Source organism: Ruegeria sp. CG8, assembly GCF_056537165.1.
On record NZ_JBQFRA010000001.1, the window covers coordinates 57,672 to 112,475 of the forward strand.

56 protein-coding genes and 1 tRNA gene (2 of these 57 running past the window's edge) are annotated in these 54,804 nt (G+C 63.3%); 28 read left to right on the forward strand and 29 right to left on the reverse strand.

Annotated features, from left to right (window positions below):
• On the forward strand, nt 1-1,217 hold the 3' portion of the coding sequence (xylA, locus tag ACR0EF_RS00240; protein WP_170371893.1) for a xylose isomerase. Its footprint begins 91 nt before the window's first position; 1,217 of the gene's 1,308 nt are visible here — the last part of the coding sequence; the start codon falls outside the window, past its left edge; its stop codon occupies nt 1,215-1,217.
• A gap of 172 nt (nt 1,218-1,389) precedes the next feature.
• Here xylA and ACR0EF_RS00245 read toward each other — a convergent pair whose 3' ends face one another.
• Both ACR0EF_RS00245 and ACR0EF_RS00250 read right to left on the reverse strand, forming a co-directional pair.
• Nucleotides 1,390-2,199 carry a glutathione S-transferase family protein gene (locus tag ACR0EF_RS00245; protein ID WP_170340199.1) on the reverse strand — a complete coding sequence of 270 codons (810 nt, stop codon included), beginning with the start codon at nt 2,197-2,199 and terminating at the stop codon, nt 1,390-1,392.
• A 5-nt stretch (nt 2,200-2,204) separates the two neighbouring features.
• The gene (locus ACR0EF_RS00250) at nt 2,205-2,648 is read right to left on the reverse strand and encodes a cupin domain-containing protein (RefSeq protein WP_170371891.1); all 444 of its coding nucleotides are present in this window, start codon (nt 2,646-2,648) and stop codon (nt 2,205-2,207) included.
• Between the two features lie 111 nt (nt 2,649-2,759).
• Between ACR0EF_RS00250 and ACR0EF_RS00255 the strand changes: the two genes are divergently transcribed.
• Nucleotides 2,760-3,689, forward strand: a complete 930-nt coding sequence (locus ACR0EF_RS00255) for a LysR family transcriptional regulator (RefSeq protein WP_170371889.1) — start codon at nt 2,760-2,762, stop codon at nt 3,687-3,689.
• 23 nt (nt 3,690-3,712) lie between these two features.
• Here the strand turns inward: ACR0EF_RS00255 and ACR0EF_RS00260 are convergent, their stop codons facing one another.
• Genes ACR0EF_RS00260 through ACR0EF_RS00285 form a run of 6 tightly spaced genes read right to left on the reverse strand, consistent with a single transcriptional unit; the run spans nt 3,713 to nt 8,316 of the window.
• Nucleotides 3,713-4,453, reverse strand: a complete 741-nt coding sequence (locus ACR0EF_RS00260; RefSeq protein WP_170371887.1) for an energy transducer TonB — start codon at nt 4,451-4,453, stop codon at nt 3,713-3,715.
• Complete coding sequence (locus ACR0EF_RS00265) at nt 4,450-4,845, reverse strand: ExbD/TolR family protein (protein ID WP_170371885.1); 396 nt, start codon at nt 4,843-4,845, stop codon at nt 4,450-4,452. Before ACR0EF_RS00265 ends, ACR0EF_RS00260 begins: the two co-directional genes overlap by 4 nt.
• Entirely contained in the window at nt 4,842-5,213 is a 372-nt protein-coding gene (locus tag ACR0EF_RS00270; protein WP_170371884.1) for a biopolymer transporter ExbD, read from the reverse strand. Before ACR0EF_RS00270 ends, ACR0EF_RS00265 begins: the two co-directional genes overlap by 4 nt.
• Nucleotides 5,203-5,868 carry a MotA/TolQ/ExbB proton channel family protein gene (locus tag ACR0EF_RS00275; protein WP_170371882.1) on the reverse strand — a complete coding sequence of 222 codons (666 nt, stop codon included), beginning with the start codon at nt 5,866-5,868 and terminating at the stop codon, nt 5,203-5,205. Before ACR0EF_RS00275 ends, ACR0EF_RS00270 begins: the two co-directional genes overlap by 11 nt.
• 4 nt (nt 5,869-5,872) lie before the next feature.
• Complete coding sequence (locus tag ACR0EF_RS00280; protein WP_174825194.1) at nt 5,873-6,319, reverse strand: hypothetical protein; 447 nt, start codon at nt 6,317-6,319, stop codon at nt 5,873-5,875.
• Between the two features lie 23 nt (nt 6,320-6,342).
• Nucleotides 6,343-8,316, reverse strand: coding sequence for a TonB-dependent receptor domain-containing protein (locus ACR0EF_RS00285; RefSeq protein ID WP_254438846.1), 1,974 nt, complete (start codon nt 8,314-8,316; stop codon nt 6,343-6,345).
• Nucleotides 8,317-8,614: 298 nt separating this feature from the next.
• Here ACR0EF_RS00285 and ACR0EF_RS00290 point away from each other — a divergent pair, with 298 nt between their 5' ends.
• The 8 genes from ACR0EF_RS00290 to ACR0EF_RS00325 all read left to right on the forward strand — a co-directional run bounded on the left by ACR0EF_RS00290 (nt 8,615) and on the right by ACR0EF_RS00325 (nt 17,406).
• Nucleotides 8,615-9,667, forward strand: a complete 1,053-nt coding sequence (locus ACR0EF_RS00290) for a hemin-degrading factor (protein WP_170371881.1) — start codon at nt 8,615-8,617, stop codon at nt 9,665-9,667.
• Nucleotides 9,667-10,515 (forward strand): heme/hemin ABC transporter substrate-binding protein, encoded by an 849-nt coding sequence (locus tag ACR0EF_RS00295; RefSeq protein ID WP_367646397.1) that lies wholly within the window; start codon nt 9,667-9,669, stop codon nt 10,513-10,515. Before ACR0EF_RS00290 ends, ACR0EF_RS00295 begins: the two co-directional genes overlap by 1 nt.
• A complete protein-coding gene (locus ACR0EF_RS00300; RefSeq protein ID WP_170371878.1) occupies nt 10,512-11,585 on the forward strand; it encodes a FecCD family ABC transporter permease in 1,074 nt (357 codons plus the stop codon). Before ACR0EF_RS00295 ends, ACR0EF_RS00300 begins: the two co-directional genes overlap by 4 nt.
• Entirely contained in the window at nt 11,586-12,362 is a 777-nt protein-coding gene (locus ACR0EF_RS00305; protein WP_170371876.1) for a heme ABC transporter ATP-binding protein, read from the forward strand.
• 347 nt (nt 12,363-12,709) lie between these two features.
• Complete coding sequence (locus ACR0EF_RS00310; protein ID WP_170340226.1) at nt 12,710-13,660, forward strand: ABC transporter substrate-binding protein; 951 nt, start codon at nt 12,710-12,712, stop codon at nt 13,658-13,660.
• A gap of 84 nt (nt 13,661-13,744) precedes the next feature.
• A complete protein-coding gene (locus ACR0EF_RS00315; RefSeq protein WP_170339611.1) occupies nt 13,745-14,782 on the forward strand; it encodes a quaternary amine ABC transporter ATP-binding protein in 1,038 nt (345 codons plus the stop codon).
• Complete coding sequence (locus tag ACR0EF_RS00320; RefSeq protein ID WP_093964482.1) at nt 14,775-16,364, forward strand: ABC transporter permease; 1,590 nt, start codon at nt 14,775-14,777, stop codon at nt 16,362-16,364. The genes ACR0EF_RS00315 and ACR0EF_RS00320 overlap by 8 nt, the downstream gene beginning before the upstream one ends.
• 61 nt (nt 16,365-16,425) lie before the next feature.
• Nucleotides 16,426-17,406 carry an arginase family protein gene (locus tag ACR0EF_RS00325; protein WP_170369887.1) on the forward strand — a complete coding sequence of 327 codons (981 nt, stop codon included), beginning with the start codon at nt 16,426-16,428 and terminating at the stop codon, nt 17,404-17,406.
• Here ACR0EF_RS00325 and ACR0EF_RS00330 read toward each other — a convergent pair.
• Together ACR0EF_RS00330 and ACR0EF_RS00335 are read right to left on the reverse strand one after the other, a co-directional pair.
• Nucleotides 17,403-18,371 carry an agmatinase gene (locus tag ACR0EF_RS00330; protein WP_170371874.1) on the reverse strand — a complete coding sequence of 323 codons (969 nt, stop codon included), beginning with the start codon at nt 18,369-18,371 and terminating at the stop codon, nt 17,403-17,405. The genes ACR0EF_RS00325 and ACR0EF_RS00330 overlap by 4 nt on opposite strands.
• Nucleotides 18,372-18,454: 83 nt before the next feature.
• Nucleotides 18,455-19,972, reverse strand: coding sequence for a trimethylamine methyltransferase family protein (locus ACR0EF_RS00335; protein ID WP_170371872.1), 1,518 nt, complete (start codon nt 19,970-19,972; stop codon nt 18,455-18,457).
• A gap of 185 nt (nt 19,973-20,157) precedes the next feature.
• Here ACR0EF_RS00335 and ACR0EF_RS00340 point away from each other — a divergent pair, with 185 nt between their 5' ends.
• Complete coding sequence (locus tag ACR0EF_RS00340) at nt 20,158-22,593, forward strand: GcvT family protein (RefSeq protein WP_170371870.1); 2,436 nt, start codon at nt 20,158-20,160, stop codon at nt 22,591-22,593.
• Between the two features lie 90 nt (nt 22,594-22,683).
• Nucleotides 22,684-23,655: a LysR family transcriptional regulator gene (locus ACR0EF_RS00345; RefSeq protein WP_170339623.1), complete on the forward strand. Its 972-nt coding sequence runs from the start codon at nt 22,684-22,686 to the stop codon at nt 23,653-23,655.
• A gap of 14 nt (nt 23,656-23,669) precedes the next feature.
• On the opposite strand, the gene ACR0EF_RS00350 is transcribed toward ACR0EF_RS00345, so the two are convergent.
• On the reverse strand, nt 23,670-24,695 hold the full coding sequence (locus ACR0EF_RS00350; protein WP_170371868.1) for a LacI family DNA-binding transcriptional regulator: 1,026 nt from the start codon (nt 24,693-24,695) through the stop codon (nt 23,670-23,672).
• A gap of 135 nt (nt 24,696-24,830) precedes the next feature.
• On the opposite strand from ACR0EF_RS00350, the gene ACR0EF_RS00355 reads away from it, so the two are divergent.
• From ACR0EF_RS00355 to ACR0EF_RS00405, 11 genes are all read left to right on the forward strand, one after another.
• Nucleotides 24,831-25,013 carry a hypothetical protein gene (locus tag ACR0EF_RS00355; protein WP_170365134.1) on the forward strand — a complete coding sequence of 61 codons (183 nt, stop codon included), beginning with the start codon at nt 24,831-24,833 and terminating at the stop codon, nt 25,011-25,013.
• A 24-nt stretch (nt 25,014-25,037) separates the two neighbouring features.
• On the forward strand, nt 25,038-26,183 hold the full coding sequence (locus tag ACR0EF_RS00360; RefSeq protein WP_170365136.1) for a TRAP transporter substrate-binding protein: 1,146 nt from the start codon (nt 25,038-25,040) through the stop codon (nt 26,181-26,183).
• 98 nt (nt 26,184-26,281) lie between these two features.
• Nucleotides 26,282-26,794, forward strand: a complete 513-nt coding sequence (locus ACR0EF_RS00365; RefSeq protein ID WP_170371866.1) for a TRAP transporter small permease — start codon at nt 26,282-26,284, stop codon at nt 26,792-26,794.
• Nucleotides 26,795-26,805: 11 nt separating this feature from the next.
• Nucleotides 26,806-28,134: a TRAP transporter large permease gene (locus ACR0EF_RS00370; RefSeq protein ID WP_170340241.1), complete on the forward strand. Its 1,329-nt coding sequence runs from the start codon at nt 26,806-26,808 to the stop codon at nt 28,132-28,134.
• A 12-nt stretch (nt 28,135-28,146) separates the two neighbouring features.
• A complete protein-coding gene (gene hisD, locus ACR0EF_RS00375) occupies nt 28,147-29,454 on the forward strand; it encodes a histidinol dehydrogenase (RefSeq protein ID WP_170371864.1) in 1,308 nt (435 codons plus the stop codon).
• Nucleotides 29,447-30,208 carry an SDR family NAD(P)-dependent oxidoreductase gene (locus tag ACR0EF_RS00380; RefSeq protein ID WP_170371862.1) on the forward strand — a complete coding sequence of 254 codons (762 nt, stop codon included), beginning with the start codon at nt 29,447-29,449 and terminating at the stop codon, nt 30,206-30,208. Before hisD ends, ACR0EF_RS00380 begins: the two co-directional genes overlap by 8 nt.
• Nucleotides 30,205-31,185 (forward strand): zinc-dependent alcohol dehydrogenase, encoded by a 981-nt coding sequence (locus ACR0EF_RS00385; RefSeq protein ID WP_170371860.1) that lies wholly within the window; start codon nt 30,205-30,207, stop codon nt 31,183-31,185. Before ACR0EF_RS00380 ends, ACR0EF_RS00385 begins: the two co-directional genes overlap by 4 nt.
• Before the next feature lie 22 nt (nt 31,186-31,207).
• On the forward strand, nt 31,208-31,618 hold the full coding sequence (locus ACR0EF_RS00390; RefSeq protein WP_170340249.1) for a universal stress protein: 411 nt from the start codon (nt 31,208-31,210) through the stop codon (nt 31,616-31,618).
• A gap of 49 nt (nt 31,619-31,667) precedes the next feature.
• Nucleotides 31,668-32,174, forward strand: coding sequence for a sulfopyruvate decarboxylase subunit alpha (gene comD, locus ACR0EF_RS00395; RefSeq protein WP_170371858.1), 507 nt, complete (start codon nt 31,668-31,670; stop codon nt 32,172-32,174).
• On the forward strand, nt 32,171-32,725 hold the full coding sequence (comE, locus tag ACR0EF_RS00400; protein WP_170371856.1) for a sulfopyruvate decarboxylase subunit beta: 555 nt from the start codon (nt 32,171-32,173) through the stop codon (nt 32,723-32,725). Before comD ends, comE begins: the two co-directional genes overlap by 4 nt.
• The gene (locus tag ACR0EF_RS00405; protein ID WP_170371854.1) at nt 32,725-33,837 is read left to right on the forward strand and encodes an alpha-hydroxy acid oxidase; all 1,113 of its coding nucleotides are present in this window, start codon (nt 32,725-32,727) and stop codon (nt 33,835-33,837) included. The genes comE and ACR0EF_RS00405 overlap by 1 nt, the downstream gene beginning before the upstream one ends.
• Here ACR0EF_RS00405 and ACR0EF_RS00410 read toward each other — a convergent pair.
• The 12 genes from ACR0EF_RS00410 to ACR0EF_RS00465 form a co-directional block, all read right to left on the reverse strand.
• Entirely contained in the window at nt 33,834-35,075 is a 1,242-nt protein-coding gene (locus tag ACR0EF_RS00410; protein ID WP_170371852.1) for a membrane dipeptidase, read from the reverse strand. The two genes, ACR0EF_RS00405 and ACR0EF_RS00410, sit on opposite strands and share 4 nt — an antisense overlap.
• A 52-nt stretch (nt 35,076-35,127) precedes the next feature.
• Nucleotides 35,128-36,309, reverse strand: a complete 1,182-nt coding sequence (locus ACR0EF_RS00415; RefSeq protein WP_170371850.1) for a carbohydrate porin — start codon at nt 36,307-36,309, stop codon at nt 35,128-35,130.
• Nucleotides 36,306-37,112, reverse strand: a complete 807-nt coding sequence (locus ACR0EF_RS00420) for a DUF3299 domain-containing protein (protein ID WP_254430309.1) — start codon at nt 37,110-37,112, stop codon at nt 36,306-36,308. Before ACR0EF_RS00420 ends, ACR0EF_RS00415 begins: the two co-directional genes overlap by 4 nt.
• Nucleotides 37,113-37,116: 4 nt before the next feature.
• Nucleotides 37,117-38,496, reverse strand: coding sequence for a metal-dependent hydrolase family protein (locus ACR0EF_RS00425; RefSeq protein WP_170371848.1), 1,380 nt, complete (start codon nt 38,494-38,496; stop codon nt 37,117-37,119).
• A gap of 231 nt (nt 38,497-38,727) precedes the next feature.
• A tRNA-Met gene (locus ACR0EF_RS00430) sits at nt 38,728-38,804 on the reverse strand.
• 71 nt (nt 38,805-38,875) lie between these two features.
• A complete protein-coding gene (locus ACR0EF_RS00435; RefSeq protein ID WP_170371846.1) occupies nt 38,876-39,850 on the reverse strand; it encodes an alpha/beta hydrolase in 975 nt (324 codons plus the stop codon).
• Nucleotides 39,847-41,328, reverse strand: a complete 1,482-nt coding sequence (locus ACR0EF_RS00440) for a flavin-containing monooxygenase (protein ID WP_170371844.1) — start codon at nt 41,326-41,328, stop codon at nt 39,847-39,849. Before ACR0EF_RS00440 ends, ACR0EF_RS00435 begins: the two co-directional genes overlap by 4 nt.
• A gap of 72 nt (nt 41,329-41,400) precedes the next feature.
• Nucleotides 41,401-42,201: a PaaX family transcriptional regulator C-terminal domain-containing protein gene (locus ACR0EF_RS00445; RefSeq protein WP_170371842.1), complete on the reverse strand. Its 801-nt coding sequence runs from the start codon at nt 42,199-42,201 to the stop codon at nt 41,401-41,403.
• A gap of 51 nt (nt 42,202-42,252) precedes the next feature.
• Nucleotides 42,253-44,283, reverse strand: coding sequence for a phenylacetic acid degradation bifunctional protein PaaZ (paaZ, locus tag ACR0EF_RS00450; protein WP_170371840.1), 2,031 nt, complete (start codon nt 44,281-44,283; stop codon nt 42,253-42,255).
• Between the two features lie 43 nt (nt 44,284-44,326).
• Entirely contained in the window at nt 44,327-45,679 is a 1,353-nt protein-coding gene (locus ACR0EF_RS00455; RefSeq protein WP_170371838.1) for a TRAP transporter large permease, read from the reverse strand.
• Nucleotides 45,676-46,182: a TRAP transporter small permease gene (locus ACR0EF_RS00460; RefSeq protein ID WP_170357007.1), complete on the reverse strand. Its 507-nt coding sequence runs from the start codon at nt 46,180-46,182 to the stop codon at nt 45,676-45,678. Before ACR0EF_RS00460 ends, ACR0EF_RS00455 begins: the two co-directional genes overlap by 4 nt.
• Nucleotides 46,183-46,238: 56 nt before the next feature.
• Nucleotides 46,239-47,258: a TRAP transporter substrate-binding protein gene (locus ACR0EF_RS00465; protein WP_170371836.1), complete on the reverse strand. Its 1,020-nt coding sequence runs from the start codon at nt 47,256-47,258 to the stop codon at nt 46,239-46,241.
• Nucleotides 47,259-47,424: 166 nt separating this feature from the next.
• Between ACR0EF_RS00465 and paaG the strand changes: the two genes are divergently transcribed.
• From paaG to ACR0EF_RS00490, 5 genes are all read left to right on the forward strand, one after another.
• The gene (paaG, locus tag ACR0EF_RS00470; protein WP_170371834.1) at nt 47,425-48,210 is read left to right on the forward strand and encodes a 2-(1,2-epoxy-1,2-dihydrophenyl)acetyl-CoA isomerase PaaG; all 786 of its coding nucleotides are present in this window, start codon (nt 47,425-47,427) and stop codon (nt 48,208-48,210) included.
• Between the two features lie 2 nt (nt 48,211-48,212).
• On the forward strand, nt 48,213-48,641 hold the full coding sequence (paaI, locus tag ACR0EF_RS00475) for a hydroxyphenylacetyl-CoA thioesterase PaaI (RefSeq protein ID WP_170370456.1): 429 nt from the start codon (nt 48,213-48,215) through the stop codon (nt 48,639-48,641).
• A gap of 15 nt (nt 48,642-48,656) precedes the next feature.
• Complete coding sequence (gene paaK, locus ACR0EF_RS00480) at nt 48,657-49,967, forward strand: phenylacetate--CoA ligase PaaK (protein ID WP_170371832.1); 1,311 nt, start codon at nt 48,657-48,659, stop codon at nt 49,965-49,967.
• A 3-nt stretch (nt 49,968-49,970) separates the two neighbouring features.
• Nucleotides 49,971-50,567 carry a TetR/AcrR family transcriptional regulator gene (locus ACR0EF_RS00485; protein WP_005978266.1) on the forward strand — a complete coding sequence of 199 codons (597 nt, stop codon included), beginning with the start codon at nt 49,971-49,973 and terminating at the stop codon, nt 50,565-50,567.
• A gap of 71 nt (nt 50,568-50,638) precedes the next feature.
• Nucleotides 50,639-50,854 (forward strand): hypothetical protein, encoded by a 216-nt coding sequence (locus tag ACR0EF_RS00490; RefSeq protein WP_170371830.1) that lies wholly within the window; start codon nt 50,639-50,641, stop codon nt 50,852-50,854.
• On the opposite strand, the gene ACR0EF_RS00495 is transcribed toward ACR0EF_RS00490, so the two are convergent.
• The 6 genes in view from ACR0EF_RS00495 to paaA are tightly spaced (at most 23 nt apart) and all read right to left on the reverse strand, a layout consistent with a single transcriptional unit that may run on beyond the window.
• Entirely contained in the window at nt 50,855-51,613 is a 759-nt protein-coding gene (locus ACR0EF_RS00495; protein ID WP_170371828.1) for a Phenylacetic acid catabolic protein, read from the reverse strand.
• 13 nt (nt 51,614-51,626) lie between these two features.
• Nucleotides 51,627-52,700 carry a 2Fe-2S iron-sulfur cluster-binding protein gene (locus ACR0EF_RS00500; RefSeq protein ID WP_170371826.1) on the reverse strand — a complete coding sequence of 358 codons (1,074 nt, stop codon included), beginning with the start codon at nt 52,698-52,700 and terminating at the stop codon, nt 51,627-51,629.
• Between the two features lie 10 nt (nt 52,701-52,710).
• Nucleotides 52,711-53,172, reverse strand: a complete 462-nt coding sequence (gene paaD / locus ACR0EF_RS00505) for a 1,2-phenylacetyl-CoA epoxidase subunit PaaD (RefSeq protein ID WP_170339744.1) — start codon at nt 53,170-53,172, stop codon at nt 52,711-52,713.
• Nucleotides 53,173-53,178: 6 nt separating this feature from the next.
• Nucleotides 53,179-53,940 carry a 1,2-phenylacetyl-CoA epoxidase subunit PaaC gene (paaC, locus tag ACR0EF_RS00510; protein WP_170371824.1) on the reverse strand — a complete coding sequence of 254 codons (762 nt, stop codon included), beginning with the start codon at nt 53,938-53,940 and terminating at the stop codon, nt 53,179-53,181.
• Nucleotides 53,940-54,224: a 1,2-phenylacetyl-CoA epoxidase subunit PaaB gene (gene paaB, locus ACR0EF_RS00515; RefSeq protein ID WP_005978248.1), complete on the reverse strand. Its 285-nt coding sequence runs from the start codon at nt 54,222-54,224 to the stop codon at nt 53,940-53,942. The genes paaC and paaB overlap by 1 nt, the downstream gene beginning before the upstream one ends.
• Before the next feature lie 23 nt (nt 54,225-54,247).
• Nucleotides 54,248-54,804: the 3' portion of a 1,2-phenylacetyl-CoA epoxidase subunit PaaA gene (paaA, locus tag ACR0EF_RS00520; RefSeq protein WP_170340298.1), read on the reverse strand. 436 nt of this gene lie beyond the right edge of the window; 557 of the gene's 993 nt are visible here — the last part of the coding sequence; its start codon lies beyond the right edge, outside the window; its stop codon occupies nt 54,248-54,250.

A 54,804-nucleotide genomic window follows, 5' to 3' on the forward strand; every position in this document is an offset into this window, starting at 1 on the left:
ACGAAGTGGTGTTGGGCAAGCGCATGGAGGACCATCTGCGCTTTGCCGTCGCCTGGTGGCACTCTTTCGCATGGGAGGGCGGAGACCCGTTCGGCGGTCCGACTCTTGTTCGCCCGTGGCACCCGCAAGACGACATGGGACGCGCCAGGATGAAGGCCGATGTCGCCTTTGAGATGTTTGAAATACTGGGACAGCCCTATTTCTGCTGGCACGACGCGGATATTCGCCCCGAACAGGGCAGCTTTGCCGAAAACCTGCGCACGCTCGAGGAAATCACCGACTATATCGGTGAAAAGATGCAGGCGTCGAGAACCAAACTGCTTTGGGGCACCGCCAACATGTTCAGCCATCGCCGCTGGATGGGGGGTGCCAGCACGAACCCTGATCCGGACGTCTTTGCCTTTGCCGCAGCAACCGTGAAATCCTGTATGGACGCGACCCACAAGCTAGGCGGCGAGAACTATGTGTTGTGGGGCGGGCGCGAAGGCTACGAGACGTTGCTGAACACCGATCTGGGGCTGGAACTGGACCATATGGGACGGTTCCTGAACATGGTGGTCGACTACAAGCACAAGATCGGGTTCAAGGGCACCATCCTGGTCGAGCCGAAGCCACAGGAACCCTCCAAGCACCAATACGACTATGACGCCGCAACCTGCATCGGGTTTCTCAGGAAATACGGGCTGGAAGACGAAGTGAAGCTGAACCTGGAACAGGGCCACGCGATCCTGGCTGGCCACAGCTTTGAACATGAAATCGCCGTGGCGGCGGCCGAGGGTATGCTGGGTTCGATCGACATGAACCGGAACGATTATCAATCTGGATGGGACACTGACCAGTTTCCCAACAACGTGCCCGAAGTCGCGTTGGCCTACTACTACATCCTCAAGGCCGGAGGGTTTTCGACCGGGGGCACGAATTTCGACGCCAAGATCCGCCGCCAGTCGATCGACCCCGAGGATCTTGTCGCGGCGCATGTGGGCGGCATGGACGTCTGTGCCCGCGGGTTGAAGGCCGCGGCCGCGATGATCGAGGATGGCGGGCTTGATGCCGCGTTGACCGACAGATATTCCGGATGGGACAGCCCGGAGGCGCAATCGATGCTTGCCTCATCGCTGGATGAAATCGCGGCCCGTGTGTTAGCCGAAGGTACCAATCCCGAGCCTCGATCCGGAAGGCAGGAGCGCTTGGAGAACTACGTCAACAGGTTTGTCTGACGGCTAAAGGTTCAACGGTTCCGCGCCCGGAAGCCTAAGACTGGTTCGGTTTAATCAGCCGGTATTCATGACTTAAGACCGGCTGTGCGCCACCGGGCCATATCCGAATGCGTGTTGAGGGCATCGGTCTTCTGCGGTGGGTGCCCCCGATCGACCCGCATGCCTTCTGGCTTCAATCGGATGCCGGGACTACCAGCCCAAGTTCTTTGTCCGATGCCGTCCCGGCGTATTTGTCCCGCGGCGGCATTGGCCTCGACTTCCAATGTGGCTCGAACGCAAAGCTCGACACTTTGCGGCCGCCCACTAACGCTCCGTTTCCGGCACCCAAGGCATAGTCGTAGTAGAGTTTCACGATTTCTTCTTGTGTCACCTGCCCCGTGGCCTCATGCGCCATGCAGGCGGCTTTCCAGTTTCGGACTCTGTCGTACTCGCCGTTCTGCGGGAGTTCAAAATCTTCGTAGTATTCCAGAAACCAGAACCGTTGGAACATCGGTGTAAATACCGCCTCGGCCAACCCGAACTGATCGAACAGAAAAACACCGTTCGGGTTGTGGGTCAGAAGAAAGTCATTGAGGTCACGATATAGCGCGAGCAGTTTTTCGTTGTGGGCGTCTTTCTGCGCGGGGTCCTGGTTCATCACATAGACGTAGCCGGTCATCGTGAAGGCGCCCTCTTTGGCAATCAGCATCGACTCGACCGCATGCTCGGCCGGGTCGGTGCGCCGCAGCTTTGGCCCTTCGAGCATTTCATCGAGATAGCGCAGGATCACGAGGCTTTCCTTGATGATCTGCCCGTCTGGAGTCTCGAGAACCGGCAGAGCGGTCGTTCCGCGCGTTTTCTTCAGCAGCTCTGGATCGCGGGGTTTGGTGATGTCCACGACGCGGAACTCCACCCGGTCCCTCATCCCCCGCAACGCCAGCAGAATTTCAAGCCGCTGTGAAAAGGGACACACGGGAATATGGTAGACGATGTGCTGGGTCATGACGTTCAATCCAATGGAGGGCCAGTAAATGACAGGTTGTACTTGGCGGCCACGGCCTCGATGTCCGGCATGTCTTCCGGAATTTTGTACTGGGCCGTTGCCACGGCGTGGAAAAAGCCCTCGAAACCTCCCGGTGTGAGAATGACAAGGTGACGGCTGGGCTCATCACCGATGACCTTGAACGTGTGTTCCTTTCCGCGGGGTATGAAGATGCTTTCGCCCGGGCCGACACGCGTTTCGACACCTTCGACCCAGACTTTGCAGACACCGGTCAAAATCACGAAGACTTCGTCTTCTGCGTGATGGATGTGCCGTGGCGGACCGCTTCCGACCGGCGAAAGGCTGTCTACAATCGACATGGCGCCCCCGGTTTCGGCGGGGTCCAGAATTGTTTTGTAACGAACGCCCTGCCATTCGAGCGTGGCGTCATCAACCAGATGATCATGCATCGCTTCTGTCCTTTGATCCGACATGAAACGAAAGCGCTTTCGGTACCTTACTTGTAGGCGCAAAAAACGGTATCAATCTAACGAAAGTTCATAATACACGGTATTACCGACATGAATTTCGCAACGCTTGATCTGAACCTGCTCCGTGTTCTTGATGCGATTCTGACGGCGGGGTCCACCACCAAGGCAGGGGAAAGACTTGGGGTCTCGCAATCCGCAGTGTCGAATGCGTTGAACCGCCTGCGGCACGCCTTGGGTGACGATCTGTTTGTGCGGCGGGGAAATCAGCTTGTCCCAACGGATTTTGCGGTTTCGATCAAGGACGGGCTGCGTGAGGAACTCAATCGACTGGAAAGTCTGCTGAGCCACAATGACGATTTCGACCCCAGGCAGGCATCCGAAACTTTCAAGATCGCGGCCAGCGACTTTTTCGCCGAGCTGCTGATGCCCGGTCTGGGGGGTGTTCTGAACCGCAAGGCTCCGAAGATGGTCGCGCAATTGGTGGATCTTGTTCCCGAGAACTATGTCGAGAGTCTTGAGCGCTACAATGCTGATCTCGCGTTGATCCCGGATACAGAAGCACCGGATTGGATCAGCCGAGAGGTGCTGTTCCGTTCGTCCTTCATGGTCGTCGGTCGCGTTGACAATCCGTTCCTTGCACAGATCGAAGACGGCACGGAACTCCCGATGGAAACGTTCTGCGCCTTGTCGCATGTGCTGTTCTCACCCGAGGGCAAACTGGCGGCGATGGGTGATGCGGCTCTGGCGAAAGTTGGTCGGAAAAGGCACGTCGCGATGACGCTTCCGGTGTTTTCAGGGGTGTGCCGAGTAGTCAGTGCAAGCGATCTTGTGGCCTTGGTGCCTTCTCAGCTGGCCAGGAAGTTTGCGCCGGAGTTCGGCCTGAAGGTTCTTGCCCCGCCGTTCGAAATCGAACCCGTCAACATCATCGCTATCTGGCACAGACGATCGGATGCAAATCCGATGGCAAAATGGATGCGGCAACAAGTGTTCGATCTGTTGAAGCCGCTGGACACCAGGTAGCCGGACAAGCGCGGGTTGAGTTTCTATTTGCTGACGATTTCCACGGTATAGGCGCGCCGGGCCGAGGCCGGCGGCGGCGGGAAGGGCGCGGCGGCCCGGACCTGCGCCAGTGCGACCTGATCCAGCCGGGCCGAACCCGAGCTGCGGGCGACGCTGACCGACGCCAGCGCACCGTTGTCGGCGATACGAAGGGCCACCAGAACCGAGCCTTGGATGTTCACGCTTTTTCGACGGGCGCGCAAAATCTTGCGCATGACCAGACCGGCATAGGTGCTGGCCTCGGCATTTCCCTGTTCCTGCGCGGCGCGGTTCGTCCGTTTCGCCGAGGCTGCCCCGGTCGCCGCCTTGCCGGTGGCGCTGCCCTTTTTGCGGCTGTCCGCGGCATTGCCTGTCGGGGTGGGTGGTTTTGGAGGCCGGGCCTGCTGCGGCTGGGGTTTTTGCAAGGTCGGTGTATGGGCGTTCTGCCGCTGGGCCGGGGCCTGCGCCCGCACCCTAGTGGCCGGCTGCGCGCGCGCACGGTCGGCCGGGGCCTCTGGCGCGGTCTGTGCTGCGGAAACGGGTGACTGCTGCGCGGCCGCCGGGGGCGGGGCCACGGTTCCGGCCGCATGATCCCGGAACGAGGACCCCAGCGCCGCAGGGGCAACCGCGCCACCGCCTTCGACGAAAACCGCCTCGTCCGTGTCGAATTTGAACAGGGCGGCGGCGTGGGCCGCGGCGGCTAGCACGACCAGCACGGCGGCCATGATGCGGGATTGCGGGATCATGGCAGGCCCCGCTCGGTCACAACGAAGACCCGGTTGGCGCCCAGGACCCGCAGGGCGTCGCTGACCTGTTTCAACCGCACCGCCGGCAAGGCCCGGTCGGGCACCAGCCGCACGGCATCCAATGGCAGGTCGATCAAGGCGCGCTCGACATAGGCTGCCACATCCGTCAGCTCGGCCCCGCGATATTCCAGCACGCCGTCGGCGCGGATGACCAGCGCATCCGGGGGCTCGCGCCCTTCAAGATCCGCCGTCCGCACCAGTTGCACCGACTGGCCCAGGGGCGGCGCCAGCGTGCCCGCGATCATGAAGAAGACCAGCATCAGAAAGACCACGTTGATCAGGGCGATCGTCGGCTCGCGGCCGGGTTTCGTTTTGGGGGTCAGCCGGATCATCCGATGACCTGCGTGCTGAGCCGGGACACGGGTTCAAGGGCTGTCAGCAAGTCGATCAACTGCTGCGAGGTCGCCCCGCCGCCCAGGCTGATCAAGGCCAGCTGGTCGGTTCGGCCGTCGAACCGGGCGGCAACCGCGTCGGGCGCGACTTCGGTGCCGTCGATCAGGATGCGGTCGCGCTCCAGCTTGATGAACCGGATGGACCGCTGGGCCTGCGACCCGCCCGCCGCGGCGGTGGTCAGCTCGATCTCGGCGTATTTCGAAAAGGTCGAGGTGAGCATGAAGAACAGCAGCAGCAGAAAGATGACATCGATCAGGGATGTCATCGACAGGCGCCGGCGCCGCCTTTTGCGGGTTTCAAGCGCCATGGGCCAGCGCCTCGGAGGACGGGATGGCCGGGCGTGGCGCGGCGGCGTGGCCGGGGGCAAACACCGTGCGCAGGGCGCGGTTGGCAAAGACCCGTTCGCGGGTCATGCGCGCCTCGAACCAGGTCAGGACCAGCGAGGTGGGCATGGCCACGGCCAGCCCCGCGGCGGTCGTCATCAACGCAACCCAGATGCCGCCGGCCAGCAGCGCCGGATCCACCGCGTTGCCGGCCTCCTGAAGGGTGCGGAAGGCCTCGATCATGCCCAGCACGGTGCCGAACAGCCCCAGCAGCGGCGCAAGCTGCGAGACCATGTCCAGCACGTTCAGCCCGCGTTCCAGCCCGGCAAAGCGCGCTTCGGCCTCGGCATCGGCGCGGTCCATCAGTTCCGGCCCGTGCCCCTCCAGCGCCATGGCGACCACCGGGGCCAGATAGCTGCGGCTTCGGTCCAGATGCGCGCGCGCGGTTGCCCGGTCGTTGCGGTCCCAGGCTTCGATGGCCTGCGACAGCTCGACATGCCGTCCGACCCCGGCGGCCTTGTACTGCCACAGCTTGTAGAGGATCAGCGCCATGGTCGCGACGGAGGTCGCGATCAGCACCGCCACGACCGGGCCGCCCAGGTCCAGAATCGCGGTCAGTCTTTGCAGAAACGCATCCATCGGATCATCCAATCAATTCGGTTTCAAGGCGGCTGCGCAGCGTCAGGTCGGACAGGCAGGCATCGGCCAGATCACCGGGATAGGCGCAGTCCTGCACCCCGTTGATCAGGATCCGGCTGATCTGATTGCAGGCCAGGCCAGCGAATTTGAACTGGCGCACGCGGGGCCGCCCGGCGGGCAGGTCCTGGAAATCCAGCAGCGTCAGCAGGGCCACTTCCCCTTGCGCGCCGAACAACACCGTTTCATAGACGGCGCCGCCGATATCGGCGGGGTGGGCGTTTTCGACCACGAAGCTCAGCAGGCAGCCCTGATCCTGGTCCACGGCCGAGCTGAGCTCGATCGTGACGCCGCCCGCGCCCTGGGTGTCTGCGGCACTGGCCAACCCCGCCCCCGCGATGGGGGGCAGGGCCAGCAGGACCGCCCGAACAAGGTGATGCACGGCTTTTGTCATGACGGGTCCTTTCCATGTGGGGTTTAGAAGGTCTTGGCCACGGTCAGCTTGAAATTCCGGCCCGGCGAAATGCGGGTCGACAGGTTCGGCTGATAGGCCTTGTCAAAGATGTTCTCGATCCCGGCGCGCAGTTCGAAGCCTGCCAGCGCGCCCTCTTGCGGCAGATAGGTCGCGCGCAGGGTGTTCACCCCGTAGCCGCCCACCGGACCGCCTGAGGAATCGAGCCCCGACCTGGCGCCGAAGATCTCCCAGCTGACATCCAGGGTTTCGCCGAACCGCTTGCCCAGGGTGATCCGCGCCGAGTCCGTGGGTTCGTTGCGCCACGGCGATCCGATGCCCGCCGCGCTGAATTCGGTGGCGCTGACGATGTTGGCGTTGAAATCGACGTAGAAGCCCGTGGCATGGGCATAGGACGCCTCGATCTCGACGCCCTCGGTTTCGACCTTGGACAGGGGCAGGGACGGGGTGCCCGACACGTACGAGGTGATGTCCCACAGATCGGTGCTGTAGAGATTGACCTTGGCGCGCACAACGTCGCCGGCGGCGAAGATGTCGCCGCGGTCATAGGAAAAGCCGGCCTCCCAGGTGCGGGACTTCTCGGGCTGGGTCATGTAGAGCGGTGTGCCCAGATCATCGATGATCGGCAGGCTTTCGGTATAAGCCCCGCCCGCGAACACCGCGAAGCCGCTGGCAAATTCATAACGGGCCGACAGGCCGCCCATCAGCGCGTCGTTGTCATAGCTGGCGTTGAAGGGCACCGCCGCGTCGCCGTTGCCCTTGATGTCCTGCGTTTCGTACCGCAGCGCGGGCGTCACGGTCAGCTGGTCGCCGAACTGGATGTCGTCAACGGCAAACAGCGCGACGCGGCGGTCGGTGCCGCCCGGCGCCGATGGGGCGTCCAGCCGCTCGCGGTCGATGAATTCCACCCCGAACCGCAGATCATGCGACGCGGCCCCGGTCTGGAAATACGCGCTGTTCTTGATCGTCAGCTTGGTGGTTTCGTAATTGTGCGTGGCATCGGCCAGCGCCCGGATGCCGGGGAAGAAGGGCGTTCCCTCCAGACTGGACGAACCGGGCACATAGCTGCTGTCGATGGATTGTTCGGAATAGCTGAGATTGACGTCCAGATCGACCAGATCGTTGCCCGCCGGCCGGTACTGGTAACGCAGAACGGCGATCCGGGTTTCGATGTCGCGGTCCACGTTGCCGAAGGCGTCCGCCGTCGTGCCGAAGGAATCATAGGGCACGTCGCGCTCTTCCGAGGAGGACTGGTTCCAGGACGCGGTGATCGAATGTTCAAGGTTGTCGCCAAAGCTGTATTTCCCCTTGGCCAGCAGCGACGGCAGGGTAAAGGCGCTGTTGCCGATCGTCTCGCCGTTCCCGTCCTTCTGATCGCTTTGGTCGCGATAGGTGTAGTTGAACAGGAATTCGGTCTGCCGGTTGGGTTGCCACGCAAGGATCGACGACGAGGCAAAGCCGCTGCCGTTGGAATACCCCTCGAGCGTCTGGCGGAAGCGGAACCCCGGCTCGCCGCCGGTAAAGTCCGACGCGTCCTTGGTTTCCAGCTGAACCACGCCGCCGACGACGCCCGAGCCGTATTCGAAGGACCCGACCGTGCCGCGGATGACCGAGACGCTTTTGTACAGCTGCGGATCGGTGAACAGCTGGTTGCCGATCCGGTAAAGCTCTTCCGCGCCGGTGGTGGCGCCGTCGACTAGGATCAGAACCTTCTGGTCGGTGCCGAAGGTGCCGTTGGCCCCGTATCCGCGGATATTGATGCCCGATCCTTGCGGGGTCGAGCCGTTCACCAGGGTGACGCCGGGAACCGAATCGATCAGTTCGGCCACCGTGTTGGCCTGACGGTCATCGATCTCTTCCTGGTCGATATTCGTGACCGGAACCGCGGTGGCGGTCTGGATCTCGCGTTTGCTTTCGCCCAGTTCCAGGGTCCCGAGGAACCCGTCATCCTGTTCCTGCGCCCAAACCATGGACGCCATCAAACCAAGGCAAGAGGCAGTCCCAAGCAGGCCTGCAATATGAGTACGCGCACGCATTTCTGTCCCTTCGAAACAAGTGTGAGGACCGGAGATGCTTGCAGTTCGCTGGCGCTGGTCAGTTTTTTTTCTGTTTTTTGGAATCGCCTGTTCGCGGCGACTTGTGCTCGTTAATAAAGGTGACTAAAACAGTCAACATAATTTCGTGCCTGTAATTTTGGCACTGCCAGCAGGGCGCTGTTTGCGATCAGCACCCGGGCCAGCACCCCCTTGGAACCACGAAGAAGACGGGAAACCCGCTATGGAACAGGTGCTTATGGCTCCTCAGGATATTCGTGCCGCCTATGCGCAGAAGACAGGCCAGCGAGACCGCGATTTCGCGGAATCGCTGGGGTTGAGCGAGGGCCAGCTGGTCGCGGCCTTTGCCGGGCAGGGCGTGACGCGGCTGAACCCCGGCCTTGACGGGCTGTTCGGCCAGTTGACCGGGTTGGGCGAGGTCATGGCGCTGACGCGCAACCCGTCCTGCGTGATCGAAAAGATCGGGCGATACGACAATTACCACGGCGGCCAGCATGCCGCGATGGTGCTGACCGAAGAGATCGATCTGCGCATGTTCCCCGCGCAATGGCACCATGTCTTTGCCGTCGAGCGGGAAACCGAGGCCGGTCTGCGCCGCTCGATCCAGGTGTTCGATGCGGCCGGGGACGCGGTTCACAAGATCATCCTGCGCGATGGCTCGGACCTGGGCCACTGGGACAGCTTGGTCCGGACACTGGCTGCCGAGGATCAAGGCCAGACGATGGCGGTCGCGCAGCGCAAACCGGCCGAAGCGCCCAAGGCCAATGCCGACAAGGTCGACGCGCTGCGCCGCGAATGGGCCAAGATGACGGACACGCACCAGTTCCTGCGCCTGACCTCCAAGCTCAAGATGAACCGGCTGGGCGCCTATCGCATCGCGGGCGAACCGCTGGCCCGCGCGGTTGATCCCGCGGCGGTCACCGGCCTGTTCGAACAGGTGAGGGATCAGCAGATTGAGGTGATGATCTTCGTCGGCAACCGCGGCTGCATCGAGATCCACGGCGGGCCGGTGCGGAATCTTCAGCAGATGGGGCCGTGGTTCAACGTGCTGGATCCGGGCTTCAACCTGCATCTGCGCAGCGATCACATCGCCGAGGTCTGGGCCGTCGACAAGCCGACCCAGCGCGGCCCGGCGATCTCGGTCGAAGCCTTCGACGCGGACGGCGCCCTGATCCTGCAGATCTTCGGGCGCCGCACCGGCGAGGCCGATCATCGCCCTGCCTGGGACGCGCTGGTTGCCGCGCTGCCCGGCCCGGCCGATACCGGAGCGGCATGATGCGGGGATTGGTGACACTTTGCGCCGCTTTGCTGGTTTCGGCGGCGGCCGCGCAGGCCGAGAGCAAACGCGTGATCGCCATCGGCAGTTCGCTGACAGAGATCGTCCATGCCCTGGGCCAGCAGCACCGGCTGGTCGGCCGTGACCGCAGTTCGAGCTGGCCGCCCGAGGCCGCGGATCTGCCCGATGTCGGGTATCGCCGGTCCCTGTCGCCCGAGGGCGTGCTGTCGGTTGCGCCCGACCTGATCCTGGCGCTCGAAGGGTCGGGCCCGCCCGAGACCATCGCGGTGCTGCAAGAGGCCGGCGTGGATTACGTCACCATTGCCGACGAATTCTCGCGCGATGGCGTCATCGACAAGATCCGCGCCGTGGGTGTCGCGCTGGGGGTCGAGGCCGAGGCCGAAGCCCTGGCGGCCGAAACCGCACGCCGGCTGGACCTGGCGCTGGCCCAGGCGTCCGACGCGCAGGACGCGCCGGTGAACGTGCTATTCCTGCTTTCGGCTCGGGGCAGCGAATTTGTCGTCGGCGGGGCCGAGACCCAGGCCGATACCATCATTCGGATGGCAGGAGGCAAAAACGCGGCCGCGGGTGTGACGGGTTTCAAGACGATGACGCCGGAAGCCATGGCCGCCACCGCGCCGGACGTGATCCTGATGATGGAGCGCCAGGGCGAGCCGATCCTCTCGGAGGAAGAGCTGTTCGCGCTGCCCGCGGTCCGGCTGACTCCGGCGGGGCGGAACCGGGCGCTGATCCGGATGCCCGGCGCCTATCTGCTGGGCTTTGGCCCGCGCACCGCCGACGCGGTCATGGATCTGTCGGCCGCATTGCGGGGCGTCAGGGGCTCATGACGCTGGCACTGGACAACGGCGCGCCCCCGACCGCCGCGGCCCGCAGGTCGCGGGCTGCATGGGTGACCCTGGCCCTGATCGGCCTTCTGGCCGTGACCAGCGTGGCCAGCATCTCGGTCGGCGCGTCCGAGGCCTCGTTGAAGATGGCCGTTTCAGATCTGCTGCATGGCCGGGGCCTGTCGGATCTGAACCGGATCGTGCTGTGGGACATCCGCCTGCCGCGGCTGGCGATGGGCATCCTGGTCGGCGCGGCGCTGGCGGTGTCGGGCGTGGTGATGCAGGGGCTGTTCCGCAACCCGCTGGCGGATCCGGGAATCGTCGGCGTCAGCGCGGGGGCGGGGCTGGGCGCGATCACCGCCATCGTCTTCGGCAACCTTCTGCCCGCCGCCGTTCTGGCCTGGGTCGGCAGTGGCCTGATCGCGGTTGCCGCCTTTCTGGGCGGCTGGGCGTCGGTCCTGATCCTCTATCGCGTTTCGACGCGCCAGGGGCAGACCTCGGTGGCCACGATGCTGCTGGCCGGCATCGCCCTGGCGGCCCTGTCGGGCGCGGTGTCGGGGGTCATGGTGTACATCGCCGACGATCAACAGCTGCGCGATCTGACCTTCTGGGGCATGGGGTCGCTGGCCGGCGCGACCTGGACCAAGGTCGCCACTGCCGCGCCCTTGATCCTGGCGTCGATCCTGTGCGCGCAGCATCTGGCCCGCGCCCTGAACAGCCTGGCCATGGGCGAAGCGGTGGCCCATCACATCGGCATTCCGGTGCAGCGCAGCAAGAACATCGCGATCCTTACAGTGGCCGCCGCCACCGGCGCGGCCGTGGCAGTGTCGGGCGGGATCGGGTTCCTCGGCATCGTCGTGCCGCATCTGCTGCGGCTGGGCACCGGCCCCGATCACCACCGGCTGCTGGTGAATGCGGCCTTGCTGGGCGCCGCCCTGTTGCTGGCCGCCGACATGATCAGCCGGGTGATCGTGGCCCCGGCCGAGCTGCCGATCGGCATCGTCACGGCCATTCTGGGCGCGCCGGTGTTCTTCTGGATCCTGCTGCGCCGCCACGGATCGATGGGAATGTGAATGATGAAAGCTGAAAATGTCAGCGTCCGTATCGGGCGCAAGCAGATCCTGCGCGAAGTGGATTTCCTGGCTGAACCCGGACAGGTCACTGCGATCATTGGGCCCAACGGCTCGGGCAAATCCACGCTGCTTAGGGCGCTGTCGGGCGACATCCCGTACACCGGCCGTATCACCTTGAACGGTAAGGACATCGCGGCCCAGCAGCCCTGGGAACTGGCGGCGATGCGGGGCGTTCTTCCGCAATCCTCGGCGGTCGCCTTTCCTTTTACCGCGCTGGAAGTCGTGCGCCTGGGCCTGCCCGGCGGCCTGGCCGACGGCGACGACGCCCTGCCGTCGCGCGCGCTGGCGCATGTCGATCTTGCGGGGTTCGAGCCGCGCTCGTACCAGAACCTGTCCGGCGGCGAGCAGCAACGCGTGCAACTTGCGCGCGTTCTGACCCAGGTCTGGAGCTCGGTGCGGCGCGACCGGCCGCGCTGGCTGTTGCTGGACGAACCCGTCGCCAGCCTGGACATCGCGCATCAGTTCACGGTTCTGCGCATCGCGCGCGAATTCGCCGATCAGGGCGGCGGCGTCGTGGTCGTGATGCATGACCTGAACCTGACCTCGTTGTTCGCCGACAAAGTCTGCGTTCTGTCGAACGGAGAGGTCTGGCGCACCGGGGCGGTTTCGGACGTCATGACCGACGAGGTGATGCGGCAGGTCTATGGCATCGATCTGCCGGTCAGCACGCTGCCGGCAACTGACGTTCCGTTTGTCTTGCCGCAGGCTCTGGTTTGAGGCCCAATCCCCACTGAACCAAACTGCATTGCAGCCAAATTTCATGCTGCAGGCGTACCAATCCAACGTACGGTCCCACGGGCTTCACCCCGACGCGTGGGACCGTTATTCGGAATTTAGCGAAACCATTTTGCGAGAATTTCGAAACCGTGACCCCGGTTCGAAGTTGCGCTTGATGGGTCAAACGGCAGGTGCTTCACTTTTTTCAGTGCGGGGCGTGTTCACATGCGAAACGCGCTCAATACACCCGAGACGCTGACCCGATCTCGACGATCAGGCCCGTCTGCCTGGTCGCTTTCGATCAACGAGAATCAGCGCCGAAGACGACCAACATGGAGAGATGCAACATGAACAAACTTGCTACGTTACTGGGGGGCGCATCGATGGCGGTCGCTGCCCCGGTTTTTGCTGCCGATATCGTGATCGGTGTGCCGAACTGGGCGTCGGTGAACGCCACCGCGCACATTCTTGAAGTCGTTATCGAAGAAAACCTTGGCCTTGATGTCGAATTGCAGAACGGCACCAACCCCATCGTTTTCGAAGCGATGGATTCCGGAGCGATGCACGTCCATCCGGAAGTCTGGATGCCGAACCAGCAGAACCTGCACGACACCTATGTCAAGCAGAACGGCACAGTCGTGATGAACGAGAACCCGGTTCAGGCCGAGCAGGGTATGTGCGTTCCGACCTACATTGCCGAGGAATATGACATCAAATCCATCGACGACCTGAGCGATCCGGACAAGATGGCCATCTTCGACACTGACGGAAACGGCACCCCGGAGGTCTGGATCGGCGCACCCGGCTGGGCGTCGACCGTGGTCGAGAAGATCCGCGCCAAGTCCTATGGCTATGACCAGATCTTCGAACTGACCGAGTACGAAGAAACCATCGCCTATGCCAACCTGGCAAACGCGACCAAGGCCGGCGATCCGTGGATCGGGTTCTGCTACAGCCCGCACTACATCTTCGTGACCCAGGATCTGACCGTGCTGGAAGAGCCGCCGCATGATCCGGCCACCTGGACGATCGTTCAGCCGACCGATGACCCGGACTGGCTGGACAAGTCCGAGGCCTCGACCGCGTGGAACGGGGCAACTCTACACCTGCACTACGCCAAAGAGCTTGAGGAAAATCACCCCGAGGTCGCGGCCCTGTTCCGCAACTACCAGATGCAGGGTGATGATCTGAGCGCGATGGGCAAGGCGCTGGCCGTGGACAACATAGAAGCAGCCGATTTCGCCCGCCAGTGGGTGGCTGAAAACGAAGACACCGTTATCGGCTGGCTGACGAACTAAATCACAAACGCATGGGGCCGTCGCGACTGATCGCGGCGGCCCTTTGCCTGTTTGCCGGGATGCAACCCCGTAGATGAGGGGCAAATGGACGAACCTGTCGTAAAACTAGAAAATGTCTGGAAAATTTTCGGCGCACGGGCCGAAGAAGCCATGGCTGCGGTCCGGAATGAAGGTATTGGAAAACCTGAAGTTCTTGAAAGATTCAATTGCGTGGTCGGCGTTCAAGGCGCCACGTTCGAAGTGCCGCGCGGCGAGATTTTTTGCATCATGGGCCTGTCGGGTTCAGGCAAGTCGACCCTTGTGCGCCATGTCAATCGCCTGATCGAGCCCACGGCCGGAAAGATCGAGATCATGGGGCAGGACGTGTCCAAGATCTCCGAGTCCGAGCTGCGTCGCATTCGCGCCCAGCAGATCGGGATGGTGTTCCAGCACATGGCGCTGATGCCGCACCGCTCGGTGCGCGACAACGTGGCCTATCCGCTTGAGATCCGCAAAGTCTCGAAATCCAAGCGCTGGGCGGTGTCCGATCACGCGCTGGGACTGGTGGACCTGACCGGCTACGAGGACCGGCTGCCCAAGGAACTGTCCGGCGGGATGCAGCAGCGCGTGGGCATTGCGCGCGCGCTGGCCTCGGACCCGGAAATCCTGTTGATGGATGAACCATTCTCGGCACTGGACCCGCTGATCCGGCTGCAATTGCAGGATCAGTTCAAGGCGCTGGTTGCGCAGCTGAAAAAAACCACGCTGTTCATCACACATGACCTGGACGAGGCCATTCGCATCGGCCACCGCATCGCCATCATGAAGGACGGTGTGATCGTCCAGATCGGCACGCCCGAGGACATCGTGATGAACCCGGCCGACGACTACGTGCGCGAGTTCGTGCAGGGCATATCCAAACTCAAACTGGTCAAGGCGCATTCGATCATGGAGCCGCTGGACAGTTATTCCGGCCCGCTGGATGGCGCGCCGCGTGCCGATGAGGGCGCAGACCTCGACCAGCTGATCGACCTGGCCGTGAACACCGAGCTTCCGGTGGTGATCACCGATGGCGGTCAGGATGTCGGCGTCGTGACCAAACCACGCCTGTTGCGCGGAATTCAGGGGGGCAAAAATGACTGATGCAACCACGGAATTGAAAGTCACGGCCGCCTCCGACATCGAGGTGGACCGCGAGGCGCTGGATCGGTCGATCCACGAATTCGCAGGCCCCAATGGTGACTACTACGTCAACGCCTTTCACAAGATCCACGATGCGACCAGTCCGATCCCGAACACGTTCAACCTGTGGGCGGCGGTGCTGGGGCCGTTCTGGTCCGCCTCGCGGGCGATCTGGGGGATGTTCTGGACCTTTCTGATCCTTGAGATCATCGCCTGGGTGCAGATCGGGCGCGGTGCCTGGGGCAACCCAGGGGCCGATCTGGCCGAACGCGCGGCCCGTCAGCAGGAACGCGCAAACGAGCTGCTGGCTCGCGCGGCGGATGCAACCGAAAAGGCAGATATCGACCGGTTCAACAAACTGGCCGCAAATATCCAGAAAGCGGCGGACAGCAGCCTTGAGAAAGCGCAGCTGGCACAGTCCGAAGCCCTGGGGATCATGGTCACCGGGCTTCTGATGCTGTTGGTTTTCAAGCTGGTTCAGGGGTTCTACGCTGACCGGGTGTACGAAAAACAGTACTCGAACTGGCGGATCAACCCCGACAACACCGAAAGCGGCCGCTCCACGCGGAACACGGTTCTGGGTGCGGTTCTGATCGCTGCGATCGGACCGCTGATCGTTTACAAATTCACGGTGAATGCCTCGCTTCCACTGCTGGATGCCTTCCCCGAAAAACAAGTATCCGAGATGATACTCGGGCCTGATCAGGGAACACTGTTCTCGGTCGTGGCCAGCTGGATGGAGGCCCGGATCGACGCCGCAGCCGCCGCGGGCGGAGACATTTTCGACGGGATCGTTGCCGGTGTACGCTCGGTTCTGGACGGGCTGACCGTGGCCCTGATCGGGTCGCCTTGGCCGGTGGTCATGCTGGTGATCTGCGTGACCGCGTGGCGCGCGGCGGGTCCGCGCGTGGCGATCTTCACCGCCGCGTCGCTGGCCTATATCGCGTTGCTGGGATACTGGGACGTGGCAATGGAGACGGTGGCACTGGTGGGCGCGGCCGTGCTGCTGTGCGTCACCTTCGGCATTCCGCTGGGCATCTGGTTCGGCAAGTCCAAACGCGCCTATCGCGCGGCCGAGCCGGTGTTGGACCTGATGCAGACTCTGCCGGCCTTCGTGTATCTGATCCCGATCATCGCCTTCTTTGGCACCGGCAACCCGCCGGGCATCCTGGCCACGATCATCTTCGGCATGCCGCCGGTGATCCGCCTGACGGCGCTGGGCATGCGCGGGGTGCCTGAAAGCATCAAAGAGGCCGCCGTGGCCTTTGGTGCCTCGAAATGGCAGTTGCTGAAGGACGTGGAAATCCCGCTGGCGCTGCCGTCGATCATGACCGGCGTGAACCAGACCATCCTGATGTGCCTGTCGATGGTCGTGATCATCTCGCTGATCGGCGGCGGGGGCCTGGGCAAGGAAATCCTTGAGGCGCTGCAATACGCGGCCAAGGGGCCGGGCCTGCTGGGCGGTTTTGCGATCCTGTTCCTGGCCATGGTCATGGACCGCATCGTTCAGGGCGCCTTCCGACGCGAAGACGAAAAGATCTGACACGGCAGCCGCCCCCCGGATCACCCGTGGGGGCGGTTTCATTTCAGGGCGGGGAGATATGATGGCGGACCGCTACGAACAATCCATGATGGACAACCTTTACTGGTGGGGCGTGCCAACCCTGTTCCGGTGCCCCCATGTGGGGCCGCAGGACCAGAATATCGCCCTTGTGGGCGTGCCGCATTCCGCCGGCAACGGCACCACCGAACGCGACCAGCATCTGGGCCCGCGTGCGCTGCGTCATGTCTCGGCCGTGCAGCGCCGGGTGCATTCGCTGTTCCAGATCGATCCGTGGTCGAGCGCGCGCATCGCCGATGTGGGCGACGTGCCGTTCCCGCGCGCCAACGACAACGAAGACTGCATCGAGCGTATCACCGCCTTCTACCGTGACATAGACGCGGCCGGTGCGCGGCCCGTTTCGGTAGGCGGCGATCACTCGATCACGGGCGGGATCGTGCAGGCGTTGGGCCGAGGCGAACTGGCGGGCGGGCAACCGGTCAGCTTTCTGCATCTGGACGCGCATACGGATGTGTTCACCAAGGTTGATCATTTCCTGGGGGCCAAGAAGTCGGCCGCGCATTGGGGAGCTTACCTGGCCGATCAGGGGCAGGTGGACCCGACCCGGTCGATGCAGATCGGGTTGCGGGGGCATCCGCGCAGCCTGGACTGGCTGCAGCCTTCATATGACTATGGCTACAACATCGTCACCATGCGCGAGTTTCGCCAGCGTGGCTTGGCCGATGTGGTGGCCCAAACGCGCGAGGTTCTGGGCGACCGGCCGGTCTACATCACTTTCGACCTCGACTGTCTTGATCCGACCATCGCGCCGGGCGTGTCGAACCTGGAACCCGGCGAAAAGGGTTTTGACATCGACGAGGCCGTGGGCATCCTGCATGCCGCGCGGGGGCTGAACATCGTCGGCGGCGATGTGGTCTGCATGATGCCGACCAAGGACAGCCCCAACAATATCACCGCGCTGACGGCGGCGGCGGTCATGTTCGAGATGATCGCGATGATCGCCGAGAACGTCGCGCGGGCCTAGCGCCGCGCGTCGATCGCCTGGGCCAGCACGCAGAGCAGTTCGAACATCAGCGAAATGCCCAGCCATGCGGTGCCGCCCGATGGATCGAAGGGCGGCGAGACCTCGACCAGATCCGCGCCGACAAGGTTCAACCCTTCCAGCTTGCGGATGACCTGCTGGGCCTGAAAGCTGTTGGGGCCGCCGATCTCGGGCGTGCCGGTGCCGGGGGCATGGGTGGGGTCCACGAAATCGATGTCATAGGTGCAATAGCAGGGCGCGTCGCCGACGATGGAGCGGACCTCGGTCATGACATCGGCGATGCCGCGGTCGAACAGCTCTTCGATGCGAATGATGCGGATGCCCTGCGCCTCGCCCCATTCGATATCTTCGGTGTTGTAGGCGGTGCCGCGAATTCCGACCTGCACGAAGCGTTCGGGATCGACCAGACCCTCTTCGACCGCGCGGCGGAACGGGGTGCCATGGGTATATTTGTGCCCGCCGAAATAGCTGTCGAACAGGTCGGTATGGCTGTCGAACTGGATCAGCCCCAGCGGGCCGTCGCTGGCCAGCGCCCGCAGGACGGGCAGGGTGGTCAGGTGATCGCCGCCGGCCGTTAGGGGCACGATGCCGCGCAGCATCAGGTCGGTGTAGAAGCGGGTGACGCGGTCCAGCGTATCCTCGATATCCACCGGGTTGGGCGGCACGTCACCCAGGTCGGCACAGTTGACCAGCTCGAACGGGGCAACCCCAGTCACCGGGTTCATGGCGCGGATCATGGTGGATTGGTCGCGCAACTGCCGCGGCCCGTGCCGCGCGCCGGGCCGGTTGGTGGTGCCCCCGTCCCAGGGGATGCCGACCAGCCCAAGCTCGACCAGATCCATCCGGTCGTCGTCCGAGGTCAGGGCCGGCAGACGCATGAAGGTGGGGACACCGGCAAAGCGGGCCAGCTCCATCGCCGAGACGGGTTGAAAGAACGCATTTGCCATGAGGCCCCCTGTGTCTTCGTTTGCCCGAGCCTAGCGCCAAGCCCGCGCCAAAAACACCCGGTCCGCGACACAACGGCGTCGGATCAGGACAGAATCCGGAAATTGGCGCGGATCTCGGCCTCTTGTTCGGGGCTGAGGTATTGCGGGTGATGCGTGCGCAGGATTTTACGCGCGCGGTCGCGGGCGGTTGACCAGGCATCGCGGGCGCCGCTGTCCTGCCAGCTGCGCGGCTCGGCCCGGTCGGCAAGGGCGGGGTAGAAATAGTCGCGCTCCATCGCTGCATGGGTGTGGGCGCTGCCCAAGAAATGGCCCTCGCCCAGAACCGACTGGCAGATCGCGTCAAAGCCCAGGTTTTCTTCGGTCACCTCGATCCCGCGCAGGGCGCGATAGGTGTGCGAATGCATCTCGTCATCCAGAACGAACCCCTCGAAACTGACCCCCAGCAGCGAGGCCGTCATGCCCGAGCTTTCGTAGATCAGGTTGCCCCCGGCCAGCGCGGCGGCCAGCGAGGTGATGCCCTTTTCGGCGCCGTATTGCGCGTCGATGGCCTTGGCATCGGTCATCGAACAGGCCACGCCCGAGGGCAGCCCCAACCAGTTGGTGATCTGGGCCGAGGCCGCGTTCAGCACGGCGGTTTCGCCACTGCCGCCCGAAAACGCGCCGGTGCGCAGATCGATGATGAAGGGCCAGTTGGAAAACACCATGGGAAAGCCCGGCCGGATCGCGTTGACCATGACCAGGCTGGCCAGGGTTTCGGCCAGCGACTGGGCCAGAAACCCGGCCATGGTTGCGGGCGCGGTCGCCCCGGCTTGGGCTGCGGTGATGCAGGACATGGGGATGTTGTGCGCGATGCATTCATAGACCACGTCCACCGCATCTTCGCCGTACCGCAAGGGCGAGATCACCGGACTGATATGCGCCTTCAGAAACGGGCGTTCCGCAAAGGCGCCCTGGCCTCCGGCGGCGATATCCAGCATCCGCACGATGGGCGCGACATGTTCAGCCAGCGTGAACGAGGTCGCCACCGGTTTGGTGGTATTCCGGATCAGCGCATAGGCGGTATTCACGTCCAGATCGAAATTGTCCGGCACGTCGGTGGCGACGCAGCATCGGGTGAACCAGCTGACATTGGCCAGCGTGTCCTGAAGGCGGGTGAAATCATGCAGATCGGCCAGCGTCGACGGGCGATAGAGCCCGCTGTCCAGGTCCAGCGTCTGGACCGCTGCTCCGCCGGTGCCGAAATGCACGCGGTCGCCGCCCACCCCGATCGACCGGGCCGGGTCGCGCCCGTGCAGGGTAAACCGCTTGGCGGCCCGCCGGACCGCGCCTTCGACCATCGCTCGTGGAAAGACCAGCCGTCCCGGCGGGCCGGGCCGCGCGCCAGCGGCGATCAGGTCCTGTGCCAAGCGGTCGGGCACTTCACCCATGCCCAGCGTTTCCAGTAGGCGCACGGCGGTGTCGTGGATTGCCGCGATCTCGGGCAAGGTCAGGGGTTTGTACTGCCCGCCGATCTGGCCGGGCGGGCAGGGGTCAAATGCCGGTTTGGCCGCCCGTTGCGCCAGCCTGGCCCGCCGCCCGCCGCGTTTGCCCTGTTCTGGCATCTCCGAAGGCTCCTGATCCGATCCTGCCCTGCAGGGTATGCGGCAACGCGGGGTGCGGCCAAAGCGGAAATGCCGTTTTGAGAAATCTCAATCCCCGTTTCGATTTTTCGGGACCGGCCACTGCGCCATTGCCCGCCCGCTGCGTCGTTCGGCAGGGTTCGGGGAATGTCAGAAGGAGCACACCCATGAAATCGCGCACCAAGGTCGTGGTGATCGGCGGCGGAATCGCTGGCTGTTCAACCCTGTATCACCTGACGCAGGAAGGCTGGAGCGACGTGGTTCTGGTGGAGCGAAACGAGCTGACATCCGGCACCACATGGCATTCGGCCGCGCAGGTGACGAATTTCGGAATGAACCAGACGATGGTGGGGCTCAAGTCGCATTCGATCCGCCTGTACAAGGAACTGGCCGAGGACCCGGACTATCCGATCAACTACCATCATGGCGACGGTGGCATCCGGTTGGCCAATACCGAAGCGCAGATGCAGGGCTATCGCCATTTCGCGTCGATGGCGCGGGGGATGGACGTGCATTTCGAGGTGATCGACGCACAGGAATGCGCCCGTCGCCACCCGCTGATTTCCATCGACAATCTGTTGGGCGGGCTGTGGGATCCGCTGGACGGGGATATCGACCCGGCGCAGCTGTGCCAAGCGCTGGCGCGGCGGGCGCGCAAGGCCGGGGCCGAGGTCTATCGCAACACGCCGGTCACGGCCCTGACCCAGCACAAGGATGACACCTGGACCGTTCATACCGAGCACGGCGACATCGACTGCGACATCGTGGTGAATGCCTGCGGGTACCGCGTGAACGAGGTGGGCGCGATGATGGGCGTACACCATCCCGTGGCCTCGATGGAGCACCAGTATTTCCTGACCGAGGAAATCCCCGCGATCCGCGATGCCGGCCACCGCATGCCGCTGCTGCGCTGCCCGATCAGCGACTATTATTGCCGGCAGGAAAAGAACGGGCTGCTGTTGGGCTTCTACGAACAGGACTGCAAGACCTGGGGCATGGACGGGATCGATCCGAACTTCGTCAACGCGCTGTGCCCGGACGATCTGGACCGGGTGACCGATGTGCTGGAAGGCGCGTTTGCCCGCATGCCCGCCCTGATGGAGGCCGGGATCCACACGGTCGTCAACGGCCCTATCACCTACACGATCGATGGTGCACCCCTGGTCGGGCCGATCCCCGGCAAGCGCAACGCATTCTGCATCATCGGCCTGCGGGCCGGGCTGGGTGAGGGGGGCGGCCACGGCTGGCTTCTGGCCCAGCAGATCGTGCATGGCGAGGCCTGCTATGACACCTGGTGCCTCGACCCGCGCCGGTTCGCCGGGCATGCCAATGTCGAGCTGACCGCGCTGAAGGCGATCGAGGATTACCAGAATGAGTTCCGCTTTCACTTTCCGCACGAACACCGCCCCGCCGGGCGGCCCGCCAAGACAACGCCGCTGACCCCGGTTTTGGCCGCCGAGGGCGCGGAATTTACCGTGGTGAATGGCTGGGAGCGGGTCGAGTACATCAAGCCCGCGCCCGATTTCACGCCGACACTCAGTTTCGATTTTGACGAAACATTCGACGTGATCGCCGCCGAGGTTGCCAATGTGCAGCAGAATGCCGGGCTGGCCGAGGTGAACGGGTTCAACCGGATCGAGATCACCGGTACCGACCGGCATGGGTTCCTCGACAGGATGGTCTGCGGCGCGCTGCCCCGTCGCCCGGGTCGGGTGGGGTTGGCCTATCTTCTGAATCACAAGGGCATGGTCAAGGCCGAGGCGACCATTGCCAATCTGCCCGCCAGTGACCGGGGGCCGGATCGGGTTTGGTACGGCTCGGCCGCAGCGGCCGAACTGCATGACATGGATTGGCTGTCCCGGCACATCGCCCCCGACGAGGACGTGCAGTTGCGTAGCCTGACCAACGACCAGACCATCCTGGTTCTGGCCGGGCCACGGGCGCGTGACGTGCTGTCGGCCTGCTCGCGCGGGGATTGGTCGCGGGACGCCTTCCCATGGCTCAGCGTACGCGAGTGCTTTGTCGGGATCGCGCCCGCTACCGTGGTGGGCGTCAGTTTCTCGGGCGAGTTGGCCTATGAGATCCATGTGCCCAACGCCTCGCTCCATGCGGCCTATCTTGCGCTGCGGCAGGCCGGACAGGCCTTTGGCCTGCAACTGTTCGGCGCGCGGGCAGTCGAGTCGATGCGGATGGAGAAGACCTTCCTGCATTGGAAGGCCGACCTGATCACCGAGTTCGACCCGTTCGAAACCGGGTTGGGCCGCTTTGTTCGGCTGGACAAACGGGAGTTCATCGGGCGCGCGGCGCTGATCGAACGGCAGGCCAAAGGGCCGTCGCGCAAGTTGGTTGCCCTGCAGGTGCAAGCCGCGCACGCGCCCGCGCATCCCGGTGCGTCGCTGATGGCAGGGGATCGGGTGGTGGGAACGGTGACCTCGGGCGACTGGGGGCATCGTACCGGGCTGAACCTTGCGCATGCCTTTGTCGAGCCACACCAGTCGCCCGAGGGCAGCGAGATGATGCTGGACCTGTGCGGTGACAGGGTTCCGGCGCGGGTGATTCCTGCCTGCCCCTACGATCCCGACTTCATCCACATGCGCAGCTAATTGGGGTGACCAACATTCACCATTGCCCGAAAGCCAAAACTCTGTTTCGCTAGTTTCGATGAAATCGAAATTGCGGGAGGGTTTTGCCCCGTGTCCAAAACACTGAGCTTGCGCTGGTTGGAAGTATTTCGCCTGATCGCCAAGTCCGGTTCGATTCAACAGGTGGCCTCGGAAACGGGTTTGTCGATCAGCACCGTGTCCAACCATCTTCGCAGTCTGGAAGACGCCCTTGGCATCGCATTGGTGGATCACGGCCGTCGTCCGATGAGCCTGACACCGGCTGGCGAAGTATTTTCGCGTTATGTACGGGATGGCCTGACCGTGTTGAAGCGGGGCGAGGCCGAGATCCGGTCTGGCAACTGGCGCCATGCCACCGATCTGCGGCTGGCCCTGGTGGACGATTTCGACAACCAGATCGCGCCCGAACTGATCCGGTTCCTGGCCCATGCGCTGCCGCGCTGCAATTTCCGGCATTTCACGCGGCCCAGCCACGAGATCATCGAGAAATTGCAGGAGCACAAGCTGGACGCGGGCGTGGCGACCCGACCGCCGGGCGGCACACAGGGCCTGATCGAATATCCTTTGATGCGAGATCCGTTCATCGTGATCGTGCCCGAAAAGTTCAAAGGCGAGGTGCAGGATCTGTTCTCACCCCATTCCGACCTGCCGCTGCTGCGGTATTCGCGAGACTACACGATCGGCAAACAGATCGAGATCCAGCTCACGCGCAACAAGTACAACCTGCCCAACCGGTTCGAGCTGGAATGCAACCAGTCGATCATGGGGTTGGTGGCCGAAGGTAGCGGATGGGCGATCACCACGGCCGGGTGTTTCCATCGGGCGCATCGCTATCATGACTCGGTTCGGGCAACGCCTTTTCCGGGTCGGAACTTTGTCAGGATCGTTTCTCTGTTCACGACCGAGGTCTATCCGGACACCACTTCTAAACTGATCCACAAGGCCCTCAGCAGCTTGATCCGGCAGTATTTTACCGAACCGATGTGCAAGCGGCATTTGTGGCTGAAGGGTGATTTCCGGACGATGGAAGATCAGGCCGCCTGACCCCGGCACGCGGATCACCCCGAGTTGGCAGGACCCAAGGACTGTCGTTCGACGATATGCGTGAACAAGTGTTCACCGGCCGCCGGGGCCCTTTTTTCTACCATTTCGATCAATGCCTTGGCGGCTTTTCTACCCATTTCCCGATGCGGCACGTGCACGGTCGTCAGCGCCGGGCGCAGGATCCGGGCCAGTTCGATGTCATCGAACCCGGTGATCGAGACATCCTGCGGCACTTTCAACCCCATGTCCTGAGCCCTGAGCAAAGCGCCGGCGGCCAACACATCGTTACCGCACATGACGGCCGTCGGCGGCGTGTCCTGCGGCATGAGACGCGCGAAGGCTTCAGCGCCGTTTTCGATCTCGTACGGGGTCTCGATGACCTGAAGCACCTGCGGGTCAAGCCCTTGCTGCCGAACAGCGTCGCGCACCCCGTCCAATCGAAGGCGTGCGCGGTCGTTGCCGTGGGTGATGCCCGATATCACCGCAAGCCGTCTGTGCCCGAGGTCGATGACCCTTTTCGCCAGCTCGTACATGGCCGCACGGTTGTCGAAGCCGATGGAGGGCAGGCGCCCGTCCGGGGAAAATGACCACGCGACCAGCGCCGGAATTTCACGGTGTTCAAGAAATTCGTAGATGCGCGACGCCCGGTCGTGTCCGATCAGCAGCAGGCCATCGGCGCCGCGGGCGACCAGAGTACGGATCTGCTCTTCTTCGGTTGCCGGTTTGTAGGCCGAACTGGATACCAGCAGCGTATAGCCATGTTGGTGCAGCTCTTCCTGAAAGGCCTGCAAGCCGCGGGCAAAGATGGCGTTCTCCATCGTCGGGATGATCGCGCCGATGGTAAACGTGCGCTTGGCCGCCATGACCCGAGCCGCGAAATTCGGTGTATAGCCCAAGGCCTTGATCGCCGACTGCACGCGTTTGCGGGTCGCTTCGACAACTCGATCCGGCGTGTTGAGGCAACGCGAGACCGTAGCCGTGGAAACGCCCGCCTTTCTGGCAACGTCATCCAGTGTCGGGGCGGGCTTCAGCTTCGACATTTCCAAACCTAATCTTTGCTCTTCGCAATTCTAACCGGATCGGATTGGCAATGAAAGTTGAAATGTAAGCGCTTGCATTTTCCATGTAAGCGCTTACAAATGGCATCAGTGCCGATTCTACCCGGAGTCCCGAACATGTTTCTTGCCGCATCCGCCATCGTCTTCGTCGTCTATTTCGCGAACGTGGCGCTGGGTGCGTTCGCAGGCCGCGCGTTTCTTGGGGACGTGGGCGAGATGCTGGTTCTGTTCGCGGCGTCGATCCTGTTCGTTGTCGCAATTCTGAAAAAAGAGGCCGAACGCGAGGAGAACGGCGGCTGAATTTTTCCAATGGGAGGGCAATCAATGAACAAAGATCAAATGGAACTGGCGTCAGCTGAACGCCGCAATTTCCTGAAACTCAGCGCCAGTGGCGCGTTCACGGCCGCACTGGTGGCGGGCGCAAGCGGCGTGTTGTGGTCATCCGAGGCCGCGGCGCAGACCGCGAAGGAGGAAAAGGAACGCGAACAAGCTGCCGAGCATGTGATGACGGTCGCTACGGCCTATGTGCTGGGCGCCTCGCGCAGCTATCCGATCATGCAGCTGGACCTGAAGGAAAACATCCAGAACGCAACCAACGGCAAGGTCTATGTCAAGCTGGCCCCGGGCGGGCAGCTGGGTGCGGGCGGCGCATTGGTGCAGAAGGTGCAGGGTGGAACCATCCAGGCCGCGCAGCATTCGCTGTCGAACTTCGCACCCTTCGCTTCGACCGTGGACCTGATCAACATGCCGTATCTGTGCGGCTCGAACCAACGGTTCACCAACCTGGTGCATTCCGACACCTGGAAGAACGAAGTGCACCCCAAGGTCGAGGCCGCAGGCTTCAAGGCGCTGTTCTATGTCGTGATCGACCCGCGCGTCGTGGCCGTGCGCCAGGGCGGAAATGCCATCATTACCCCCTCGGACATGAGCGGTGTGAAATTCCGCGTGCCCGGGTCCAAGATGCTGCAGCAATACTACCGCATGGCCGGCGCCAACCCGACGCCTGTTGCCTGGGGCGAGACCCCCTCGGCCATCAAGCAGGGCGTGGCGGATGCGCTCGACCCGTCGGTCGGCGCGCTCTATGTGTTTGGCTTCAAGGACATTCTGTCTCACGTCACCTTCACCCAGGCGGTGCCGGACAGCCAAGTCTATTCCTGCAACCTGGAATGGTTCAACTCGATGCCGGCCGATGTGCAAGAGGGCATCATGTGGGGCTCGGAGATGACCAGCCACCAGAACCTTGCCAAGGTCCCCTCGGCCCGCGCCTATGCCATGGCCGAGTTGAACAAGGCCGGGGTTCAGTTCCACTCGCTGTCTGACGACCAACTGGCCGAGTGGCAGGAGGCCGGCGGTTATCAGCGCTCGGAATGGGACCCCTTCAAGACCGAGCTGGCCGGGTCGATGGATGCCTTCGAAAAGCTGGTCGAGGCGGCCGGTACCCAAGGCAAATACTACGTCCACGACGCCTGATGCGAACCGGGCGGGCGCCGGACGCGCGCCCGCCTTTTCGTCAGACCTGCAGGGCCTGAGCTTTCAGGCCCATCCCCCCAGCCTTGCCGAGGGAAGCGATGTCCTTACTCAAAACCATAGACCGCAATGCCGAACGCTGGCTGCTTCTGGTGTTCTACGTGATGCTCGTCATCACGATGGCAATCGAGGTGCTGCGGCGCGAGATCTTCGCCTATTCCTCGATCTGGGGCGAGGAGATCGTCCGCTATTCCTTCATCTACCTAGCCTGGATCGGCGCGGCGGCGGCGGTCAAGGAACGCGCCCATATCCGAATCGACGTGATCATGCATTACCTCGGGCCGCGGCCCAAGGCGGTGCTGTATATCTTTGGTGATCTTGTGATGTTCGCGGTGGCGGTCATCGCGCTCTACTGGTCCTACGAGGCGGTGCATGTCTCGGCCAAATTCGGCTCGGTCACTGACGGGCTGCGGGTATCGAAGGTTTGGTTCCTGATGGCGGTGCCCACGGGCTTTGCCCTGATGATCTGGCGTCTGATCCAATCGTTGATCAACGATATCAAAAGTCTTCGTGACGGCACGCCCGTCTTCGAAGGCGACAAGCTGTTTGACTGAGGAGAAACCGGATGCTGTGGAGTTCTCTCAATCAAACGGTCGAACTGGGCTGGGATTTCTACCTGCCCGTGATCCTGTTCGTCGGCCTGATCGCGCTGGCGGTTCCGGTCTGGGCCGCGATCGGCTCGGCCGCGATCGTGATGCTGATCATGTCGGGCGACCTGCCGCTGAGCCTTGTGGGCGAAAGCCTGTTCACCGGCATCGACGCCTTTGCCCTGACCGCGGTGCCGCTGTTCATCCTGACCGGTGACGTGCTGGTGCGAACCGGGCTGTCGCGCAAGTTTCTGGACGTGGCCGAGGCGCTGACCTGTTTCGCAAAAGGCGGGTTCGGCTCGGCCACGGTTCTGGTCTGCGGCATGTTCGCGGCCATCTCAGGCTCTGACGCGGCGGGGGCGGCGGCGGTGGGTCGGATGACGATCAACCGACTGGTCGAAAGCGGCTATCCGCGCCCCTATGCCTGTGCGCTGGTGGCGGCGGGGGCCTGTACCGGGATCCTGATCCCGCCCTCGATCGCCTATATCATCATCGGGCTCGTGCTGGGCATCTCGGCCTCGACCCTGTTTCTGGCTGCTCTGATCCCGGGGCTGGCGATCCTGATCTCGATCCTGGTGACCAATATCATCATGAACCGTCTCTACGCCTATGAGGGAGGCGGGATGATGACCATGGGCGAATGGCTGGCCAACCTTGGGAAGGCGCTGAAATCGGGCTGGTACGCCTTCATCGTGCCGGGCATCATCTTCTATGGCATCTTTTCGGGTCGCCTGACCCCGACCGAGGCCGGCGCGACCGCCGTTGTCGTCACCATCATCATGGGGTTCATCCTGCGCACGCTGACGCTGGCGGACTTTCCGTCGATGCTGGTCAGCTCGGCCAAGGTGAACGGGGTGATCCTGCCGATCATCGCCTTCTCGGCCCCGCTGGCCGAGGCGCTGGCGATCATGGGCGTGCCGCAGGGCTTCGTGGCCTCGGTGACCTCGCTGACCGAGGATCCGTTCCTGCTGATCCTGCTGATGATCGGCATTCTGATCGCGGCTGGTTGCGTCATGGAGACGACACCGAATATCGTCATCCTGGCCCCGATCCTGAAACCGCTGGCGGACAATATCGGCATGAACGAGATCCAGTTCTGCATCATGATGATCACCGCCTTGGGCGTTGGCTTCATCACGCCGCCACTGGGGCTGAACCTGTTCGTGGTGTCGGGGATCACGGGTGAATCCATCCTCAAGATCGCGGCCCGCGCCGTGCCCTTCGTGCTGACCATGCTGATCGTCGTCATCCTGATCGCCTACGTTCCGGCGCTGTCGACCACTTTGCTTCCTGAAATCTACCAATAGGATCTTCTGAATATGTCGCGTGAATACCTCAAGAAGGCCACCCTGACCGCACAATCCCACGCGTCCGAGGTGCATGACACGGTCAAGACCATTCTGGCCGACATCGAGGCCGGCGGCGACGCCAAGGCGATGGAATACGCGGCCAAGTTCGACAAGTTCGAGGGCAACGTACTGATGACCCCCGCGGAAATCGACGCCGCCTGCGCCCGGGTGCCGGAAAAACTCAAGGCCGACATCCGCTTTGCCCAAGACAACGTGCGCCGCTTTGCCGAGGCGCAGAAGGCCACCGTGTCGGATGTGCAGCTGGAAATCGTGCCGGGCTTCATCGCGGGGCAGAAGGCCATCCCGGTCGATGCGGCGGGCTGCTATGTGCCCGGTGGGCGGTATAGCCACATCGCCAGCGCCATCATGACCGTGACCACCGCCAAAGTGGCGGGGTGCCGTCATATCACCGCCTGTTCACCGCCCCGCCCGGGCGAGGGCGTGGCCCCGGCGATCGTCTACGCCGCCCATATCAGTGGCGCTGACAGCATCCTGGCTATGGGGGGCGTGCAAGGCGTGGCCGCCATGACCTATGGCTTGTTCGGGCTGCCGCGCGCCAACATCCTTGTGGGGCCGGGCAACCAGTTCGTGGCCGAGGCCAAGCGCATTCTGTACGGCAAGGTCGGCATCGACATGATCGCCGGCCCGACCGACAGCCTGATCTTGGCGGATGCCACGGCGGACCCCTTCGTCGTGGCCACCGACCTGGTCAGCCAGGCCGAGCATGGCTACAACTCGCCCGTCTGGCTGGTGACCGATGACCGCGATCTGGCGACCCGGGTGATGGAGCTGGTCCCGACCCTGATCGCCGATCTACCTGAGTTGAACCGCGACAACGCCGCCGCCGCCTGGCGCGACTATGCCGAGGTGATCTTGTGCGCGGACCGCGAAGAGATGGCCGCGTGTTCCGACGACTACGCCCCCGAGCACCTGACCGTGCAGGCCGCGGATCTGGATTGGTGGCTGGATCGGCTGACCTGTTATGGATCGTTGTTCCTCGGCGAAGAAACGACCGTGTCCTATGGCGACAAGGCCACCGGTACGAACCACGTCCTGCCCACGTCAGGCGCGGCCAGCTATACCGGCGGGTTGAGCGTGCACAAATACATGAAGATTGTCACCTGGCAGCGGGCCACGCGCGAGGGTTCGAAACCCATCGCCGAGGCGACTGCGCGGATTTCGCGGCTGGAAGGGATGGAGGGCCACGCCCGCGCGGCCGATGTGCGTCTGGCCAAGTATTTCCCGGACGAAACCTTTGACCTGACCGCAGATGAATGACCCCCGCGACCTGTTCGATCTGACCGGCCGAGTGGCCTGCGTCACTGGCGCCAGTTCGGGGCTGGGCCGGCGCGTTGCGCAGGTGCTGGCGACCGCGGGCGCGCGGGTGGTGGGCGTTGCCCGCCGCGCCGAGGCCCTGGCCGAGTTGCAGGCCGAGATCGGTGCAAGCGCTGCGGTGGTCGCAGGTGACGTGGCCGACCGGGACGGCCTGCCAAGGCTGGTCGAACAAATCTCGGCCCCGTTCGGCGCGCCGGATATCGTGGTTCATGCCGCCGGGGTGAACACGCGACAGGCCGCCGATGATGTCACACCGGAAGGCTGGGATGCGACGCTGGGCCTGAACCTCGGTGCGCCGTTCTTCCTCAGCCAGGCCATGGTGCCTGCGATGAAGGCGCGTGGTTGGGGCCGGATCGTGAATTTCGCGTCGCTGCAGACGACGCGGGCCTTTCCCGGCGGGATCGCCTATGGGGCCAGCAAGGGCGGGATCGCCCAGCTAACCCGCGCCATGGCCGAGGCTTGGTCGCCGCACGGGATTACCGCCAACGCCATCGGCCCGGGCTTCTTTCCGACCGAGCTGACGCAGGCGGTGTTCAATGACTCCGCCCGCGCGGCCCGCAACGCGGCGCAGACATGCATCGGTCGCAATGGCCGTATGGAAGACATCGACGGGCCGATCCTTTTTCTGTGCTCGCAGGCATCCGACTACGTCACCGGGCAGATCCTGATGGTTGACGGGGGGTTCACGGCGAAATGAAAGCTCTGGTTTATGAAGGTGTCGAACAGCTGGTCTATCGCGACGTACCGGACGCCGCGCCGCAACCGGGCGAGTACCTGATCCGGGTCGAGGCCGCTGGGATCTGCGGGTCCGACATGCATGCCTACTTGGGCCATGATGCGCGCCGCCCGGCGCCCTTGATCCTGGGGCACGAGGCGGCGGGCACAGTGATCGGCGGCCCCAAAGACGGAACGCGGGTCACGATCAATCCGCTTGTAAATTGCGGGCAGTGCCCGGCCTGCCAAGCGGGGCGGGAAAACCTGTGCCCCGACCGTCAGATCATCTCGATGCCCCCGCGTGAAGGCGCCTTTGCTCAATATGTTTCGATGCCCTGGGATAATCTGGTCGAGGTGCCGGATCACGTGCCCTTCGCCAAAGCCGCCTTGGCCGAGCCGCTGGCCGTCAGCTGGCATGCCGCGCGCCTTGCGCTCGAGGCGCTGCACCCGGCGATGGAGCGTCGTGCGCTGGTGATCGGGGGTGGGGCGATTGGCCTTGCGGCGGCGCTGGCGCTGCGGGCGATGGATGTCGTGGATGTGACCATCGTCGAACCCAACGACCTGCGGCGGACGTTCCTGCAAAGGCTGGATAGCGCCAAGGTCGTACCCGAAGCGCAAGGCGATTTCCCGATCGTGGTCGACGCCGTGGGTTTTGCCGCCACCCGTGCGGTTGCCTCGGAACGGGCCCAACCCGGCGGAGTGATCGCGCATGTGGGCCTGGGCGAGGACGCCGGCGGGCTGGACGTGCGACGCATGACCCTGCAAGAGATCACCTTCATCGGAACCTACACCTATACCGCGCAGGATTTCCGTCAGACCGCGCAGGCCATCTTTGACGGCGCTCTGGGCCCTCTGGACTGGATCGAAGAACGCGATCTGGCCGATGGCGCCCGGGCCTTTGCCCAGTTACGCTCGGGTGAGGTCGCGGTTCCGAAAATCGTGCTGTCCCCGTGGGCCTGACTGCCCGGAACTGGAGGTAACCATGTATAAGAAAATTCTTGTCCCCATGGCGCTTGACCACGGCATTTCGCCACAAACGCTCGAGATTGCCCGCGCCTTGGGCGGCGGATCCGCCGAGATCGTGGCGCTGCATGTCTATGAGATGCCGCAGGGCTCGGTCAGCGTCTATCTGGATAAGGATGCCGTGGCCGATGGCTTTGCCCGCGCCCGCGAAGTCCTGATGAACAAGCTGGAAGGCCTTACGGACGTAAAGCCCGAACTGGTCAAAGGCCACACCGCGCGCACGATCATCGACTATGCCAACGACCACGGGTTCGATTGCGTCGTCATCGGCTCGCACCGTCCCGGACTGACCGATTATTTCCTTGGCTCCACCGCGTCGCGCGTGGTGCGGCATGCAAAATGTGCCGTCCACGTCCACCGCAGGGCCTGACCCGTCCATCGCGCCCTCGGCGCCCCAACCCAGGAACAGAAGTTTCGACATGAACATAGACAAGAAGATCACCGAAGATCTGGTGGCCAACGACATCTCGTTCGTCACCACGGTGCCGTGCAAGCAACTGGCCGGCGTCATCGCCGAGATCGACGCCCATGACGACATCTACCACATCCCCTCGAACAAAGAGGACGAAGGCATGGGCCTGTGCGCCGGGGCCTGGATGGGCGGCAAGCGCCCCGCAATCATCATGCAGAACACCGCGATCGGGGTCACGATCAACACGCTGGCGACGCTGATTCAGTATTACCGGATGCCGCTGCCGATGCTGATCTCGTACCGGGGCGAACTGCGCGAGCCCATCGCCTGCCAGGTCGAGATGGCCGTTCACACCAAGGCCCTGCTGGCGCAGATGCACATCCCGACCTACCATTTCCACCATCAGGAAGACGTGGCCGAACTGGACGCGATCCTGAAATACACCTTCATGTGCAACAAGCCCGTCGCGATCCTGACCGACGCCAATTTCTGGGGAGGCTATGGCGACCAATGATCCGTTCTGAAATCCTGAAGGAAATCGCCCCGATCCTGCGTGACCAACTGGTCGTGTGCAATATCGGCATCCCCAGCCAGGAACTGCATGCCATCGACGATCAGCCCACCAATTTCTACATGCTGGGCACGATGGGCCTGGCCTCGAGCATCGGTCTGGGGCTGGCGCTGTCCCAGCCGAAACCGGTGATCGTCATCGACGGCGATGGCTCGATTTTGACCAATCTGGGGACGCTGCCGACCATCGCCAACAACGTGGCCGACAATTACATCCTGCTGATCATCGACAACGGCTCGTACGGCTCGACCGGAGATCAGCCGACCTATGCGGGGCAGAAGACCTCGCTGGCCAAGATGGCCGAGGCGGCGGGCTGCGAGCGCGTGATCGAATGCCAGGCCGAAGAGACCGGCAGCGTGCTGCAAGAAGCGCTGGACGCCCGCCAGATGACCATCATCGTCAGCAAATGTGAAAGCGGCAACGCCAAGATCCCGCCGATCACGATGGACCCGGTCGTCATCCGCGACCGCTTCATGAAGGCCGTTCAGGCCTGATGGGCGCAAGCGCCATCCACAGCGCCGAAGATGCCCGCCGGTTGGCCCGGCGGCGTCTGCCGTGGATGGTGTTCGACTATATCGACGGGGCCGCCGGGTCCGAGGCCGGGGCCCGGCGCACCCGCGCGGCGCTGGACGCGATGACCCTGCGCCCCCGGATCCTGCGCGATGTCAGTACCCGGTCACTGGCAACCCGCGTATTCGGGCAACCAGCCGACAGGCCCTTTGGTATCGCGCCGATGGGCATGTGCAACCTGTCCGCTCCGGGCGCCGACCTGATGCTGGCGCGGCTGGCGGCGCAATACGGGGTGCCGCTGGGCGTTTCCACGGTGGCCTCGACACCGATGGAGGCGCTGATCGAAGAGGCCCGGGGCCATGCCTGGTTCCAGCTGTATTTCAGCGGCGATGGCAGCCGCACGTTCAAGCTGGTCGATCGGGCAAGGGCCGCGGGCTACAAGACCCTGATCCTGACGGTTGACGTGCCCGAAGTCGGCCGCCGCCCGCGCGAACTGCGCCACGGCTTCCGTATGCCGTTCCGGATCGGGCCACGGCAGTTCCTGGATTTCGCGCTGCATCCGCGCTGGTCGATCTCGACCTTGCTGAAGGGCAAACCGCAGATGGCGAATTTCCTGATGGAGGGGTTCGCGTTCGACCGCACCGAAAGCCGTGCTAAGGCCGATTGGGACACGCTGGCAAGGTTGCGCGACCGGTGGCCGGGCAAGCTGGTGGTCAAGGGCGTGCTGGACGTCGAAGACGCGGTTGCACTGAAGGCTGCCGGAGTCGACGCCATCCAGGTCTCGAGCCACGGCGCCCGCCAGTTGGAGAGCGCGCCCGCGCCGATCTCGGTCCTGCCGCAGATCCGCGCTGCGGTCGGCGACAACTATCCGCTGTTTTATGACAGTGGCCTGCGGTCCGGAGAAGATGCGCTCAAGGCGCTCATGGCTGGTGCCGATTTCCTGTTCTTCGGGCGGATCCTGCAATTCGCCGTCGCGGCGGTCGGCGAGGCCGGTTTGCACCGGTTGTGGGCGGTGCTGTCCGAAGAGATGGACATCGCCATGGCCCAGATCGGTGTCAGCACCTTGTCGGAGATTCAACGACCGAACGGGGACTAGCGCGAGTGGAACAGGTTCTGGAACTCCTGCCTCATCCGCAGGCGTTCAGGGTATTCCTGCAAGAACCGTTCGGGCGGCTTGCCCTCCCAGACCTGGGCATAGACGCGCATTTTGTTGCCGCCGTAGATTTTGGCGAGGTCCTCGTTTGAATAGCCCCGCGCCCATAGATCGTCGGTTATCGCGGCAAGGATCTTGGCCAATTCACCATTCCCGGTTGCACCTTTATTGAACGCGTCAATCATGTAGCCACCGTCGTCATACATGCTGGCATTCGCGGTCGCGAACTGAACGACAAGTTCGGTTGAAAACATGTCGTCCGTCGCGAACCCGACATTGTCGACGCCGACAAGTTGGACACAATAGTCGATCATATCGGCGGCTTGCTTGGGTGAGATGTCTTCGGGCCATACCCCGTCCATCATCCATTCTGTGAATGTGGGCGATATGTATCCTCCGGACTTGGCTGCTCGCAGTGCCTCGTCGTCCGGGATGGCTCGGTAACAGCCCTTGGTCGTGGCGTTGGGCTCATTCGCATAGAGCCCTGCCGGAACCGAGTGGGTGTAGACATAGGGCACGCCGGGATAGTTCTCGTCCATGTAGTCCATCGCGTCGTTGGCCGTTTTCGACCCGGTGTGGCTAAGGTCCAGCAGGATGCCAAAGCGCACCATCTCATCGATCACGGATTTGCCCCATGGGGTCAGACCGATGTCCCGTCCGTTGTAAGCTGCCAACTGCCCTGAACCGGTTCGGAAAATGTCGTTGTAGGCCAGGATCATGCTTTTGATGCCCATGTCCTTGAGCAGGGCCATCTTCTTGAGGTCGCCGTCCAGAACCGTTGCCGTTTGGCTGTTCCAGATCACAGCTGTCTTGCCCTGAGCATGCGCGGCCTCGATATCGCGTGTTTCATTCACGATCAGATAATTCTCGGGCTGCTGCGCCATGGCGGCGCGGAAATGATAGTGCTGTTCAAGCAACGTGTCGAACGACATGTCAGCGGCGGCCAATGTCATTTCATGGCCGGTGATGCCGTTGTCCCGGGCGCGTTGGAAGTAGGTGTGCAGTTGTTCGTCTTCGGTCCAGCCGGTTCCATAGGGGCTGGCCAGCATGCCCAGTACGATCGTGTCCTGCACGAACTGCCTGGCTTCGTCCGATGCGCCCCAGGTCTTGCTCTCTTGGCTGGCGTGAAGGGGTGCGGCGATTGTCAGGACAGTTGCGGCTGCAGTCATCAGTGGCTTCATCGAGTGTCCTTCCATGGGTTTCATTGCCTCAAGTGGGCAGACCCGGCCAGCGTCAGAACACGAGCCTTGTCCGCAGGCCGAACAGGGCCACGCTGTCCTGGCCGGGGTTCAGCAGTGGGTTCGAGATGAACTGCACCGACGGCGTGATCTGCAAGCCGGGCGAAATCGAAAAACGGTAGAAAGCTTCGAGGGTGAACTGATCGCCGTCGATGCCACGGGCTTCGGCCCAGTTCAGCCCCAGCCCAGCCAGATCGGTGTTCCGGCCGTAGTACCCGATGCCGGCTGACAGGGACCGATCATACAGCGCCGCCGTTCCCTTTGCCGCGCCGGCGCGCAGGAACGGCATCCATTGGTTGCCCACGAACCACGCGGCGGAGAAGGCCGCGCCATAGTCTTCGGCCCGGCTGCCGTCATCGGCTGCATCCGCGTGCCAAAGTGTCAGATGGATGTTGTCGAAATAGATCCGATCAAAGCCCGACGTGTACCCCAGTTCGAGCGATTTGAAGAGGTTGCCGTCGCTGAAAACGTCGAAGTTCGGATCGGACGGATCGGCGTTTGCGTCAGCGACACTGGCCACAGCATAGAAATTGCTGCCCAGCCGCACGCCCCCGGCAAGACCCAGCCCGGGGTTGGGGGCGTTTATCGTCGGATTGGTGTTGAACGACAGGTTCTGGAAACCGCTATAGGGACTGACAAGGCCATAGATGTCGACGAAGTCGGTCACGTCGATCTGACCGAATTGCAGCGTCCATGACCCGTCCGCGGCCCGCTGTGACCAGAACAGGTTGGTCAGCAGCAAACCCGTGTCGTTGAAGGCGGTTCCTGTGATCGAAAGCGCGCCTCCGTCCAGGCCCAGAAACTGCGGCGCGACATCGGTATAGCTGTGCCGGTGTTCGACCTTGAAGGTCAACGAACCCTGTTCGGTTGCCTGCCAGCTGCCATAGAAACGGGCAATTCCGCTGGCGGCTTCACCGGTGCCCAGGTCGGCATCCGTCGTTTGCCCAAGGGCCAGATAGTCAATGTTGAAACGGAACCCGTCTTCGGCCAGACGATCCTTCCAGGCAAACCATCCAGGTGCGATATTGCGTGGAAAATCCGAACGGAATTGCGGATCGGTCAAGCCGTCTCCGGGTTCAAGCTCGGCATTCACCGACGAGGGACCTGACAATCCCTGAGCGACCGCACCCGAAGCCCAGACAAGGGCCGCCAGCACCAGCGCAATCCGCCGGATCATTCCGAGGCCGCCTGACCACCGGTTTTGCGCCGCCCCGCGGCCCGAAGAAGATCTGTCGCGTCCTCGCTCCACTCCAGCCCGTCGGTGCGGTTCTGGAGCGTCTCGACCTTGTCTGCCTCCAATTGGAACGTGGCGCGCATCGGCATCAGCCCGTCGACCACGACCATCTGGTGATCCGTCGGCGAAATCGTCAGACGCCCCGTCAGGCGGACGGGTTCGTGGACATAGCTGGGAACCCAGTCGGCATCCAGCATCACACGGATCATCTGGTTCGGCGGCGGCGGCGGCATGTGACTGCACATGCCCCGTTCGGGCACCAGATAGACAACAGATCGCCCGTCAGCGTCCGCCGGGGCCGGAATGGCGAAACCGGACAGCGTGACCTCTTGCCCGTCATACAAGGGGTTGCCAAGCGTGGCTGCTTTTTCCCTGCGTTCGGTCACGACCTGGCGTTGACCCAACAGCCAGTCCACGTCGACACCGCCCGCGGCTAGCGCATCCTCGGTCTCGTGCAGAAGCTCCTGCCACTTCTGGCGGTCCTCGTCCGTTCCGACATCCTGCTGCAGCCGGCCACGCAGCCGAACGACGAACAGGACGTCGTCGAACTGTTCAGGGCTGAGGTCGCGATAGGGGTCCTCAAAGGTCTGGACGGTCGGGTCAGGCAGATCGTCCCAACCAACCGAGAGGCCGGCCCAAGTGGGCGCGCCCGTACCCAAGCTGAGCGTCGCCGCAATCAGCAGAGTTCCGACGGAGTTCAGAAAGGCGGGCTTGTCATGGCGGTCCCGACCGCGAATCCTCATCATGGCCCTAGTTGAGCGTATTTTTGTAGATCACGCCATCCTTCATGATCAGGCGGATGGTCTCGGGGCTGTCAGGCCGCGGGTCCGCACCGAACCACTGATCGCCTGTACCCACGACCGAGAAATCTTCGAGCGGGTTGCCGTCGATCAGCAGAATGTCCGCATAAGCGCCTTCCTCGATCACTCCAAGCTTACCGGCGGTGTAGGGATTGGTGAAATCGCCGGACAACTGGGCAATCTCGCCTCCGATCGAGGTCAGTGTGACCATTGATTGATAGGGACCGAAGAATTCGTTGTTCAGGTGTTTTTCATACGCGATCTGGATGTTGCAGGCCTCGACTGTGCCCACGCAATCTGTCTGGAACCCGCGCTTGACCGGGCATTCCTTCATGTTCGGGATGTAGTTCTCGAACGTCGCCGAAGCCGAGATTGCCTTGGCAAGGCTCGATGGTTGGTTCTTGACCGCCGGAATATCCAGAAGGCCGGGATCGAACGCTGTGAGATTGGTCGTGATATACGCGCCCATTTCGTTCATCTTTTCAGCGATTTCGCAGTCGAACGAAAATCCGTGTTCGATGGACATCACACCCGCGTCGAGCGCACCCAGAATTGCTTCCTTCCGATAGGAATGCGCCATGACATAGCTGCCATATTCATTCGCGACCTGCACGGCCGCTTTGATCTCTTCTGGCGACCCGGCCAGCAATTGCCAGGGGTCGAAGGCCGAAACGACACCGCCCGATTGCATGAATTTGAGCTGCGTCGCGCCCATCCGGAAGTTGTTGCGTCCGAATTTGTAAACGTCGTCAACGCCGCTGATTTCCTGTGCCATGTTCAGGCGGCTGAAATTGGTGTCCGTCCCCGGAGGTGCGGTGAAGTTGCCAAAGTCGGCGTGGCCTCCACGCGTGCTTAGAAAGGCGCCCGACGGATAATAGCGTGGCCCGGGAATCTGACCCGAGTCGATAGCCCGTCGAAGTCCACCATTGGCCCCGCCGGCTTCCCTGACCGTCGTGAACCCCTGCATCAGATACATTTCGGCCATCCGCGTCGCATGGATTCCGAAATCCTCCCATGTCGAATTGGCTTCCATGGCGCTGAGACTTGGCCCCATCAACATGAGATGCGCGTGGTTCTCGATGAACCCGGGTGTCAGTGTGCGCCCCTCGCCTTCAATCACCGTGGCGTCTGGGGCGTTGATCGCTTCGGTCGAAACCGTTTTGATCAGGTTCCCTTCGACCAGCACACTGGCGTTTTCGATGCGTTGTTCGCTTGTGCCGTCGAAGACATGCACGTTGGTGAACAGTGTTTGAGGTGGTTTTTCATCCTGGGCCGCCGCCGGCCAAGCGAAACTGAGGGCACAGACCACTCCAAGGTATAGACGTTTCATCACTGTTCCTCCCGCTTGTGCCTGTTTGGCTATCATTATCCTAGATTTGAATATGACAGGGCCGGCGATCTAAAGCCAAACCTGCGGGGTCGACAATTGGAGAGGGGAACAGGCCGTTTGGCCAAACCGCTTGATGCAGACGGGTGGCATGAGGGCATTGGCGCCGTCGATGATAACCGCGACTGGCTCAGCGGGCGCGGCCCAAGGCCAAACTCGAGGATTTCAGGGAAGTGGTAGCGGAGGAGGGACTTGAACCCCCGACACGCGGATTATGATTCCGCTGCTCTAACCAACTGAGCTACTCCGCCACGGTGAGAGGCGATTTAAGGGAGGGGCCGGAGAGGGTCAAGAGGGAAACGCCACGAAATTGCGGGATTCTTCATCCGGCCGAGTCGGCGGGTTTCGAAGATGATTGCGAAGCATTGGCCATGCGGCGGACGAACTCTGCGCAAGCCTCGGGCGCGGTCAGAGGGATCATGTGGCCGCGGTTCTCGAGCTGTTCAAAGCTCAGCCCGTATTCCACCATCGGTGCGCCTTGCTGGCTGGGTGACAGGATCGGATCTTCGGCCCCGTACAGGATGGCGCCCCCAACCTTCAGTTCGTGGTAGCGTTGGGATTGGGCGTCGATGCTGGCGTCCACGCCCGCCAGATCCTGCGATCCGGTGATATAGGCTGACGGGCGCAGCCCCAAGGCGCCACCGGCGCGGTCCAGGAAATCACTCGGCGCCGGTTCCGGTGCAAACGCCTCATCGATCACATGCGGCGCCGTGGTTTTCGCCAGAGGAACGGCGATCGTGTTGGCGATCAGGCTGCGCAGCCATTCGCTCCGGATCTCCAGCGCCTTGAAGATGGCGGGTGTGCTGGGTACCCGATGCGTCAGCGGGGCCAGCAAGGCCAGTGCCCGAACCCGTTCAGGATTGTCCAGCGCCATCGCGAGCGACACCGCGCCCCCGAGCGAGTGTCCGACCAGAATGGCCTGCGATACGCCCTTGGCTTCGAGGAATTCGTGGATCATCCGCGCCTGTTCCGGCAGGGTGGCCAGCCGCGCGTGGTCGCGGGTCGAATACCCGCACCCGGGCCGGTCAACCGCGATGACGTGAAAGTCGTCGGCCAGAAGGTCGGTCATGGCATAGGTGAAGTGCTGCAACTGGCCGGTCAGCCCGTGGATCAGAACCACCGTCAGCTTCTCTGGATCGCCCTGTTCGACATAATGGATCGAACCGCCGTTCACCCGCAGGATCTGCCCGGGCTGAGGCACGGATTGGGCTCCCATCCGCGTCAGGCGCCGGGTCCACAGATGCATCAGGATCAACGCGGCGCCGATGATCAGCGCAATGGTCAGCAGGGTGGTCATGTCGGCGGTCCTTTGGTCTGGGCGGGATCAACGGGATGGTAATGCTCGAGCCCGGCCTTCGCCAGACGTTTGCGGAATTCCGAAACTGTGCCGGGCCACAGCGTCGTATTGCGCCCCTGTGCGTCCTGATACCACGAAGTGCACCCGCCAGCCTGCCAGACACTGTCGGCATGACGCTCCTGCATTTCGCGGGTGAAGTCGGCCTGCCGGTCAGCGTTCGGAGCAATCGCGGGCAGACCCGCGCGATGCATCTCCTCCAGCACCCGGCCGATATGGGCAACTTGCGCTTCGATCATCAGAACGACCGAGTTGTGGCCCAGCCCGGTATGCGGCCCCAGCAGGATGAAAAAGTTGGGAAACCCGGCAATGGCGGTGCCCAGATTGGCCTGCATGCCGTCGGCCCAGGCGTCTTGCAGGCTCAGTCCGTCCGCGCCGCGGATGTCCAGCCTTTGGACCGCGTCCGTCACGTGGAATCCGGTGCCCCAGATCAGAATGTCGGCCGCCGTTCGACTGCCGTCGGTCGCGATGATCTCGGACCCTTCGATCCGCTCGACCCCATGCGGGATCACGCTGACATTGTCGCGGGCGAGCGCTGGGTACCAGTCGTTCGAGCTGAGGACGCGCTTGCATCCGATCCGGTAGTTCGGTGTCAGAATGCGGCGCATTTCGGGGTCGGATATGGCCTCCTCCAGCGCTTTGCGCCACATCTTCATGGCAAAGTCGACCGCGCGTTTTTCGCCGCGAAACACGCGGTGGCGGAATTCGAACAGCCAGTAGATGAACTGCCTGCGGATGCGCGGCAGCAGCGGAATGCGGCGATAGAGGTGCCGGACCCAGGGCGCAATCGGCCCGTCGGGACGCGGCAGAACGTAAGGCGCGCTGCGTTGGAAGATGGTGACATGGGCGGCGGTTTTGGCGATTTCCGGCACGAACTGAACGGCGGAAGCGCCGGTGCCGACAACTGCTATGCGTTTACCCTGCAGCGGCACCGTGTGGTCCCATTTGGCCGAGTGGAATGCCGGACCCTGAAAGCCCGCTGCTCCCGGGATCTCGGGAGTGCTGGGGATGTGCAGGGCGCCGATGGCCGACACCAGGAACCGTGCCTTCCATTGCGCGCCGCCGGTCGTCTCGACCTGCCAATACGTTCCGTCCCAGTGGGCGGACTTCAGTTCGGTGTGGAAATGGCACAGATCGTACAGCCCTTCATCACGCGCAACGCGGCGCATGTAGTCCCAGATTTCGGCCCCGCCTGCATAGGCGCGGGTCCAGTCCGGGTTCGGATGGGTTGCCATCGAATACAGGTGCGAGGGCACATCGCAGGCCACGCCGGGATAAGTGTTCTCTCGCCATGTGCCGCCGATGTCGTCGGCCTTTTCAAGGATCGCGATGTTGTGGATGCCGCGTTTGCGGGCCTCGATCGCCATGATCAGCCCCGAGAACCCGGCCCCTACGATCAGCATGTCAGTGTCGTGGGTCATGCCTGCACCTCCTCCCAAAGGTACAAGGTCAGGATAGGGTCAAACGGCGTTCCAGGAAAACCTGCCGTTGGGTCAGTCTTGGTTTAGATCGTCGGGCAGGGGGCGCGGCAGTTGATCCAGCAGACGGAACACCTGCGCACGGCATGCCGGTCCGGTCCAGTCCGGCGGGCAGAATCCGTCGGGCAGGTCGGGCAGGCGCAGAACGACGCGCCGCCACCGGTGCACGATCAACGTGCGCAGGGTGGCGATCTGACAGGGCGTGGGCTCCCAACTGGCCGGGCGGCCTTGGGACACGTGGCGCACGGCCTCGTGCAGGGACTGGCAAGCCGTCCGCAATTCGGGCGGAAACAGCTTTTCATGCACCCATCGCGGGACCGAGCGGGCGGTGACCTCAAGGATCAGCAACTCGTCCTGGTCCACCGGCGGAACCCCCGATCCCAACGCGGCGTTGCGCCCAATCGGCGTGTAATCGTGGCTGAGCAGGATGTCTTCCAGCAGCCGGGTGCCGGTGCCATCCTCGGCGAGCAGCAGGTGCAGCGGCGCATCCGGCGCAGGATCGCGCGCATAGATGCGCGGCGTGACCCGGGCCGATTGCGTGCGGCCATATTCGGTCAGGAAATGCATCGAGACGCGCCCGACCCGGTCGCTTTCGATCCAGCCATCCTTGCGCAGACGGTGCAGGGCCACGCGGATCGCCTCGGGCTTGATGCCCATCGGTTCGATGATGCGCCCCAGCGCCCCGCCCGATATCTTGGCGCCACGCTCCTGCGCCATGTCGCCGAACAGCGACACGATGATCGACCAGACCCGCTGATTCTGCGGGTCGGCCAGTTCGGCCACAGCCTGAGTGAACCACGGATGCGCGTTGGTCATGCGCCCAGTCTATCCGGCCCGGCTGTGCAAGAAAAACACTTTGCCGTGCGCTCAGTAGGCGTTCATGGTCAGCAGTTCGTATTCGGCGACCTTCTCGTCATCCTGATTGGTCAGGGTCACGTGCCAGCGCACCTCGCCATAGTCGTCGGTGCGGCGGGTCTTTTGCTTGACCGTCAGCCGGACCTTGATGCTGTCGCCGGCCACGACCGGCTTCATGAAACGCAGGCCGTCCAGTCCGGTATTGGCCAGCACCGGCCCTTCGTTCGGCTCGACGAACAGACCGGCGGCAAAACTCAGCAGCAGATAGCCATGCGCCACCCGGCCCGGAAAGAAGGGGTTTCTGGCCGCCGCGTCCTCGTTCATGTGGGCATAGAATGTGTCGCCGGTGAAATGGGCGAAATGTTCGATGTCGTCCAGCGTGATGGTCCGGGGCGCCGTGTGCAGCGTCTCGCCGATCTGCAGTTCCGTGAATTTGCGGGTGAAGGGGTGCGCGGGGCCTTGGATCTCGGGCGCGCCGGGGATCCATTTCCGGCCGATCGTCGCCAGCATCCGGGGCGAGCCCTGCAGGGCCGTGCGCTGCATGTAGTGCTTCACGCCGCGCACGCCGCCCATCTCTTCACCGCCGCCGGCGCGGCCGGGGCCGCCATGGACCATGTGCGGCAGGGGCGAGCCATGGCCGGTGGATTCCTGCATCGAGTCGCGGTCGTTGATATAGATCCGCCCGTTGAAGGCGGCCGCGCCCATCACCACCTGGCGCGCGACCTCGGGGTCATGGGTGATCAGCGAGGTGACCAGCGACCCCTGGCCGCGATTGGCCAGCGCGATGGCGTGGTCCAGATCGCGATAGCCCATGATGGTCGAGACCGGGCCGAACGCCTCGGTGTCATGCACGTGCCGGGCGGCGTCGGGATCGGCGCAGTGGAACAGCATCGGCGGCACGAAGGCGCCTTTTTCGGCATCGGCGCCGATCACCTCGAAGGCATCCGGGTCGCCGAACACGCGTTCGGCCTCCTGCCCGATGAGGCTGGCCTTAGCCAGAACGTCGGCCTTCTGCCCGTTTGAGACCAGCGCGCCCATGCGCGTGGATTCCAGCCGCGGATCGCCGATCGTGGTCTGCGCCAGTTTAGCCGAGATCGCGGCGATCAGCGCCTCGACCTGCGCCTCAGAGGCGATGATGCGGCGGATGGCGGTGCATTTCTGCCCGGCCTTCGTCGTCATCTCGCGCACGACTTCTTTGACGAACAGGTCGAATTCGGGCGTGCCGGGTGCCGCGTCGGGGCCAAGGATCGAGGCGTTGAGGCTGTCCTGCTCGGCCACGAACCGCACCGAGTTGGTCACGATCACCGGGTTCTGCCGCAGCTTCATCGCGGTGTCGGCCGAGCCGGTAAAGCTGACCACATCCTGACAGGTCAGATGATCCAGCATGTCGCCCAGCCCGCCCGAGACCAGCTGCAGCGCGCCGTCAGGCAGGATGCCGCTGTCCAGCATGATCCGCACGGCCAACTCGGTGACATAGCAGCTGTTGGTGGCCGGTTTCACGATCGCCGGAACCCCGGCCAGCAGGGTGGGGGCTAGTTTCTCCAGCATCCCCCAGACCGGGAAGTTGAAGGCGTTGATATGCACCGCGACCCCTTGCAGCGGGGTGCAGACATGCTGGCCCAGGAAGGTGCCGTTCCGCGACAGCTGCTCGACATCGCCATCCAGATAGACATGGCCGTCGGGCATCTCGCGCCGCCCTTTCGAGGCAAAGACGAACATGGTGCCGATGCCGCCGTCGATGTCGATCAGGTGATCCTTCTGCGTGGCGCCGGTTTCAAAGCTGAGGTTATAGAGCGCCTGTTTGCGTTCCGACAGCGCCTGCGCCAGCGCCTTGAGCATCTTGGCGCGTTCATGGAAAGTCAGCCGGCGCAGGGCGGGCCCACCCACGTCGCGGGCATGGGTTAGCATCGCCTGTACGTCCAGCGCGTCGTTGCCGGCGGTGGCGAAGGGCTCTCCGGTGATGGCCGAGGCGATGGTACGGGCTCCGGCGCCGGGCGCAACCCACTGGCCCGCGGCGAAACTGGAAATCTGTTTCAGAGACATGAAATGCTCCTGTATTGGGGCCGCCTTGCGCGGCGAAATGAGCTCAGTGACCCAGCGCGCCCATCTGTTGCGGCAGGTACAGAACCACGATCGGAACCAGAACGATCAGCGCCAGGCGGAAGATGTCGGCCACCCAGAACGGGGTCACGCCGCGAAAGATCGTGCCGGTCGAGACATCGCCCACCACGCCTTTCAGGATGAACACGTTCAGGCCCACCGGCGGGGTAATCAGCGAAATCTCGGTCACCACCACCACGACGATGCCGAACCAGATCGGGTCATAGCCCAGCGAGGTCACCAGCGGGAAAAAGATCGGAACCGTCAGCAGCAGCATCGACAGGGATTCGAACACGCAGCCCAGGATGATGTAGATGCCGAGGATCATCAGGATCACGACGAAGGGTGCCACGTCATAGGCGGTGACCATGGCGATCAGCGCCTCGGGCAGGCCGGCCAGGTTGATGAAATTCGAGAAGATCTGCGCGCCGATCAGCACCGCGAACAGCGCGGCGGCGGTAAAGCAGGTTTCCTTCAACACCTCGAAGGTCGATCCCACGGTCAGCCCGCCGCGGAACAGCGCGATCAGAAAGGCGCCGGCGGCGCCCATTCCCGCGGCCTCGGTCGGCGAAAAGGTCAGGTTCAGGGGTTCGAAATCGAACACGCCATACAGCCCGCCGATCACCAGGAAGAACAGCAGCAGCACAGCCCAAACGGACCCCAGCGCGCTGATACGCTCGCCCCAGCTGGCGCGTTCACCGGCCGGGCCGGCCTGAGGGTTGCGCCAGACGGTCCAGCGCACGGCGAACAGGTAGAACAGGATGCCCAGAATGCCGGGGATGATGCCGGCCATGAACAGCTTGCCGATAGAGGTTTCGGTCAGCAGCCCGTAGATGACCAGGATGACCGAGGGCGGGATCAGGATGCCCAGCGTGCCGCCGGCCGCGATCGAGGCGGTCGATAGTTCGTCAGAATACTCATAACGGCGCATCTGCGGCATCGCGACTTTGGACATGGTCGCGGCGGTGGCCAGCGACGATCCGCAGATGGCCGAGAACCCGCCGCAGGCCGCGACGGTGGCCATGGCGATACCGCCGCGCATATGGCCCAGAAAGGCATTGGAAACCGCATAAAGCTCGCGCGCCATGCCGCCCTTGTTGACGAACAGGCCCATCAGGATGAACAGCGGCACGACCGACAGGCCGTAATCCTGCGCGGTATCGGTGATCTGGCGGCCAACCATCGACATCGCGGCCTTCAGCCCGCGCTCGTCAAAGATCGAGCCGCCGCGTTCATAGGCAAAGCCCAACGTGCCGACCAGCCCCATGGCAAAGACGATGGGCAGGCGCATCAGCACCAGGATCAGGACAAGGGCAAATCCGATGAGGGCAGCGGTCATTGAGTGGATTCCGTCAGGGTCTTGGGGGCAAACAGGTGCAGCAGTCCGGTGATGATCATCACCACGGCGGTGATCGCCACCGACGCAGTGATGAACCAGCCGACGAGGTATGTCGGGATGCTGAGGTATTCGGTGACATCACCATAGTCGCGGGCGCGTTCGGCCAGAATCCACACGCGCTGGACCGGCCAATATAGCATGGCGCCGCTGAGGATATAGATCACCGCGTCACGCAGGCGGCTGAGGCGCAGGCGGTGAAAGATACCGTCGGTCAGGTCCACGGCGATATGCCCGTTGGTGACCGAGATGATGGGCAGCACGGAGAACACCAGAATCGCCATCAGGATGCGCGTCAGTTCAGTGGCGGCCTCGATCGGCGCGTTGAAGACCGACCGCAGGATCACGTCGCAGAAGGTCATCACCATCAGGATGAACAGGGCCGTGCAGGCGACGATCACCGGCAGGACGCTGGCGCGCCGTACAAGCTGGATGAGAGGGGTCATCGGGTGGCTCCGGAAGGGGCTGGGTGGGGGCGGCCAGTGCCGCCCCGCATCAGGGATCAGTTCGAGGACATTTCCGACTTGATCATGTCATAGGCGGCTTGCGCATCGACGCCGGCTTCGTTGACTTCGGCAATAACCTTGGCGCGCACGTCCTCGGCGATCGTCGAGAACTTCTCCATGTCCTCGGCAGCGGCTTCGTGGATCGCATTGCCCTCGGTGCTTTGGGTCGCTTCACGGCCGATGGCGTCGATCTCGTCCCAGATCTTGCCGATTTCGCGGCTCAGCGGTTCGCCGAACACGTTTTCTTCCAGCGCTTTCTGGATGTCCTCGGGCAGGTCGGCGAAGGTGTCCTCGTTCATGATGAAGGCAAACGACCCGCGATACAGGCCGCCCGGCATCTCATAGACGTTCGGGGCCACTTCGGTCAGCTTGAAGCCCTTGCGGGATTCGAACGGCATGACCACACCGTCGGCGGCCTTCGAGGCCAACGTCTCATAGACCTTGGGGGCCGGAACCTGGATGCCGGTCGCACCCAGTGCGGTGCCCACATCGCCACCGACGCCACCGGGGATCCGCACTTTGAGGCCCGAGATCTGGTCCATCGAGGTCACCGGGCTGCTTGTGTGCAGCTGGGCGGGGCCGTGGGTGTGCAGGGCAATGACCTTGACGCCGCGGTGTTCGTCGGCGGCCTTCAGGTATTTGTCGTAAGCGCGCCAATAGGCGGCCGAGGCGGCCTCGGCCGAGCCTTCATAGCCCGGCAGTTCGATCAGCTTGGTCGTCACGAAGCGGCCCGGCTGATAGCCGTGGAAGATTATCGACGCATCCGCCGCGCCATCCATGATCAGGTCCATCTGGGCCGGGGGCGGGGCGATGCCCAGCTTCAACTCGGCAGTCACCTTGCCGTCGGTGGCCTCTTCGACCATCTCGACGAATTTGGGCCACATCTTGGCGTTGATCCCGTGGGTGGGCGGCGCCCAGCTGGAAATCGTCAGGGTGTAATCCGCCGCAAATGCCACGCTGCCAGACACTGCCAAGGCAGCCGTCGCCAACAGCGTTTTGATCCCGTTGAGTTTCATGACTGGTTTCCTCCTCCAAAACATGAGTCACAAATGCGTTAATGGTCCTTTTTGTAACCATCAACCGGCCGAAAGCCCGGATTCGGCGCTTCGTCGGAGAAATTTATTGACCAACCGTTCGGTTAATGCAAGAAGAATATCGAAACGAATGCAAAGCGAGCGGCCCATGAGCGATACGATTCTTGCGCAGCGGCGTGGAAATTATGTGGAAATCACTCTCAACCGCCCTGATCGCCTGAACAGCTTCACCGAGGAAATGCACCATGCCCTACGCCGCGCCATCGAAGGCGCGCGCGATGAGGGCGCGCGGGCGATCCTGCTGACCGGGGCCGGGCGCGGGTTCTGCGCGGGGCAGGATCTGGTCGATCGCGACCCGTCGAAAATGGACGGCCCACCGGATCTGGGCCACACGGTGCGCACCTTCTATGCGCCGCTGGTGCGGTTGATCCGGTCGCTGAACTTTCCGGTGATCTGCGCGGTCAACGGCGTGGCCGCGGGCGCGGGCGCCAATCTGGCGCTGGCCTGCGATATCGTGCTGGCCGCCGAGTCCGCGAAATTCATCCAATCCTTCGCCAGGGTCGGGCTGATCCCCGATACCGGCGGCAGCTGGCACCTGCCGCATCTGCTGGGTGAGGCGCGGGCCAAGGGGCTGGCCCTGACCGGCGCGCCCTTGGCGGCGCAAACGGCCGAGGACTGGGGCCTGATCTGGAAAGCCCTGCCCGATGCCGATCTGATGACCGAGGCGCGCGCGCTGGCCGAACGCCTGTCGAACGGCCCCACGCTGGGCCTGGGTCTGACCAAGCAGACCATCCAGGCCGCCGCGACCAACAGCCTGACCGATCATCTGGAGATCGAGGCCGACGCCATGAAGACCTGCGGCGAATCCGCCGATTATGCCGAAGGTGTCGCAGCCTTTCTGGAAAAGCGCAGCCCGGAGTTTCGGGGCAAATGAACATGACGCCGAAAGAACGCGCCGAAAAAGCCGCCGCCGCGATGTGGGCGCAGGACCATGCCTCGAAATGGGCCGGGATGGAACTGGTCGAGGTCGACGAGGGCACCGCGACGCTGGCGCTGACTGTGCAGCAGCACCATTGCAACGGGCACGGGATCTGCCATGGCGGCGTGACCTTCATGCTGGCCGACAGCGCCTTTGCCTTTGCCTGCAACAGTCGCAACCAGTCGACTGTGGCCCAGCACAACGTGATCAGCTATGTCGCGCCGGGCCGGCTGGGCGACCGGCTGACCGCCCGCGCGACCGAACAAAGCCTGACCGGCCGCAGCGGCATCTATGACGTGACAGTGACCAACCAGGGCGGCCAAAAGATCGCCGAGTTCCGGGGCTTTTCCCGCGCGATCAATGGCACCCTGTTTCCAGAAACTTGAGGTGAGGAGGACATCATGAAGGATCTGACCCCGAACAAAGCGGATCTTGACCCGATCGAGATCGCGTCGATCGATGAAATCCGCAGCTTGCAGCTGGACCGCCTGAAATGGTCGCTGCGCCATGCCTATGACAACGTGCCGATGTACAAGCAGCGGTTCGACGAGGCCGGGGTACATCCCGACGATCTGCAAACGCTGAGCGATCTGGCCAAGTTTCCCTTCACCTACAAGAACGATCTGCGCGACCACTATCCGTTCGGCCTGTTTGCCGTCCCGCGCGAGCAGATCATCCGCCTGCATGCCTCGTCCGGCACCACGGGCAAGCCGACCGTGGTGGGCTACACAAAGAACGACATCGACAATTGGGCCGATCTGGTGGCCCGCAGCCTGCGCGCAAGCGGTCTGCGCAAGGGCGACATGATCCACAATGCCTACGGCTATGGCCTGTTCACCGGCGGTCTGGGCGCGCATTACGGAATCGAGCGTCTGGGCGCCACGGTCGTTCCCATGTCCGGCGGTCAGACCGAGAAACAGGTGGCCCTGATCACCGATTTCAAACCCGACGGCATCATGGTCACGCCGTCCTACATGCTCAACATCCTGGAACAGTATCACAAGGTCGGGATGGACCCGCGCGAAAGCTCTCTGTCGGTGGGCGTATTCGGGGCCGAGCCCTGGACGGATGCGATGCGCAAAGAGGTCGAGCAGGCCTTTGACATGCATGCCGTCGACATCTACGGCCTGTCCGAGATCATGGGGCCGGGCGTCGCCAACGAATGCGTGGAAACCAAGGACGGCCCGGTCATCTGGGAGGATCACTTCTACCCCGAGATCATCGACCCGCAGACCGGCGAGGTTCTACCCGACGGCGTAATGGGCGAGTTGGTCTTTACCACGCTGACCAAGGAAGGCCTGCCGATGATCCGCTACCGCACCCGCGACCTGACGCGGCTGCTGCCGGGCACCGCGCGTTCGATGCGGCGGATGGAGAAGATCACCGGCCGCAGCGACGACATGATCATCCTGCGCGGGGTCAACGTCTTCCCCAGCCAGATCGAAGAGCAGGTCATGGCCACCGGCGGCATCGCCGCGCATTACCAGATCGAGCTGTTCAAATCCGGCCGCATGGACGCGATGCGCGTCTATGTCGAGGCGATGCCCGACGCGGCCGATGAACTCAGCAAGACCGCCGCCGCGCGGATGCTGACCAAGCGGATCAAGGACATCGTTGGCGTTTCCACCGAGATCGTTGTAGGGGACCCCGGCGATGTCGAGCGCAGCCAGGGCAAGGCCAAGCGCGTCGTCGACAACCGAGACAAGGAGTGAGGTTTGGCCCGTACGATTGCAAAAGATCACGACCAGAAACGCGCGCAGATCCTGAAATCGGCGGCGCGGGTCTTTGCCCGCGAAGGCTTCGACCGCGCCTCGATGACCCAGCTTGCGCGCGAATGCGGGATCTCGAAGGCCAACATCTATCACTACTATGACAGCAAAGACGCGATCCTGTTCGACATTCTCGAAACCTATCTGCGGGAACTGCGCGACCTGATCTGCGGGCTCGAGATGGACGGCCTCAGCCCGCCCGAAAAGCTGCACCGCGTGGTGGCCGAGATCCTGCTGGCCTATCAGGGCGTGGATGACGAACACCGGGTCCAGACCAGCGGCATGTCGGCTCTGCCCGAGGATCAGCAGCGCCTGTTGCGCGGGTATCAGCGTGACATGGTGAATTTCCTCAGCGCGATCCTGTCCGAGGTCGCACCCGACGTGTTCCAGGGCGACGGGGCCAAGCTGCGGTCGGCCACGATGTCGGTCTTCGGCATGCTGAACTGGTACTACATGTGGAATTCCGGCGCCGATGCGCAGGCGCGCCGGGACTATGCCGCGCTGGTCAGCAATCTGACCCTGTCGGGCGTCAAGGCGCTGTAGCACCGGCCCTGCCGGCAATGTGATTTGGCTTTCGCGGGTGTCCCGGCGTTTACTTGCGGTCGGAGGGCGCCATGCAAAAACCGGAACGGTTCGACAAATTCTATTTCGCCAAGGTCGGGATGGGCGAGGCCTGCGGCTGCGCCGAGCGCATCATCGACGTCTATGAATTCAACCGCAAAGCGGGTGCGCGTGACGCGGGCACGGGCAAGGTGGCCCGGCCACGGCATCGCGGTCTGCGATCGCTTGCCTTGAAATACGGCCTGATCAGCCGCCCCAGCGGGCGGTGATCACGGGGTGCGCAGGCCCAGCCGCGTGACGACCTCGGCGGCCTCGGCCAGCCAGCGGTTTTTCAGTTCGACCCCCGAGGCCCGGCGCAGGCCCATCTGGCGCAGCTTTTCCATCCGCTCGGGGTTGCCCGCGCCGAAACTTGCGGCCACGCGGGGCCACCAGTAATCGACCGAGTCCTGCAACGCTGGCGCCGCGCCCTGATCCAACAGCTTGACCGCGCCTTCCAGGGCCAATTCACCGTGATGCGCCTCGATCGGGGCGATAGCGCGGAACACCTCGGCCAGCGGCTGATAGGACACCAGCGCGAACTCGGCCAGTTGCACGTCCACGGCGCGGCTCATCAGCAGGTTCATCACCACCGCATCGGTCCAGCCTTCGATCGGATAGTTGAATACCGCAAGGCGCATGTCATGTTCGCTGCGCGTGGCCCCGATATCGGCGGAACGGTCCAGCCGCGCGGTCCACGGATGATGCGTGGCATAGCGGTCGGTATCCGCGCCGAACTCGCCCATGATCTTCAGCACGCGGTCGGCATTGTCGGTCTTTTCCAGAACGATCTTCGCCGCCGCGATGCGTTCCTTGATGCCCGGGCCCTGGTTGATCATGTCGGCAAAGCCCGCCGCGCCGGCCAGTTCGCTGTCGACGAAGGTCGCCATCAGCTTCATCAGCTCGGCCCGGTATCGGGGTGGCACGTTGGTCGGGTTGGTCAGAACGCCGCCTGCGGCCAGGTAGCTTTCGATGCTCATGTCTTCGGCCATGGTCCCTCTCCCTTTACTGGTCGTAATCGACGACGACATTGTCGGTCAGCGGGTAGGCCTGGCAGCTGAGCACATAGCCCTTGTCGACCTCGTAATCCTCGAGCGCGTGGTTGGCGACCATCTCGACCTCGCCTTCAATCACCTTGCAGCGGCAGGTCGAACAGACCCCGGCCTTGCAGGCAAAGGGAGCGTCCATCGCGTTTTCCAGCGCCGCGTCCAGAATGGTCTGGTCCTTGGGCATGGTGATGGTCTGGGTGGCGCCGTCCAGCGTGACCCGCGCTTGGGTTTGGTTGGCCTGCGCGGCGCTGGCGGCATCGTCCTGCTTGCGTTTGGCGCGGCCGGGCTGGGCGCTGGCGAACAGCTCGAACTTGATCTGGCTGTCATCCAGCCCGTGTTCGCGCAACGCCTCGGCAATGCCCAGCATCATCGGCTCGGGGCCGCAGATGAAGGCGGTGTCGGTGTTTTCGACGTCGATCCAGTGCTGGAACAGTTCGGCGCATTTCTCTTTGGTCACCAACCCGGTGAACAGGTCGATCTCCTGCGCGTCGGTTTCCAGGATATGGATCACGTTCACGCGGCCCATATACTGGTTCTTCAGGTCTTCCAGCTCTTCGCGGAACATGATCGTGTTCACGCCCTTGTTGGCATAGACCAGCGTGAAGCGCGCATTCGGCTCGCGCGCCAGCGTGGTCTTGAGGATCGACAGCACGGGCGTGATGCCCGACCCGCCGGCAAAACCCAGGTATTGCCGGTGCGCGGCCGGATCCAGCGGCGTGTGGAAGGCCCCCATCGGCGGCATCGCCTGCAGCCTGTCGCCCACTTTCAGCTCGTTATTGGCCCAGGTCGAAAAGGCGCCGCCCTCGACCCGTTTGATGCCCACCTGCAGAACGCCGTCATCCTTGCCCGCGCAGATCGAGTAGGAGCGGCGCAGCTCTTCCCCGTCAAATTCGCGGCGAAAGGTCAGGTACTGGCCCTGGACAAAGTCGAATTCCTCGGCCGCGCCGTTCACCGGCTTCAGCGTCACCACGACCGCGTCGCGGATGGTCTTGTGGATGTCGGTGACTTCCAGATCGTGAAAACGTGCCATCCGGTCCTCCTCAGATGCACTTGAAATAGTCGAAGGGTTCCAGGCAGTCGGTGCAGCGCCAATGCGCCTTGCACGGGGTCGAGCCGAACTGGCTGACCTTTTCCACTGCCGTGCTGCCGCAATGCGGGCAGCGGTCGGGTCCGCCTGCGGGCTGCGGCGGCGCGATGCCATAGTCCTTCAGCTTCGCACGCCCCTTGTCGCTGAGCCAATCGGTCGTCCAGGCCGGAGAGATGCGTGTCTCCAGCTTGATCTTGTCGATGCCGTGGTCGCGCAGGGCGGTTTCGATGTCCATCGCGATGACCGAGGTCGCCGGACAGCCTGAGTAGGTGGGCGTCACGGCAACCTTCAGCGTGTCGCCTTCCCATGTCACATCGCGCACGATGCCCAGATCGACGACCGAGATCACGGGGATCTCGGGGTCGGGTACGGCGTCGAGCCATTCCCAGACCTGCTCTACGGTGGCGCGGTTCATCGGCCGCTACCAGGTTGCGCCCGGATAGGCCCGCTGCAGCCATTGCATCTGGGTCAACAGGTGGCCCAGATGTTCGGTATGCATGCGCCCGTCGCGGCCGCCCTTATGGGCGAAGCGGCTGTCGGGAATGGTCAGGGTGGCCTCGGTCAGCACGCGCCGAACCAGCGCGTCATATTCCTCGCGCAGGCTGGCCGGATCGGGGGCGATGCCCGCGGCGGCCATCTCGGCATCGACCTCGTCGCTGGCGAACATCTCGCCCACATAGGGCCAGAGGTAATCCAGCGCCTCCTGCATGCGCCTGTGGCTTTCCTCGGTGCCGTCGCCCAGCCCGACCACCGTGTCGCTGGACCGTTCCAGGTGATAGGCGACCTCTTTGCTGGCCTTCTCGGCAATCGCCGCGACCCGGTCGTCGGACGATTTCAGCAACCGGCCCAGCATGATCGAGTGCCAGGCATCAAACAGGAACTGGCGCATCAGGGTGCGGCCGAAATCGCCGTTGGGCACCTCGACCAGCAGCACGTTGCGGAAATCCCAGGCGTCGCGCAGAAAGGCCAGATCGTCGGCGGACTTGCCTTCGCCCTGAACCTCTCCGGCCAGGCCCAGCCACATCTGCGTCTGGCCGATCAGGTCCAGCGCGGTGTTGGCCAGCGCGATGTCCTCCTCCAGCACCGGCGCGTGGCCGCACCATTCGCTGACGCGATGGCCCAGGATCAGCGTGTTGTCCCCCATCCGCAGCAGGAATTGCAGGAATGCCTCGTCGCGGGTCATCACATCGCCCCCACTTCTTCGGGGATGTCGAAAAAGGTCGGATGACGATAGACCTTGCTTTCGCTGGGCTCGTACAGCGGGCCCTTGTCGCTGGGCGAACTGGCGGTGATGTTGTTGGCCTCGACCACCCAGATCGAGACGCCCTCGTTGCGGCGGGTATAGACGTCGCGGGCGTTCTTGATCGCCATTTCGGCGTCGGGCGCGTGCAGCGAGCCGACATGGCGATGACTCATGCCGTGCTGGCCGCGAATGAAGATTTCCCACAGGGGCCATTCGTTTTTCATCAGGTGTCCTCCTATCGGGCAGGTTATTCGGCTGCGACCTTGCGGGCGCGTTTCTTGCGGGCATGTTCCAGCAGACCGTCACGCACCCATTTGCCGTCGTCCCAGGCCTTGTTGCGGGCGGCCAGGCGGTCGGTGTTGCAGGGGCCGTTGCCCTTGATCACGTCAAAGAATTCCGACCAGTCGGGCTGAGTGAAATCGTAATGCCCGCGCTCTTCGTTCCATTTCAGGTCGGGGTCGGGGATGGTCAGGCCCAGATACTCGGCCTGCGGCACGGTCTGATCGACGAATTTCTGGCGCAACTCGTCATTGGTGTTGATCTTTATCTTCCACGCCATCGACTGGGCCGAATGCACCGAGTCCTTGTCGGATGGGCCGAACATCATCAGCGACGGGTACCAGAACCGGTTCAGCGCGTCCTGCGCCATCTTGCGCTGTTCGGGCGTGCCCTCGGCCATCTTGCGGATCGCGTCATAGCCCTGGCGCTGGTGAAAGCTTTCTTCTTTGCAGATGCGGATCATCGCGCGCGAATACGGCCCGAACGAGGTGCGCTGCAGCGGCACCTGGTTCATGATCGCCGCCC

What these genes read in the sequence shown, in the direction of transcription:
- ACR0EF_RS00495 (WP_170371828.1), bottom strand. Translation starts at nt 51,613, where the DNA reads ATGGCCGAAGACATGAGCATCGAAAGCTACCTGGCCGCAGGCGGCGTT.
- ACR0EF_RS00295 (WP_367646397.1), top strand. Translation starts at nt 9,667, where the DNA reads ATGCGGGGATTGGTGACACTTTGCGCCGCTTTGCTGGTTTCGGCGGCG.
- ACR0EF_RS00280 (WP_174825194.1), bottom strand. Translation starts at nt 6,319, where the DNA reads ATGACAAAAGCCGTGCATCACCTTGTTCGGGCGGTCCTGCTGGCCCTG.
- ACR0EF_RS00350 (WP_170371868.1), bottom strand. Translation starts at nt 24,695, where the DNA reads ATGTCGAAGCTGAAGCCCGCCCCGACACTGGATGACGTTGCCAGAAAG.
- ACR0EF_RS00440 (WP_170371844.1), bottom strand. Translation starts at nt 41,328, where the DNA reads ATGACCCACGACACTGACATGCTGATCGTAGGGGCCGGGTTCTCGGGG.
- ACR0EF_RS00260 (WP_170371887.1), bottom strand. Translation starts at nt 4,453, where the DNA reads ATGATCCCGCAATCCCGCATCATGGCCGCCGTGCTGGTCGTGCTAGCC.
- ACR0EF_RS00405 (WP_170371854.1), top strand. Translation starts at nt 32,725, where the DNA reads ATGGGCGCAAGCGCCATCCACAGCGCCGAAGATGCCCGCCGGTTGGCC.
- ACR0EF_RS00415 (WP_170371850.1), bottom strand. Translation starts at nt 36,309, where the DNA reads ATGATCCGGCGGATTGCGCTGGTGCTGGCGGCCCTTGTCTGGGCTTCG.
- ACR0EF_RS00310 (WP_170340226.1), top strand. Translation starts at nt 12,710, where the DNA reads ATGAACAAACTTGCTACGTTACTGGGGGGCGCATCGATGGCGGTCGCT.
- paaG (WP_170371834.1), top strand. Translation starts at nt 47,425, where the DNA reads ATGAGCGATACGATTCTTGCGCAGCGGCGTGGAAATTATGTGGAAATC.
- ACR0EF_RS00355 (WP_170365134.1), top strand. Translation starts at nt 24,831, where the DNA reads ATGTTTCTTGCCGCATCCGCCATCGTCTTCGTCGTCTATTTCGCGAAC.
- ACR0EF_RS00330 (WP_170371874.1), bottom strand. Translation starts at nt 18,371, where the DNA reads ATGGCAAATGCGTTCTTTCAACCCGTCTCGGCGATGGAGCTGGCCCGC.
- ACR0EF_RS00445 (WP_170371842.1), bottom strand. Translation starts at nt 42,201, where the DNA reads ATGACCAACGCGCATCCGTGGTTCACTCAGGCTGTGGCCGAACTGGCC.
- ACR0EF_RS00335 (WP_170371872.1), bottom strand. Translation starts at nt 19,972, where the DNA reads ATGCCAGAACAGGGCAAACGCGGCGGGCGGCGGGCCAGGCTGGCGCAA.
- comE (WP_170371856.1), top strand. Translation starts at nt 32,171, where the DNA reads ATGATCCGTTCTGAAATCCTGAAGGAAATCGCCCCGATCCTGCGTGAC.
- ACR0EF_RS00265 (WP_170371885.1), bottom strand. Translation starts at nt 4,845, where the DNA reads ATGATCCGGCTGACCCCCAAAACGAAACCCGGCCGCGAGCCGACGATC.
- ACR0EF_RS00305 (WP_170371876.1), top strand. Translation starts at nt 11,586, where the DNA reads ATGATGAAAGCTGAAAATGTCAGCGTCCGTATCGGGCGCAAGCAGATC.
- ACR0EF_RS00455 (WP_170371838.1), bottom strand. Translation starts at nt 45,679, where the DNA reads ATGACCGCTGCCCTCATCGGATTTGCCCTTGTCCTGATCCTGGTGCTG.
- ACR0EF_RS00390 (WP_170340249.1), top strand. Translation starts at nt 31,208, where the DNA reads ATGTATAAGAAAATTCTTGTCCCCATGGCGCTTGACCACGGCATTTCG.
- ACR0EF_RS00435 (WP_170371846.1), bottom strand. Translation starts at nt 39,850, where the DNA reads ATGACCACCCTGCTGACCATTGCGCTGATCATCGGCGCCGCGTTGATC.
- ACR0EF_RS00370 (WP_170340241.1), top strand. Translation starts at nt 26,806, where the DNA reads ATGCTGTGGAGTTCTCTCAATCAAACGGTCGAACTGGGCTGGGATTTC.
- hisD (WP_170371864.1), top strand. Translation starts at nt 28,147, where the DNA reads ATGTCGCGTGAATACCTCAAGAAGGCCACCCTGACCGCACAATCCCAC.
- ACR0EF_RS00360 (WP_170365136.1), top strand. Translation starts at nt 25,038, where the DNA reads ATGAACAAAGATCAAATGGAACTGGCGTCAGCTGAACGCCGCAATTTC.
- ACR0EF_RS00325 (WP_170369887.1), top strand. Translation starts at nt 16,426, where the DNA reads ATGGCGGACCGCTACGAACAATCCATGATGGACAACCTTTACTGGTGG.
- ACR0EF_RS00285 (WP_254438846.1), bottom strand. Translation starts at nt 8,316, where the DNA reads ATGGCGTCCATGGTTTGGGCGCAGGAACAGGATGACGGGTTCCTCGGG.
- paaI (WP_170370456.1), top strand. Translation starts at nt 48,213, where the DNA reads ATGACGCCGAAAGAACGCGCCGAAAAAGCCGCCGCCGCGATGTGGGCG.
- ACR0EF_RS00250 (WP_170371891.1), bottom strand. Translation starts at nt 2,648, where the DNA reads ATGCATGATCATCTGGTTGATGACGCCACGCTCGAATGGCAGGGCGTT.
- ACR0EF_RS00270 (WP_170371884.1), bottom strand. Translation starts at nt 5,213, where the DNA reads ATGGCGCTTGAAACCCGCAAAAGGCGGCGCCGGCGCCTGTCGATGACA.
- ACR0EF_RS00275 (WP_170371882.1), bottom strand. Translation starts at nt 5,868, where the DNA reads ATGGATGCGTTTCTGCAAAGACTGACCGCGATTCTGGACCTGGGCGGC.
- paaC (WP_170371824.1), bottom strand. Translation starts at nt 53,940, where the DNA reads ATGACCCGCGACGAGGCATTCCTGCAATTCCTGCTGCGGATGGGGGAC.
- ACR0EF_RS00320 (WP_093964482.1), top strand. Translation starts at nt 14,775, where the DNA reads ATGACTGATGCAACCACGGAATTGAAAGTCACGGCCGCCTCCGACATC.
- ACR0EF_RS00490 (WP_170371830.1), top strand. Translation starts at nt 50,639, where the DNA reads ATGCAAAAACCGGAACGGTTCGACAAATTCTATTTCGCCAAGGTCGGG.
- comD (WP_170371858.1), top strand. Translation starts at nt 31,668, where the DNA reads ATGAACATAGACAAGAAGATCACCGAAGATCTGGTGGCCAACGACATC.
- ACR0EF_RS00500 (WP_170371826.1), bottom strand. Translation starts at nt 52,700, where the DNA reads ATGGCACGTTTTCACGATCTGGAAGTCACCGACATCCACAAGACCATC.
- ACR0EF_RS00385 (WP_170371860.1), top strand. Translation starts at nt 30,205, where the DNA reads ATGAAAGCTCTGGTTTATGAAGGTGTCGAACAGCTGGTCTATCGCGAC.
- ACR0EF_RS00410 (WP_170371852.1), bottom strand. Translation starts at nt 35,075, where the DNA reads ATGAAGCCACTGATGACTGCAGCCGCAACTGTCCTGACAATCGCCGCA.
- ACR0EF_RS00380 (WP_170371862.1), top strand. Translation starts at nt 29,447, where the DNA reads ATGAATGACCCCCGCGACCTGTTCGATCTGACCGGCCGAGTGGCCTGC.
- ACR0EF_RS00425 (WP_170371848.1), bottom strand. Translation starts at nt 38,496, where the DNA reads ATGAAACGTCTATACCTTGGAGTGGTCTGTGCCCTCAGTTTCGCTTGG.
- ACR0EF_RS00315 (WP_170339611.1), top strand. Translation starts at nt 13,745, where the DNA reads ATGGACGAACCTGTCGTAAAACTAGAAAATGTCTGGAAAATTTTCGGC.
- paaK (WP_170371832.1), top strand. Translation starts at nt 48,657, where the DNA reads ATGAAGGATCTGACCCCGAACAAAGCGGATCTTGACCCGATCGAGATC.
- ACR0EF_RS00365 (WP_170371866.1), top strand. Translation starts at nt 26,282, where the DNA reads ATGTCCTTACTCAAAACCATAGACCGCAATGCCGAACGCTGGCTGCTT.
- ACR0EF_RS00465 (WP_170371836.1), bottom strand. Translation starts at nt 47,258, where the DNA reads ATGAAACTCAACGGGATCAAAACGCTGTTGGCGACGGCTGCCTTGGCA.
- ACR0EF_RS00460 (WP_170357007.1), bottom strand. Translation starts at nt 46,182, where the DNA reads ATGACCCCTCTCATCCAGCTTGTACGGCGCGCCAGCGTCCTGCCGGTG.
- ACR0EF_RS00420 (WP_254430309.1), bottom strand. Translation starts at nt 37,112, where the DNA reads ATGATGAGGATTCGCGGTCGGGACCGCCATGACAAGCCCGCCTTTCTG.
- ACR0EF_RS00340 (WP_170371870.1), top strand. Translation starts at nt 20,158, where the DNA reads ATGAAATCGCGCACCAAGGTCGTGGTGATCGGCGGCGGAATCGCTGGC.
- ACR0EF_RS00290 (WP_170371881.1), top strand. Translation starts at nt 8,615, where the DNA reads ATGGAACAGGTGCTTATGGCTCCTCAGGATATTCGTGCCGCCTATGCG.
- paaZ (WP_170371840.1), bottom strand. Translation starts at nt 44,283, where the DNA reads ATGTCTCTGAAACAGATTTCCAGTTTCGCCGCGGGCCAGTGGGTTGCG.
- ACR0EF_RS00255 (WP_170371889.1), top strand. Translation starts at nt 2,760, where the DNA reads ATGAATTTCGCAACGCTTGATCTGAACCTGCTCCGTGTTCTTGATGCG.
- paaB (WP_005978248.1), bottom strand. Translation starts at nt 54,224, where the DNA reads ATGAAAAACGAATGGCCCCTGTGGGAAATCTTCATTCGCGGCCAGCAC.
- paaD (WP_170339744.1), bottom strand. Translation starts at nt 53,172, where the DNA reads ATGAACCGCGCCACCGTAGAGCAGGTCTGGGAATGGCTCGACGCCGTA.
- ACR0EF_RS00300 (WP_170371878.1), top strand. Translation starts at nt 10,512, where the DNA reads ATGACGCTGGCACTGGACAACGGCGCGCCCCCGACCGCCGCGGCCCGC.
- ACR0EF_RS00245 (WP_170340199.1), bottom strand. Translation starts at nt 2,199, where the DNA reads ATGACCCAGCACATCGTCTACCATATTCCCGTGTGTCCCTTTTCACAG.